Raw genomic sequence first — 41,634 nt, 5'->3', positions numbered from 1 at the left:
GCCGAAGGGTCGACGGCGACGGCCGACCAGGTCGCCGTTCGGGTGCTGAACTACGTCGGCCTGGCTCTCCTCCTCGGCGCGTTTCCCTTCCTGCTCTGGGTGCTGCCCCACGCCCTCCGATCCGGCGTCGCACGGATGGATATCGCCGAGGTCGTGACGAGACGCGTGGGGAACGTCGCGCTCGTCGGCGCCGGACTTGCCATCATTGGCGCTCTCGGGTCCCTCGTCGCGGAAACCGCGACGGCCTCGAGCGTCCCGTTCTTCGAGGCCATCGGGGATCAGGCGGTCGCCGTCGCGCTGGGGACGCGCTTCGGACTTCTCTGGTGGTTTCGCCTCGCCCTCCTCGCCACGATCACGCTCCTCGTCGTCCTGGAGAGGACCGGACCACCGTCGCGAACGGCGCTCCGCGTCGGAGCGCTCTTCGGACTGGCCCTCCTCCTCGACTACGCCCTGGGCACCCACGCCGCCGCCGTGCCAGATGCGACGCCCGCCTCGGTCGCCCTCGACTGGGCGCACGTTGTCGCCGTGTCCTGCTGGATCGGTGGGCTCGCGTACCTGACGCTGACGATCTGGACGCTCGTGCGGTCGACCGACGGGAACGAGGCTGCGCGCGTCATCGCGCACTTGGTGCCACGGTTTTCCACGATGGCGGCCGTCTGCGTGGGCATCGTGCTCTTTTCCGGGATCTATGCGACATGGCTGAACGTTGGAAGCACGTCGGCGCTCCTCGCGACCCCATACGGCCGTGCGCTCTTGGCGAAGCTGGCCTGCGTTGCTCCCCTTCTCGGGATCGCCGCCATCAACCGGCTTGTGCTGTCGCCGCGGCTTCGTTGGGCATCCGAGCGTGACCCCCTCCGCCACGACCTCGCCCGGAGGCTCCGACAGTCCGTGGCTGGCGAGGTCGTATTCGCCCTGGGCGCCCTGGTAGCGGTCGCGGTGATGACCAATCTCCAGCCTGCGCGCCAGGCCCTCGCCGCGCAGGGGGCCACGCTGGAGAAAGACGCGGAAGACCTCCGCGTGACGCTTCGGGTCCAGCCCGGACTCGCGACGCTCAATCGATTCGACGTCTTCCTGGCCGATCGCACCGGCAGGCCGGTCGAAGACGTTCAGCGGGTGGAGCTGCGGTTCGACATGCAGACGATGGACATGGGCGAGAGCGAGCTGGTGGCCATCCCGCACGGAGACGGTCACTACGTGACCCAGGGCGGAGCGCTCGCCATGGCTGGTCCGTGGGACATCACCGTGTTGGTGCGGCGGGCTGGACGAGACGACGTGCGCGCCACGATGCGAACGGACGTCGGGCCCGCGCCTGCTCCCAACAGCGCGCCGGCGGCGCCGAAGCCGGGCGAGGCGAACGTCGTCCTCGGCGCCCAGCTTCTGGCGACGGGGCTGATCGCATTGGCAGCCGGGGTGCTGGCTCGACGGCGGCGGAGCCTTCGCTGGGCGGCGCCGCTCGCCGCGTTTGGGCTCGTTACCGGGGCCGTGCTGGCCCTTCAGGGAGCGTCGACGCTGTCCGTGAGCGCGGTTCGCAATCCCATTCCGCCAACCCAGCAGTCCATCGCCCGGGGGGAGGAGATTTACCGCGCTGACTGCGCCATGTGCCATGGAATAAGCGGCAGGGGCGACGGGCCGGCCGGGCTCGCGCTCGTCCCGCGTCCGGCGGACTTCCGGGTTCACCTCGCGGCCGGGCACACCGATGGCCAGCTCTTCGACTGGATCTCCAACGGGTTCCCTGGCTCCGCCATGCCGGCCTGGAAGGATCGCCTGAACGAAGAGGACCGATGGAACGTGCTGAATTACCTGCAGCAGACGTTCGGACCGAACGTGACTTCGGGGAGGTAGCCAGATTTTCAGGCTCATACTTCGAGCGCGCGCCGTCCTTCGCGCGGGCACCGGCGGGCTTGCGCTAAACGGGGGGAACCCGACCGACGAGATCGTCGCGGTTGTGCTGGGCATCGTCTTCGCCGGGCTCGTCTGGCTCATCCTGCGAAGGGGCGGGGAGGATGACAGCGATGGGGATGCGTCGCCCGAGTAGCGCCGCGGTATACTCCGGCACTTCCGCTGCAGGTGGCACCCCGTGAAGCCAGTCCTGGTTGATCCCGCCGCCGCCGTCAGCGACATTCCCGACGGCGCGTCCATCATGGTCGGTGGGTTTGCCGGAGTTGGCGTGCCCGTTCTCCTCCTGCGCGCCCTCGCGCAGCGCGGGGTGCGCGACCTGACCATCATCGCGAACGGCACGCCGCATCGGCGCGATCCCGCGAATCAGGCGGCCATGGTGCCGGCCTCGATGATCGCCCGGGCAATCCTCTCGTTTCCGGTTGGGGCCTCACCCCAGCCCGAAAATCCCTACGAACAGGGCTACGAGCGCGGCGCCATTGGTCTGGAGATCGTGCCCCAGGGAACGCTGGCCGAGCGCATTCGCGCCGGGGGCGCGGGCATTCCGGCTTTCTACACGCCCACGGGTGTCGGCACGCCGTTCGCGGATGGCAAGGAGGTGCGGGAGATCAACGGTCGCCTCTGTGTTCTGGAGCACGCCCTGCGCGCGGACTTCGCGCTGATTCGCGCCCACACAGCCGACCGGCTCGGCAACCTCACGTATCGCAACGCGGGGCGCAACTTCAATCCCATCATGGCGATGGCTGCGGACGTCTCCATCGCGGAGGTCGACGCGGTCGTGGAGCCCGGAACGCTCGACCCGGAGCACGTCGTGACCCCGGGCATCTTCGTGGATCGGATCGTGGTCGCGGAGCGCGAGCGCGTTGCCTGATCGCCTGACTCGCGACGTCATCGCCATGCGGGTGGCGGCGGAGATTCCCGATGAGGCCTACGTCAACCTCGGCATCGGCATGCCGACCTTGGTGGCCGATTACGTGCTCTCCGAGAAGCGTATCGTCTTCCATGCCGAGAATGGCGTTCTGGGGACGGGCCCATTCCCCGAGCCGGGGAGCGAGATCCCGGACCTCATCAACGCGGGCGGCCAGTTCACCACCCTCATACCCGGGGCGGCCTTCATGGACTCGGCTGAGTCGTTCGCCATCGTCCGCGGCCGCCACCTGGACGTCGCCGTGCTGGGCGGCCTCCAGGTCTCGGAGCGAGGCGACCTGGCCAATTGGCGCCGGGTCGATCGACGCGTCGGCAGCATCGGAGGCGCGGCCGACATCGCGGCTGGGGCGAAGCGCCTCTTTGTCATGATGGAGCACACGACGCGCGACGGCCAGCCCAAGATCGTCCGGTCCTGCACCTACCCTCTGACGGGCTGCCGCGTCGTGAACAAGATCTTCACCGACGTCGCCGTCATCGCCGTGGCAGACGACGGCCTGGTGCTGGAAGAGGTCGCTCCCGGCTGGAGGGCGGCCGACGTACAGGCGGTCACTGAGGCGCGCCTACAGGTGAGTCCGACGTTGTGCGAGATCGCGCTTTGACATCCGCGCCATGGATCGAGCCGACCTCCGCGGGGCGATCTCCGCGATGAGCGAGCGGGCGCAGCGCGTCGCCATCGTCGGCGTGGCCGAATCGGACGAGATCGGGCTCGTGCCCGGAAAGTCCTCCCTGCAGCACCACGCCGAAGCTGCCTTCAACGCGCTTGCCGACGCCGGACTGAATGCTCGGGACGTCGATGGACTGTTCACGGCAGGCTTCAGCACGCTGACGACGGCGGAATATATGGGCATCCGGCCGAGGTACACCGACAGCACCTCGGTCGGGGGCTCGTCGTTCGTCATCGAGGTGGCCCACGCCCTGGCTGCCATTCAAGCCGGCTTCTGCGACGTGGCCCTCATCACGCACGGCCAAACCGGCCGCAGCGCACGTCCACCTGGCCTCCAGACGATCCGTCTCGACAACGTCGGGGCGCCGATCGGCGAGTTTCAAGCGCCGTACGGAATCATCGGGCCGCCCGTCTCTTATGGCATGGCCTGCAGCCGCTACATGCACCGGTATGGTGAGGACCGCACGCGCCAGGCGCTGGCGGAGATCGCGGTCGCGACCCGAAAGTGGGCACAGCTCAATCCACGGGCGCTCATGCGCGATCCCATGAGCTTCCAGGATTACCACGCATCGCGCTGGATCGCATGGCCCTTCCACTTGCTCGACTGCTGCCTCGTGACAGACGCCGGCGCCGCCGCCGTGATTACGCGCGCCGATCGAGCGCTAGACTGCGCCAAGCCGCCCGTCTGGGTGTTGGGGGCTGCGGAGTACCACGACCACTACGCCATCAGCCAGATGCCGGACCTCACCGTCACTCCTGCCCGGGATAGCGGGCCGCGTGCCCTCGCGATGGCCGGGGTGGCGCCGCAAGATGTGGACCTCACGATGGTCTACGATTCATTTACGTACACCGTGCTCGCGACGCTGGAGAGCCTCGGCTTTTGTGGCCCCGGTGAAGGACCCGATCTCGTCGCGGATCAGCGCACGGCGCCGGGCGGCGCCTTCCCGCTCAACACCAACGGGGGCGGCCTTTCGTACACGCACCCGGGGATGTACGGGATCTTTCTCATCGTCGAGGCGGTGCGCCAGCTCCGGGGTGAGTGCGGCCCGCGCCAGGTCTCCGACTGTCGGATCGCGCTCGTGAATGGCACGGGCGGCTACCTGTCGTCCACCGGAACCGTGGTGCTGGCGGCGGACTGAGGACGGTCGGTGAAAGGAGCAGGACCATGGGGTCACACGGGCGATGAGTGAAGGCTCGGAAGGTCCGTCCCGGCCGCTCCCGATTCCTCAACCCGAGACGGAGTATTACTGGCAGCGGGCGCGCGAGCACGAGCTGTGGATCATGCGTTGCGAGGCGTGCGGCAACGCCTACTTCTACCCGCGCACGATCTGTCCGCTTTGCTTCTCGCGCGACACACGCTGGCTCCAGGCGTCGGGCCGCGCCACGCTCCATGCCTTCAGCATCGTCCATCGCGCGCCAGCCCCAGGCTTCACGACCCCGTACGTCGCCGCCATCGTCGAGCTTGAGGAGGGACCGCGCATGCCGACGAACCTGGTGGGCGTCGAGCCTGACCCGGCGGCGATTCGCATCGGGATGCCGCTGGAGGTCGTGTTCGAGGACGTGACGGACGAGATCTCGCTTCCCCAATTCCGGCCCGTCGGCCTCCTCGAAGCGGTCGTCAGGGGGCTGGTCCGCGCGGTTCCGGTGGAGCCGAGCGGTCCAAATGAACCTTGACATCGATGTTGTGCCTGCTTAAGGTCTGGGCACCAGCACTGGAGGATGAACGATGGCGAAGGTTCAGGAGCAGGGTTCCGGAGCATCGGCCCGGCCCGTCCGCGCGCTCAAGCTCGGCCTGATTGGCGTCGGCGTCGGCGCGGCAGAGATGCTTCCGGCGATGGAAGCGATGGACGAGATCGACCTCTTCGCCGCCGCGGACGTCGTGCCCGAGACGCGCCAGCGATTCAAGGCCCGATACCCCAACGCGCGCGTGTATGAGAGCGCCGAGGCCCTGGTCGAGGATCCAGATGTCGAGGCGGTCTGGATCGCGACGCCGAATCGCCTCCACGGCCCGCACACGATCCTCGCGGCCGAGCACGGCAAGCACGTCGTCGTCGAAAAGCCGATGGCCCTCAACATCGAGGAGGCCGAGCGGATGGTCGAGGCGGCCGAGAAGAACAAGGTGAAGCTGCTCGCCGGCCACACCCGGAGCTACACGCTGCCGATTCAGGCGATGCGGCGGATCATCACGTCGGGTAAGCTGGGCAAAGTCCGTGCGATCCACCTCCTCGCCTACTCGGACTGGATGCTCCGACCACGCACCGCGGACGAGCTGGACATCAACCAGGGCGGCGGCATTCCGTACCGCCAGGGTCCGCACCAGATCGATACGGTGCGCGTGCTGGGCGGCGGCATGCTCCGCAGTGTCCGCGCGATGACCGGGCAGTGGATGCCCGAGCGCCCCATCCCCGGCTACTACTCGGCGTATCTCGAGTTCGAGGACGGCACGCCCTCCACCATCGTCCACAACGGCTACGGCTATTTCCTCGGAGCTGAGCTGGTGCCGTGGGGCGACTCCAGTCAGCGGTACACCGCCGAGCAGCGCGTCGAGGTGCGCCGCCAGATGCGGACCGGTACCCGGAACGAGGCGCAGGACAAGCAGGATCTGCGGATCGGCGGCGCGGCCGAAGAGGCCACCTTCCGGGAGCCGGAGCGGCGCCCGTGGGTGCCCGAGGACATGGGCCTCCTCATCGTGAGCTGCGACCGGGGGGACATCCGCCACTCGAAGTTCGGCCTGTACGTGTACGACGACGAGGGCATCCACGACATCGACCTGACGCCCAATCGCGTGATGGGCGTGGGCCAGCGCCGCGCCGAGCTGGAGGAGTTGTACGATGGGGTCGTGAACGACCGCCCGCTCTTCCACGACGGTCGGTGGGGCATGGCGACCCTCGAGGTCTGCCTCGCCATGATGCAGTCCGCGCGGGAGCGACGGGAGATCATGCTGACCCACCAGCGGCCGGTCACGCCCGAGTACGACGCGCACCTCCCGGCGGTGGCCTACTAAAGACGGCATTGCCGCTATTGCGTGGTTTTTCGCCCCCAACCCCCTCACGCTCGCCCTGTCCCCCGTCGTCGGGGGAGAGGGGACTGGCGGTGGACCGGCCCTCGGGAAATAGCTCCACGCCGCCCTCGGTCATGCGATCGATGGTGTCGCGCAGAGCCTCGGCTTCGTCCGCCGTGTAGACGTGCGGCTCGACCCCTCGTGTGTCCATACACCGCCGTACCGTCGTGAACGCGTCGTCGCGCGGCTCGCCGGTGTAGACGACGAGAAGATCGACGTCGCTGCGCACCGTCGCGCGACCTCTTGCCCATGAGCCGAAGAGGACCACTCGGCGAAGCGGGAGCGCGGCGGCAAGCCCCGGCACGCGCTGGCGCAGCCTGGCGATCAGCTCCTCTCGGCTATAGGGCGGCCAGAAGATCCGTACAGAACCGAAGGATTCGGTCGGCATACTCCACCATGCGGTCGGCTTCGGTTTCGACGTAACGGCTGCCGGGAGAGCCGGACGGGTGCGCGTCCGGATATCGCGTCGCGACGTACGCTTTGTCCAGCTCGGCCGCGGCGATGGCGATATCGCTCGGAACATGCTCGCGCTCGTCGAGCGCCAGCAGAAGATCGCTGATGGAATGGCCCCACGCCTCCGCCCCCAGCCGCTGGAACACGGCCTTGACCGCCTTGTCGGCTGCCTGTTGAGCCGAAAAGCAGGCCCACTCATAGAACGCGTCGTCGAGATCGTGGCGCGCGTGGTCGAGGTCTCGCTTCGCCTGGTCCAGCCAATCCTTGCTCCGCTCCGCCATGGGGCAATCGTACCGAAAGTCGACGCTGGCGAGACGACCTCGGGCATGGAGGGCGGGCGCCCCTTCGCGCTGATCGTTAGGCGGGCTGCTTGATTCCGAGCAGGCGGGCAGCGGTGTTGCCCAGAATGCAGGCGCGCTCGTCGTCGGCGAGGTCCAGCGCGGCGACGGCCTCGAGGCTGTTTCGGACAAAGCGCCGCCCATCCTCTGGTCCATACGGGTAGTTCGTGCCGAAGACGAGATGCTCCGCCCCGAAGAAGTCGCGGGCGATGCGAAGGGTGTTGGCTGGATGGTCGGCGGTGTCGACGTAGAAGCGGCGGAAGAGGTCGATCGGGTTCTCCCGGAGGCCGTAGCGCTGGCGGATCTCCTCGGTCCGGCCCGTGTAGATGTTCACGGCACGCTGCGCGAAGAAGGCGAGCACCCCGCCGACGTCCGCTACGATGAACGGGATCTCCGGAAATCGCTCGGTGACCCGCCCGTAGACGAGGCGGGTCATCGCGACCGTCGCGTCGAAGGCCCAGCCGAAGATGAGGGTCGGATGGATGTCGAGGTCCGTGGCCTCCGTGGCCAGGGGAGCGGTGGGATGGATGTAGACCGGCACCCCATAGCGCGCGATCCGTTCGTACAGGGGAAGGAGGGCCTCGTCGTCGAGGGGGCGGCCGTTCAGGTTCGAGTAGCAGCCGAAGCCGCGCATCTCGAGGGCCTCGACGCAGCGCTCCAGCTCGTCCAGCGCCAGCGGGACGGACGACGTCGGCAGCGTGCAGAGGCCGACGAAGCGCCCCGGGTAGTCGTGGCACCACCGGCCGATGGCGTCGTTCGCGGCCCGGGCCAATTCCATCGCCGCGTCCGGAGCGAAGCGGTCAGCCCCGGGCGGCGGCACACTGACCACCTGAACGTCGACCCCCAGCTCGTCCATGTGGGCGATCCGGATCTCGGGGTCCTGGCCCGCGAAGGTTACGGTGTTGATCCGCCGGCCCAGCGTTCGGTCGAAGAGGTAGGTCATCCCGCTCGCGGGATCGGGCTCCTCCAGCGAGACGCTGCTATCAAGGCGGCAGAGCGCGTCGAGATACGCCGGCGGGAAGACATGCGCCTGGAAGTCGACGATCACGACGGGCGTCCTCGGGTCTCGATCGCCTCCAGCACGCGCTCGGGCGTGAGTGGGAGATCGAAGATCGGTGCGCCGATGGCGTCCGCCACCGCGTTTGCGATGGCGCCCGCCGTGGGCACGCAGGGCATTTCTCCGATGCTCCCGGCGTGGAAAGGCCCAGGCCCCTCGGAGGGGACGTTGACCGTGACGAGCTGAGGCACGTCGCGCATCGTGGGGAGCTTGTAGTCGCCCAGGTGGGCGTTGGTGATGCGCCCGCTCTCCGCCGACATCTCTTCCATCGTGGCATACCCGAGGCCCTGAACCAGCCCGCCCTCGATCTGCCCCTGATGGCCGATGGGGTTGACGATGGTTCCCGTGTCCTGGACGGTCGTCATTCGGGCGATACGCACCTGGCCCGTCTCGGAGTCCACCTCCACCTCGGCGATCTGCGCGCAGCAATGTCGGTCGGTGGTCTTGGGCCGCTTGATCGTCACCTGTGCATGGCCGGCTCCCCCGTCGCCGGGGAGCATCTCCGCGGCCAGCTCCTCCAGCGAGACGAACCCGCCGTCGGGGCTCGTCCAGCCGCTGGACCGCTCAGCCGTCGCCGGCGCCCAGGCCGCCGACTCCGCGCCGAGCATCGCCGCGGCCAGCGGCGCAAGCTTCTCCTTCACGGCGGACGACGCGGCGATCGCGGCGTGGCCGGCGACGTTCGTCATGCGGTCGGCCGCGGAGCCGACGTCGATGGGCAGCGCGTCCGTCGTTCCGCGAACGAGGAGGACTCGGTCGGCCAGCACACCGAACTCCTCAGCGACGACCTGGGCCACCACCGTCAGAGCGCCGGTGCCGTTGTCCGGGAGGCCGGTCACGACGGTGATGGTCCCGTTGGGGTTCAGCGTCACGTCGGAGCTGCCCTCACCGAAGCCCACGCCGCGCTCGCACAGCGCGATGCCGCGGCCACGGAGGACGCCCGAATTCGCCGGGGATGAGGCTCCGAGCCCAACCCGTGGGCTCGAGGGCTGGAGGTCGAGAGCGCGCACGGCCGCGTCGAGGACCGTGGGCACGAGGGACGCGGCGCCCTCCCCCGTCGTCCGCGCCGCATTTCGAATTCGGAATTCGAGAGGATCCATCCCAAACGCGCGCGCCAGGAGGTCCGTGTGGGCCTCGACGGCGAACGCGACCTGCGGGTGGCCGGGCGCGCGCATGTATCCGGAGGGTGGCAGGTTGGTGTAGACGCAAAAGGCCTCGATCCGAAGGTTCGGAACCGCGTACGGGCCGGCGGCGTAGTCGGCGCCCGTCAGCATTCCATCCTCGCTGGGCTTGAGCGCGCCGTAGGCGCCGGTGTTGTAGACGATCCGCACGTCGCGCGCGACGATGGCGCCTTCGCGCGTCAACCCGGTCCGTACTCGGACGATGGAGGGATGCCGATGGGTGGCCGAAGCCAGGTCAGCAGTCGAGCGCGCGACGAACTTGACGGGCCGGCCCGTCATGCGGGACAGGTGGTAGGCCATGGGGACGTCGGCCGGGCTCCCCTTCCCCCCGAAGTCGGCGCCGACCGTAATGGGATGGATGACGAAGTCGTGCTCGGGGCGATCGGTCAGCTCGGCGAGCTGCTCGCGGAGCGTGTACGGCAGCTTGTGGGAGGGCCAGACGTCGACGCGCTCGGCGCCGTCCGCAGACGGGCCGACGCGGACCACGCAGGCGTGGGGCTCGAGGTACCCCTGATGCGTGAGCGGCGTCGTGAAGGTGTGCTCGAGGACGACATCCGCCGATGCGAACGCTGCGTCCGGATCACCGCGGCGGTGAGTGCGGTAACCACAGACGTTCGGAATATCGGGCGTCGCCGGGAAGCCCGCGTACGATCGCGCATCAGGGTGAACGAGGGGCGCGCCCGGGAGCATCGCCTGCAGGGGGTCGAAGACGGCTGGCAGCTCCTCGTACTGGACCTGGACTGCGAGCGCCGCCTCTTCTGCGGCGTCCGGTGTCTCGGCGGCGACGACCGCCACCTTGTCGCCGACGAAACGGGCCACGTCCTCGCACAGGAGTGGCAGGTCCTTCAGCACGCGGCCGGTGCGTCGATTCAGCACATCGCGTGCGGTGAGCACAACGCGGACGCCGGGAATGGCGCGTGCGGGCGCGACGTCAATGGACACGATGTGCGCGTGTGGGTACGGGCTGCGCACGTTGGCTGCCCACAGCATGTCCGCGAGGGTTATGTCAGCCGGATAGGTCGCCGCGCCGCTGACCTTCGCCGGCCCCTCGACGCGAGGGATGGGCTTGCCGATGACCTGAAACGCCGTTGTTGCCGCCATGCCACGCTCCGTTTGCTGCTGGGCCATTGTTGCGCCCGCGCGAGGCTACGGGCAAATAGCGGGCGAGTCTGATGCCATCAGCCATTGTTCGGGCCGTGCTGCGGTCGCGCTCCGCAAAACTGAGCGCAAGGGGGGAAACGGTGTCCGGATTTCGCAGGTTTCTGCTTCGGGACCGCGGCTTGAGCCAAAAGGGATGCGCTCGCTTCGACCGGCGCCGGGCTGCCTGATTGCGCGGCCGCGTTTCGTCGATAATCCATCATGCGTGGACGGCTCGTCGCGTACCCATCTATCCGCGACCGAGCCCGCGAAGGCGACCCTCCCGAAAGGTAGAACTGTGCGACCTGACGCTTCCCGCCCCCGTTTCCTCTTGGCAGCCATCTCGGTAATCGTCGCTGCCGCGTGCGCCGGACCAGCCGCCACTCAACCGCCCGCCGCCTCAGCGGTGCCCGGGACCAGCACGGCGTCAACGCGGACCCTCGTCGCGGCCGTCCGGGTCGAGCCGGAGAGCATCGCCGCCAAGGGCCCGCGCCAGGTCGGTGTTTCCCTGCACTTCGTCAAGCGGCTCTTCAATGCCGAGCTTTCCATTGAGAACCAGCAGGGGACGCCGATCCCCTACCTGGCGGATGCGGTGCCGCAGCTCAACACCGAAAGCTGGACAGTGGAGCCGGACGGCCACATGGAGACGACGTACCACCTTCGCCCAAATCTCCGCTGGCACGACGGAAGCCCGTTGACGTCCGACGACTTCCTGTTCGCGTGGCAGGTGTATCGCACGCCAGATCTCGGGTTCGCGAACTCAGCGCCTCTCAACCAGATGGAGGACGTACTCGCTCCAGACGCCTCGACGGTCGTGGTTCGCTGGCTCCGTCCGTATCCAGACGCCAACCTGCTCGTCGAGGACGCGTTCCCACCCCTTCCACGCCGCATCCTGGAGGCGCAGTTTCAGCAGCAGACGCTGGACGCGTTTGTGGCGTCCGCGTACTGGACGCGCGAGTTCGTGGGTCTCGGTCCATTTCGATTGGAGCGCTGGGAGCCCGGGGCCTTCATCGAGGCATCGGCGTTCGACGGCCACGCCCTCGGGGCGCCAAAGATCTCGCGGCTCAAGCTCCTGTTCATCGGCGACGCGAATACCACGCTCGCCAGCATCCTGGCCGGCGAGGTCCAACTTTCCGCGGATCTCTCCCTTGGGTTCACCCAGGCGGTGACCCTCAAGCACCAGTGGGAGCCGACCCAGGGCGGGACCGTGCTGCTTCATCCGAATCAGTGGCGTGCGACCAAGTTCCAGCTTCGCCCCGATCTGGCGAACCCGCGCGCCATCCTCGACGCGCGCGTACGACGCGCCCTGAGCTTTGCCCTGGACAAGCGCGCCATCAACGATGCGATCTACGACGGCGAGGGAATCGTCGCCGAGTCCATGATCCCGCCCATGGTCGACTACTATCCGCAGATCGAGCCCTCCGTGACGAAGTATCCCTTCGACCTCCGCCAGAGCGATCAGCTCATGGGCGAGGCAGGCTTCCGCAAGACGGCGGGAGAATCCTTCGCGGGCCCCGAAGGGCGGCTGACGCTCGAGATCAAGACGAACGCGTCCGCCGAGTTCGAGTCTGAGATGTCCGCCCTCGCGGCTCAGTGGCGGCAGGCGGGCTTCGACATGGCCGAGGCTGTGCTCCCGGCGGCCCAGGCGCAGGACCCGCAGATGCGCGCGACCTTTCCATCCATGTTCACCCACAGCACCGGTCTTGGCGAGCCCGCCCTCATCGACCAGGTCACCAGCCATATCCCCGGCCCGGCAAATCGCTGGAGCGGCGGTAACCGGGGCGGCTATTCCAATCCTGACTACGATCGCCTCGTGGAGCAATTCAACAGCACGCTTGATCGAGGGGAGCGGATTCGACAGATCGCGCAGATGCTGAAGATCTACACGGATGATGCGCCGTCGATCAGCCTCTTCTTCGCCACCCAGCCGATGGCGGCGGTATCTGCGCTCAAAGGGCCGCAGCTCGTTGTCCCGGGCGCCGTGATGGGGTGGGACATTCACACCTGGTCCTGGGCAGAATAGGCCCAACAGGCCGTTGACGATTCCGAGCGTCAGCCGCGCGCCATCGCGCGCGTGCGCCGGGAGGTTTCGTGTTCGACGTTGCGATCATCGGGGCGGGCATCATCGGGCTGGCCGCCGCTCGGGAGGTTCTGCTCCGGCATCCCGAGACGTCGCTCACGGTGCTGGAGAAGGAGCCGGAGCTCGGCCGCCACCAGACAGGCCATAATAGCGGCGTCATCCACTCCGGCATTTATTACGCGCCGGGCTCGGTCAAAGCGCGCGCCTGCGTTGCGGGGGCGGCTGCCCTCAAGCGGTATTGCCTCGACCGCGGGATCCCGTTCGAGGAGTGCGGCAAGGTCATCGTCGCTCGGAACGAGGATGAGATTCCCCGCCTTGAGGAGCTGCATCGACGGGGCATCGAGAATGGCGTGCCTGGGCTGGAGCGAATCGGCCCGGAGCGTATTCGCGAGCTGGAGCCCCACGTCGTGGGGATCCAGGGGCTGTGGTCGCCCAGGACGGGCATCATCGATTTCGGCCGGGTGGCCGCAGCCTATGCCGACGACGTGCGGGCGGCGGGCGGCACGATCGCGACGCGCCACGAGGTGCTGGGGTTTCAGCGTACCGCCAGGAGCGTGGTTGTCCGGACGACGAGCGGCGATGTTGAGGCGAGCCGGGTCGTGGCGTGCGCGGGCCTGTACGCCGATCGGATCGCGGCCCTCACCGGCGCGCCGAAGGACCCCCGCATCGTTCCCTTCCGCGGCGATTACTACGTGCTGCCGCCCGAGCGGCGGCAACTGGTGCGCAGCCTGATCTATCCGGTTCCGGACCCGGCCTTCCCGTTCCTCGGCGTGCACTTCACCCGTCGCATCGACGGCGACGTGTGGCTCGGCCCGAACGCCGTCCTCGCCTTCGCGCGCGAAGGGTATCGGCGCACCGATTTCGCGCCCGGCGACCTCGCCGAGGCGCTCGGGTTCCCGGGTTTTCGCAAGCTTGCCGTGCGCTACTGGCGCACCGGGCTCGCGGAGATGTGGCGCGATTACAACAAGGCGGCCTTTCTCGCGTCGCTGCGCGCGTACGTTCCGGAGCTCAAGGAAGTGGATCTCCAGCCAGGCCCCTCGGGCGTGCGCGCGCAGGCGCTCTCGAGCGACGGGAAGCTCGTGGACGATTTTGTCGTGAACACGGCGGCCGGCGTGCTCCACGTCCGCAATGCGCCCTCGCCGGCGGCGACGGCGTCGCTCGCCATCGGGGCCATGATCGCGGACGCCCTCGACGCCGTTACTCAATAATCGCGTGATCGGGTTCGAGACAGAGGAGTCGGAGATGCTGCTGGAAGACCGCGTCGTCATCGTTACCGGAGGTGGACACGGAATCGGCCGGGCCTACTGCCTCGGCGTCGCGCAAGAGGGCGGTAGGGTCGTCGTCGCGGACATCGACGGCGCCGCCGCCGACAGCGTGGCCGAGGAGATTGGCGACCATCGGGCGATCGCCGTGCAGGCGGACGTTTCCCGTTTGTCGAGCTGTCAGGAGATGGCGAAGGCGGCCGTCGATCGCTTCGGCAGGATCGACGGACTCATCAACAATGCCGCGATCTTCGCCACGGTCCCGATCTCGCGCGTCGGCTTCCAGGAGATCAGCGAGGACGAATGGGATCGGACGATGGAGGTGAACGTCAAGGGGATGTGGCTCTGCTGCCGCGCGGTGGCTCCGGCGATGCAGGAGCGTAAGCACGGAAGCATCGTCAACATCTCATCGAGCACGGTACTGAGCGGAAGCGCGACACGGATCCACTATGTGGCGTCGAAGGCGGCGGTCATCGGGTTCAGCCGGGTCCTGGCGCGGGAGCTGGGTCCGGATAACATCCGCGTGAACACGATCGCGCCCGGATCGACGCTCAGCGAGGCCAACCCGGACGAGGAGACGCTGAAGATGCGGCAGCGGAATGTGGGCATTCGCGCGCTGGCGCGCGTCGAGCTGCCGGGCGATCTGGTCGGGACGGCACTATATCTCCTGTCGGACCTCAGCGCCTTCGTGACGGGCCAGATGATCGTCGTTGCCGGGGGCGAGGCGATGTACTAAGGGGCCGAGCTAGCCGCCGGCCATGGCCGGGACGATCGAGAGCTCGTCGCCCGCCTTTAGCTTCGTCTCGGTCCCGTGCAGAAATCGGATGTCCTCTCCATTGACGAACAGGTTGACGAATCGACGCACCTCGCCGCCGTCGTCGAGAATCCGCTTGGCGATGCCGGGGAAGTGCGCATCGAGATCCGTGAGGCACGATGCCACGTCCGCGCCGTCCGCGGCCACGTCGGCCTGCCCGCCGGTGAGGGTCCGCAGCGGCGTGGGGATTCGTACGCGAATACTCATGCTCTGCCTCCAGGTCACCCTGCGATGATGTCGCCCTCGACCGGATCGACGCGGACGCCGGTCTCGATGGCCCAGGCGATGGCGCGATCGATCTCCGCATCATCCCCGGACACCTCGAGATAGAGCCAGCCGGAATCCGCGGAGATCTCGCCGCCGCGAATGTTCGTCACGACCTCGAATCGTTTGCCCATCGTGTAGACGACCGGCTCGGTGATGAGGTTCGCGGGGAAGAATAGCCTGATCCGCCGCTTCGCCATCGCTGGGACCGCCGCCTCAGCCAGCTTCGACCATCACGGGCTCGAACGACGGATCCCGTTTGGCCAGTGCGGTGTCGAACTCGGTCATGCTCGCGCCGATCGTGATGGGCTCCGGAAGCGCGCTCGCGACGGCCTCGGGCGTCTTCAGGCCATTTCCCGTAACGTAGACGACGATCGTCTCGTCCGGATCGAGCAGCCCTGCCTCGGCCATCTTTTTCAGCACGCCGACACTGACCCCGCCCGCTGTCTCGCCGAACACGCCCTCGGTTTGGGCGAGCAGACGCATCCCCGCGACGATCTCCTCGTCGGTCACGGACCCGGCCAGGCCGTTCGTCTCCTTGATGACCTTCAAGCAGTAGTAGCCGTCGGCCGGATTCCCGATGGCCAACGACTTCGCAATCGTCGAAGGCTTGACCGGCCGAATGGTCATCGTATTCGCCTCGTGGGCGGAGACGATGGGTGCGCAGCCCGCTGCCTGCGCGAGCCCCATCCGCGGGGTGGCCGGGGAGATCAACCCGACTTCGGCCAGCTCCTCGAACCCGCGGGCGATTTTGGTGAATAGGGCGCCGCTCGCCGTGGGAACGATCACGGTATCCGGCGCGCGCCATCCGAGCTGCTCGGCAACTTCGAAGGCGAGGCTCTTGCTCCCTTCGGCGTAGTACGGGCGCAGGTTGATGTTGACGAAGGCCCAGCCGTACCGGTCCGCGATCTCCGCGCAGAGTCGGTTCACGTCGTCGTAGTTCCCGCGGATGGCGACGAGGGTCGGGCCGTAGACGGCGATGTTCGTGATCTTGCTCGTCTCGAGGTCGGACGGGATGAAGACGACACACCGCATCTGTGCCCGGGCCCCGTGCGCGGCGACGGAAGCGGCGAGGTTGCCGGTCGAGGCGCAGGCGATCGTGTCGAATCCGAAGCCTCGGGCCATGGTGGCGGCCACGGTGACCGGTCGGTCTTTGAAGGAGAAGGTCGGATTGACGGTGTCGTTCTTGACGTACAGGTTGCGGAGGCCGAGGGCGCGGCCAAGATTGTCCGCGCGCAGTAGCGGCGTGCATCCCGTCTGGATGTCGACGAGGGGCTGCCCGTCAACGGGGAAGAGCTTGCGATATCGCCAGATGGTCTGCGGCCCGCGCTCGATCTCTTCGCGGGAGATGTCCGCGCGGATTGCAGCGTAGTCGTACGCGACTTCGAGCGGGCCGAAACACAGCTCGCAGACGTGCAGAGGGGCGAGGTCGTACAGCTCGCCGCACTCTCGACAGACTAACCCTTTGGTAAATGCCACGCGATCCTCTCCGCCGGGCCGGACCACACGAAAAGACCCCTTCCCCGAATAAACAGGGAAGGGGGCACATAGAACCTGTCCACCTTCCCTTATCTTCTCCGACATTGTCGGAGCGGAATTGGCACCGTTCCGGGCCGTCCTTGCTGCAGGACGGCCCGGAGGTTGCCGGGCTTCAGTGGGCCGGTTCCCTCCACCGCTCCTGATAAGGGCAGACGGTATATCCAGTTGTTGGGCTAGACTCTACCAGCGGTGGCGGCGGTGCGTCAAGCGGCGGATGTGCGGGTTGAAGGATCGCCGGCCGGCGATAGTCGCCGATTGAGGGTAGAAGCTGAGGAGCCGGCGCATCCTGGCGATCGCGTGCTTCGTCGTTTTCGTCGGATGCGGCGCCATCGCACCGCCGCCGGCGCCGGCCACGCCATCGAGCCGCGGAACGAGGGGCAGCGTCGACGTTCCCCCCTCGCCGCGGTACATCACGATCTTTCTGCCTCGCTTGCAGGAGGACGACACCCTGCGCCTCGCAGCCGTCGGACGGCACGTACCGGCTGGCGACCCGCCGGCCACGGCGGCGCTGCGCGCGCTCATCGACGGGCCTACGGGAGACGAGCGGGCCGCTGACTTCGAATATCCGCTCGACCGACGCACCCGGGTCCACTCCGTCGCCGTGGAAGACCGCGTCGCGGTCGTCGATTTCGGGGAAGGGATCGAGCGGGTCCACGGTCGCCCCTACTCCGAGCTGGTGTACTGGTCCATCGTTTACACGCTGACCGAGGCGCCAGGGGTAGATGCAGTTGCGCTTCGGCACGACGGGCAACCCATGGCGGCCCTCGGCGACCCGCCTTTTGCCCTTCCCCAGCTCGGAACGCGCGACGGAGCTCCCGATTGGGCGCTGCCTCGATGACCGGTCGACATGGCCTGGCCGCTCCGGTACGCTCTGGACAGCTCGCGAGCTGGGATTGAGCGTCGGATGGCGAACGATGCGCCGTTCTTCTTCATCGTCAATCCCCGCGCCGGGGCCGGCGGGCGGAAGTTCGCAGGCATCGCCGCGCGGATGCGGGCCCTTGGCGTGTCCTACGCGGCTGCCGCGACCACGAAACCCGGTGATGCCCGCACGCTCAGCAAGCTCGCCCTCGGGCACGGCTTTCGCGCCATTGTCTGTGTTGGCGGCGACGGAACCGTCAACGAAGTCGTCAACGGCTTCGTCACGCCCGAGGGATTGGTCGACCGCCGCGCCGTGCTGGGCGTCATCCCAAGTGGCACGATGCAGGACTTTGCGCGAGGGGCCAGTCTCCCCGTCGGACGCGACGCCGCGCTCGCGCGCCTTCTGGACGGCCGCGAATCAGCGATCGACGTGGGGCGAATTCGGTTCGCGGACGGGCGCGTCCACGTCTTCGTCAACGTGGTCGGCGCGGGCTTTGACGCCGAAGTGGCCGGTCGCGCCGCCGACGTCCGTGGCGGCGCCATCACCTCGATACCGGCGCACGTTCTCGGGTTCGCCTCGGCCCTCGCCGCGTATCAAAACAAGGAGATCTCCCTCACGTTCGAAGATCAGCCGGGTTCAGCCGCGCGCCTACGCTGCAACGCGGTCATCGCTGCGAACGGACCGTCCTACGCCGGGGTGATGAATTTCGCGCCGGGCGCCACGCTCGATGACGGTCGCCTCGACGTGGTGCTCGTCGGGGACGTCGCGAAGATCGAGCTACTCCTCAACCTGCCCCGGGTTTTGGCGGGCACGCACGTCGCGCACGAGAAGGTCACCACGTACCGCGTTCGCGGCCTCAGCCTCGAGTCAGGGGACGACGCGCTGGTACAGGCGGACGGCGAGGTCGTCGGCAGGCTTCCCGCCCGGGTGGACGTCCTCCCCGGCGCGTTGCGCCTCATTCGGTAATAAGCGGAGAATAGAGCAAGCTTGGGGGCTATCCCGGCGCACAGGGAGTACGGACTGGTGGCGACGGCAGCATTCGCGCGCGGCGTATCGCGATCAATGGGAGCCGGCGTGATCGCCGGCGCCGCGGCGGGGCTTCTGTGGTTCGCCGCTCGCCACTACGGCCGGGACCGAGCCGGGGAGATCATCGATTGGGACCAGGCTCGCAGCGTCGCCTTGAGAACGGCGCAGGCGACGCCATGGCTCGATTCCGGTGAGCGAGCGGCGGCCGAAGCGGACTACGTCGACATGCTGCGCGAAGTCGCGGGACCTCTCCAGCGCTACACGGGGAGCGAATTCGACATCGCCCGAAGTGGAGTGCGCGCGCTCGATCGTCCCGAATGGATCTCCGCGAATATGGCGAACTTTCGCGACCTCCTCCGCCCGTTCGAAGAGCTGTACCGAGAGAAGGTCGACCCCGCCCGCGTTCAGCTGCCCGGAATCACCGCCGCCGGACGGCTGGTGCTCTCGGCGGAAGTTGGCGTCCTGCTCGGCTATCTTGGACGCCGCGTTCTCGGGCAGTACGACATCAGCCTGCTCGGCACCCGCGCGCGCGAGCCCGGCGCGCTGTACTTCGTGGAGCCGAATATTCGCTCCATCCAGCTCCAGCTCGGCCTTCCACAGCGCGAGTTCCGCATGTGGCTCGCCCTCCACGAGGCGACGCACGTGCACGAGTTCGAGGGGCATCCCTGGGTGCGGGATTACCTCAATCAGACGATCCAGCGATACATCGAGAGTATGGTGGACCACCTGCGCGATGGGGGTGGCTCGATCAAAGGGCTGGTGGGACGGGCGATGGACCACCTGTCCATCGGCGGGAGCCTCCTCGAGGCGATGATGACCCCAACCCAACGGGGGATGGTGTCACGCCTGCAGGCCGTCATGTGCCTGCTCGAGGGCTACAGCAACCACGTGATGAACGCGCTCGGGCGCGATCTGTTGCCACACTATGTCCAGATTGAGGCGCGCGTCGAGGAGCGCTCCAAGCGCCGAAGTGGGGCAGAGCAGCTCTTCCTTCGCGTCACCGGGCTGCAGATGAAGTTCGATCAGTACCGCCTGGGCGCGGAGTTCGTGGACCGCGTGGTGCAAGACCGGGGAATCGCATTCCTGAATCAGGTCTGGCATTCGGCGGAGATGCTCCCATCGGAGCAGGAGATCCGCGAGCCCGCCCGCTGGATCGATCGCGTCACGGCGGCCGCTTGAACCGATGCTGAATGACGTCATGCGCTTCACCGTGATCGATGGTGAGGGCGCGGTGAGCTTCGTTGCACCGTGCCGCACCATGGAGGCGCTCGTCGCCGCGTGCGCGAGCGAGCCCGGCTCTCTGCTCCAGCTTCTGAATACCGCGTCGCAGTTTGCGCCCGAGGTTCGCGACCACGTCCTCAGCGGCCTTGCGGTCTTCGATGAGCACAACGTTCCCGGGCGCCTGGAATCGATTCACAGCGCGCTCGATCTTCTGCGTCCGGCGGACCTGCCCGTCTTTCGCGTGCTGGACGACCGGACGCGACAGGCGAGCCTGCAGCCAGCGCGCGCGGGCGTCATCGTTTTCAATTTGAAGAGCAAACGGATCGTGCAGATCCACAACACCTACGCGGAGATCAAGCGCTCAGGGCGCATTCGCGTCCCACCGCTTGAGGGCGCCAACGCGCGCCCGCCCCGAATCCACCGGTACGAGCTGCCGGCGGACTGGTCGCTCGTTCCCGGGGTCGATTAGCACGATCGATCGAACGCAGGCGCACGACGTGGCGGTTCGTCGTTCTCCCAGGCTGCGCGCCGCCAGCGAGGTTTGACAGCGATGAAGAGCGAAAAAGCTGAGGTCCTTCCGATCACGGCGAGTACGAACGACGAGCATCACCTCGTGATCGGCGGGTGCGACGTCGTGGATCTGGTCGCCCAGTTCGGAAGCCCCCTCTACGTGTACGACGAGGCGACGATCCGGGAGCAGGCGAGGGGATACGTCGGCGGACTCCATGCCGCTGTCTCGGACTCGCTCGTGATCTTTGCCAGCAAAGCCTTCGCGAATGCCGCGATCTTCCAGGTCCTTGCCGAGGAGGGGCTTGGCCTCGACGTCGTGTCCGGTGGGGAGATGGTGCTGGCGCACCGAAGCGGCTTCCCGATGGAGCGCGTCTACTTCCATGGGAACAATAAGTCCGCTGAGGAGATGGCGCTCGCGGCTGAGCTGGGGGTAGGGCGCTTCGTGGTCGACAATTTTCACGAGCTGGGGCGGCTGGATGCGCTCGGTCAACAACTCGGCGTGCGCATCCCCGCGCTCCTCCGGGTCGGCCCCGGCGTCGAAGCCCACACGCACGAGTATCGCAAGACGGGCACGCTGGACTCGAAATTCGGGATCCCCATCTCGACGGGTCAGGCCGAAACCGCCGTGTTCCAGGCCACGCGAGCCCGCGGTGTTCACCTGATCGGACTTCATGCCCACATCGGTTCGCAGATCTTCGAGATCGCGCCATACCTGGAGACGATCCACATCGTGCTGGAGTTCGCCGCCCTCATGCGCGACCGCTACGGGCTCGACCTTCGGGAGTTCAGCCCGGGTGGCGGTTGGGGCATCTCCTACACGGAGGACGACGACCCAATGCCCGCCGAGGAGGTGGCCCGTACGATCGGCGGCGCTGTGTGGAAATCGGCTGCGGAGCACGGCCTCGCCAACCCGAGGGTCATCATCGAACCTGGACGGTCGATCGTCGGGCAGGCGGGCGTGGCGATCTATACGGTCGGCGCTATCAAAGACATCCCCGGCGTGCGGCGGTACGTGGCTCTGGACGGCGGGATGGCCGACAACATCCGCCCCGCGCTGTATGGGTCGATCTACGACGCGCTGGTGGCGAACCGAATGGACGAGGCGGCCACCGCGACGGTCACGCTCGCGGGCCGCTACTGCGAATCGGGCGACATCCTGGTGAAAGACGCGCATCTCCCCCGCGTGGGTTCGGGCGATCTCATCGCGCTTCCCGCGTCCGGCGCCTACAACTTGGCGATGAGCAGCAACTACAACATGGCGCTGCGTCCGGCGGCCGTCATGGTGGCCGACGGCCACGCGCGCCTCATCCGCCGCCGAGAGACGTACGATGACCTTCTGCGCGTCGAGACCGCGCTGGACTGACCGCCGGTACATTAGCGCGGAGGCCGCGATGGCAGCGCGCAGTAAGGTTCGATTTCTGGCAACCGACATGTGGGACACGCCCGACGACGGCAAACGGTACGAGGTCATCGACGGGGAGCTGTACGTGTCACCACCGCCCGTACCCGCTCACCAGTCCGCAGCGGGCGAGCTGTTTTGGCGAATCTGCTCCTATCTTGAGCGTAATCACCTAGACTAGCGGCTACAGCCGCTCCTTCAACGCGGTCGCGGTCCGCCGCGTCATCCCCGGCACCGAAGCGATGTCGTCGACCACGGCTTTGCGGATGGCGTCCACCGAGCCGAAGCGTTGGAGCAGGGCCTTGCGCCGCTTCGGCCCAACGCCGGGGATCTCATCGAGGGACGATTTCAGCGCGCCTTTGCCGCGGCTCGCCCGGTGGTACGTGATGGCGAATCGGTGCGCTTCGTCGCGAACGCGCTGGAGGAGGAACCGACCGGCGCTGTCGGCGGGGAACGGGATGGGATCCGAGCGGTTTGGCACGAAGACCTCTTCGTACTGCTTGGCGAGCCCCACCATCGGGATCTCGAGCTCCAGCTCTCCCATGACGTCCTGGGCCGAGCTGAGCTGGCCCTTCCCGCCGTCGATCACCACGAGATCCGGGATCACCCCCCACTTCTGGCCTTCGGCGGTCGGCGCCTTGCTCTGCTCCACCAGGTGGCCGAATCGCCGGCGGATCACCTCCCGCATCGACGCGAAGTCGTCATTGTGGTCGACGGTGCGAATCCGGAAGCGCCGATACTCGGAGGGCTTGGGGCGCGCGCCTTCCAGGACGGCCATGCTGGCCACGGTGTACGCGCCCTGGACATGGGAGATGTCGAAGCACTCGATCCGCTCCGGGACGTTGGGCAGGCCCAGCGCCTCCTGCAGCTCCAACATCGCGCCGGAGGTGCGCTCGATCTCCTGAATCCGCTCGAGCGCCAGGCGTTCCAGCGTCTCCGTCGCGTTGCGCAGCGCGAGCCCGACGAGCCGCGCGGGCTCACCCCGTTTGGGGGCCTGGAGGTTCACGGCGTGGCGCGCCGTGCTGGCCAGCCACTCCTTCACGGTCGGCTGGTCGTCCACCGCGTGCGAAAGCAGAATGCGCCGGGGAACGTGGGTCGCCTCAGCATAGAAGAGGAGCAGGAAAGATTTCGTGAGCGCGGCCTCCGTCTCGTCCAGCGCATTCTGGAGGATGAAGTGCTCGCGCCCCACCATGCGCCCGTCGCGCATGAAGAACACCTGGGCGCATGCGTGCGTCTCGTTTCGGGCGATGCCGATGACGTCCAGCTCCTCCCGCACGGTTGTCGTGACGGCCTGCTGCTCGACGACGCGCTCCGCCTCGCGGAGGCGGTCGCGGAGGACGGCGGCCTGCTCGAAGTCGAGCCGATCGGCGGCCTCCTCCATGTCGCGGCGCAGCTCCTTCAGCACCCCCTCGGTCTTGCCCTCCATGAAGCGCACGACCTGGTCGATGAGGACGCGGTACTGCTCCTTCGTCACGGCGCCGATGCATGGGGCGAGGCATCGGTTGATGTAGGCGTACAGGCAGGGGCGGGGGTCGGTGCCGGTGATCTCCTTGCTGCAGAGGATGTAGGGGAACATCCGGTTCAGGGTGTTCATCGTTCGGCGGACCGAGCCCGTATCGCTGAATGGGCCGAAGTACTTGGCGCCGTCGGGCGCGATGCGCCGCGCGATCTCGACTCGCGGCCAATCCTCCTGCACCGTGACGCGGACGTACGGATAATGCTTGTCGTCTCGAAGCACGACGTTGTACTTGGGCCGCTCCGTCTTGATGAGGTCGGACTCCCACTGGAGGGCCTGGAGCGGGGATCCGGTGAGGATGTACTCGACGTCCGCGATCTGGGCCACGAGGGCGACGATTTTGCCGCCGCGCGCGTCGGGCGCCTGGAAGTAGGAGCTGACTCGCGACCGAAGCGACGTCGCCTTACCAACGTAGATGGTCTTCCCCTCGGCATCCTTGAACTTATAGATGCCGGGCTGTCGTGGAAGGTTCCGGACCTTCTCGGCCAGCGCTTCGTTCGCGAGCTTCACTCCTGCCTCCGGGCTCTTGAAACGCAAAATTATTGCACAGGGGTCCCGGCTGGATGGGTTATGCTGGAGCCCGAAACGAGGTGCGCGATGCGGGCTGTGACCGTCGGGATCGTGCTCGCGGCCGTCGTCGGAGCCGCGAGCTCTCTGCTGTTCGGAGCGCGGCTGGCTCACGCGCCGGAGGACTCGGGCGGGGCGCGCAATCCCCTCACGGCGGTTGGCCGGCAGCCCGAAGTCGTTCAGGCGCCGACCAGCGCGCTCTGGGTCGATCTGGCGCAACAGCGCGTGCCGCGCCAGGAGATGGCGGTCGCGGAGCTGGGTGGCCGGATCTACGCCATCGGCGGGTTCAACCCGGACGGGAGCAGCGCCAACACGGTGGAGGCGTACGACCCGGCGACCGATAGCTGGGCGACCGTCGCGCCGCTCCCCATCGCGCTCAACCACCCGGCCGCGGCGACGGTTGGCGACCACGTGTACGTTATCGGCGGTCATCCGGACCAGGGCGCCGAGGCGGTCGATACCGTCTATGCGTACGACGCTGGAGCGGATCGGTGGGTGCCGAGGGCGCGCATGCCGACCGCGCGCGGGGCGCTCGCCGTCGCGGTTGCCGACGGCAAGATCTACGCCATGGGCGGCTCGCCGGACCGGCGCGAGCGCGATTTCGCCGTGTACGATCCGGACGCGGACGCCTGGACGCCGCTACCCGCCATGCCGACGCCCCGAAACCACCTGGCGGCCGGTGCGCTGAACGGGAAGATCTACGCCGTGGGCGGGCGTAGCGGCGACATTGGCGGCATCACGGCCGCCCTCGAGGAGTACGACCCCGGGGCCCGCGCGTGGACGGCGAAGGCCCCGATGCCGACTGCGCGCGGCGGGATCGCCGCCGCCGTCGTGGGAGGATCGCTGTACGTCTTCGGCGGCGAGGGCAACCGGAACAACCCGACTGGGGTGTTCGATGAGGTCGAGGCGTACGACCCGGCCACCGATAGCTGGCTGAGGCTCGCACCGATGGGTGCGCCCCGCCACGGCATCGGGGCGGCGGCCCTCGAGAACCGAATCTACATCCCAGGAGGCGCCAGCGTCGAGGGCTTCGGGGTGACGCCCGTCAATCAGGCGCTGGACGTGCAATGACGGAGGGACGAGGGAAGACCGGCCAAAGCCGCCGGCGCTCGAGCGAGAGCCGGAGCCTTGGATAACATGCCAATCTCCAGCGGGCAGCCTGGTGGGAGGAGCCTCGTGGAGTCGGAGGCGCCCGGCGCGGAGATCATTGCTCGCAGAGCGCTACCCGGTGTGAATCGGGAGGGCGGCATGGGCGCATCAGGAAACGCTCCGCCGCTTGTAGCCCCGGCCAAATTCACTTGGCCTGGCCACTGGGAAGTTACCGCCACCTGGACGGCCAGCATGGCTCCTCGAGTCGCTATTGATGCACGGAGCTTGTGGGCCCATCTCGACATTGTCTGCTGCCTCCTACTCCGGAACGACGTGCGCCATGTGGCCTGCGATGACGAACACAACCAACGGGGCGGTTCGATAGTTGGTCACTTTTACCCTTCGTTCTCCGTGGGAAAGGCCACCGTGCGGGCGGCTCTGTGTCCGTGCCGTGCGGGTAAAACGAGAGGTAGCATCGTGTTGTCATAATTTGACAGCATAAGATCCCGCCCTCGCACCAGCGCAACACGTGCTACGCATGTGATACGTTGCGGTCACAGGCGCATTTTTGAGATCGGCGCGGCCTGAGCCTCCCGTGTCACCAGCTCGTCGCACGGTGGCCCCGGCGTAGCTGCGGCAACCGCGCCCCGGCACAGCTGCCCCGCACAGCCGCTCGTTGACGCTCGCGACCACGCCCGCCTACACTGCGGCAGGGACGCCAGGCGCCACCAGGAGAGACCCATGACCCAGACCACACCCGAACCCCAGGACCTGGCGGCGCGGCTGCGTCGGCACGTCGCGCGGTTCGCCGACCGTGTGCCCGACTGGGAGGCGTTCGAGGAGGCGAAGATCCCGGGCTTTCACCGCGCGCAGCACCGCTACGTGGGCGCCGGCGCCTCGGGGAAGTACGACGACCCGAACGCCATTCCACCGGGCAGCTTCACCGTGAGCGTGATGCTGGTCCCGCCGGGGCAGGGGAACCCGCCCCACACCCACGAGGTGGAGGAGGTCTTCTTCGTCCTGAAGGGTCAGCTCACCTGCTTCTGGTGCGCGGGTGACGCTCGCGTCGAGCAGGTCCTTGGGCCCTGGGACATGGTCTTCAATCCCGCGGACGTGGCCCATGGGTACCACAATGCGACCGATGAGGACGTCTACGTGCAGATCATGCTGGGCCGCCCGCGGCCCGACGTGCCCAGCTACGTCGAGGAACGCTACGAGCGGGAAAAGTACGACCATCTGAAACGTAGGTAGGGGAGGACGAGGCAATGGAGCCACTGCCGAGCGGAGCCAACTTCATCCGCTCGAAGACCCTCTGGGAAATCGGACTGCACATTGCCGGAAACCCGGCGACACCATACGGCGGCAACCGCGACATGTGCATCGTCGTGGGGACGGGATCCGGCGAGGAATTCCGGCCCTGGCTCCGCATGGCCACCGGGTCACCGCTCCTCGCTCACGCCGTCGCGAAGGGTGAGATCGAGATGGCGTTTGTGAACCCATCGGGGCTTCTCACCCAGGCCTACCGTGGGACCGGCGTGTTCTCCGAGCCCCTTCCGGTGCGCGTCGTGGCATCGTACCCGTCGTGGGACCGCTGCGTCTTTCTCGTCCACCCCCGGACGGGCATCACGGCCCTAGGGCAGATCGCCGAACGCAAGCCCGCGCTCCGAATCTCGATCCGCGAGGAGAAGGCCCACTCCACGCGCGTCCTCACCGACCAGCTCCTGGCGCTCTATGGGATCAGCCTCAAGGACCTGGAATCATGGGGCGCTACCTTCCAGGAGGTGGGGCCGCCGGGCGACATGCGTCGGGTCAACGCGTTGAAGGCGGAGGAGATCGACCTCGTCATCGATGAGGGCATCCGGAACAACAACTGGTTTGACGTAGGCCTGGAGCACGGCATGCGGGCCATCGAGCTGGAGCCCGAGATTCGCGACGGGATGGCCGCGATGGGATGGCGGATCGTGACCATACCGGCCGGCCGCTATCCCCACCTCACCCACGATTACACGTGCATCGACTACAGCGGCTGGCCGCTGTACACCCGAGCTTCCCTGCCGGACGACGTGGCATACGACGTGGTGGGCGCGCTTCACGCGCGGACCGACGAAATCCCGTGGGAGGAGAACTTCGGCGGGACCGGCCAGCTCGGCACCGACACGGAGGCGACGCCCATCGACGTGCCGCTCCATCCCGGCGCCGAGCGCTGGTACCGGGAGCACGGCTTCCTGAAGTAGCGCGCTACTCCGGGTTGTTCCGCAGCCAGGCGATGTAGTCGGCGACCCAGTATTCGAGGTCGTGTTGGGGCGCGTAGCCGACGTCCTCCTTCGCCTGGGTAATGTCCATGTAGGGGTTGGGCTTCCCACGCGGGTTCGTACCCGGTTGCAGCTCCACTTGGAGGTCGGGCGCGACCTTCTTCGCCGCCTCCACGAGGTCGCGATTGGTGCGTCCAATTCCCGCGCCGATGTTGTAGACGCTGTGCGGCAGCTTCTTATTCGCGGTCTGCAGGAGGAAGATGCCCAGCGCGCAGTCCTTCACGTAACAGAAGTCGCCGAGGTCATCGGCGTACGGGACTCCTGTCCGCGACCCGGCGAAGTTGGCGGGCACGCCACGCGCGGCCGCGTGGCAAACGCGGCTGGGGAGGTTCATCATCGTGTGGTACAGCGGCCCCCAGATCGTCGATGCCCGCACGCCGACGGTCTCGATGCCGGCCCGGCCCGCAAAGTGGGGCGCCAGCACATCCCACGCCTTCTTGAAGGTCTCGGTGGGGTTGCCGGACGCCAGCGGAAGGGGCGCGTCCTCCCGGTACGGGCCGGCGGGGAGGCTCGCGTACACGGTGACGGAGCTGGCGTACGTCACGCGGGGCACCTCGAACATCCGGGCCGCTTCGAGCACGTTGAGCAAGCCGAGCATGTTCACCCGGTAGTCTTCCCCGGGGGTCAGGGCGGCGAGGCCCGGCACAGCCAGGTGCACGATGCCGGTGACCTTGTGGCGATGGACGATGTCCAACACGGCGAGGCTGTTGGTCACGTCGAGCTGCTCGACCACGACCCGCTTCCCGATCTCGTCCTTGATGAAGTCCGGCTCTCGCCGCGCGTGGTATTGCGTGATGACGACGTTCTCCCCGGCGTCGAGAAACCGCCGCGCTGTGTGCAGGCCAATGAACCCCATGCCGCCGGTGATCAGGATCATCCGCGTCCCCCCGCTCGATTGCTCCGTGGGCCAGTATACGAGAACGCTGCGCGCGGACCGATCTGGATCCGCTGCGCCGGAATGGACGCGCAGCGTACACTTCCGTGATTCCCAACGGGAGCGCGAACCCATGCGACGAGTCCGCGTTGCGCTGCTGGCGACCCTCCTGTGCGTGGGCTGTGCCCGAGCGGGTCCGACGCCAGCGTCGCCGGCGGAGCCCAGCCAGTCCGCTTCGGCAGCCGCGCCGAAGCGGATCGTCGCGGCGACCAAGAACGTGCCCTCGTTCCTGTACTACAAGCTGCATCCCGGTCCGACCGCGGGCGCCGAGGAGATCGGCGACCTGCTGGACTCCGGCCTCGTCATCACCGACGACAGCGGGCTCCTTCGACCGCTCCTCGGCGAGGCCGTGCCGTCCCTCGACAACGGACTCTGGCAGGTGTTCCCCGACGGATCGATGCAGACGACGTTGAAGATTCGCCCGCGCGCAGTGTGGCACGATGGCGCGCCCCTCACCGCCGACGATCTCGTCTTCACCGCCGCGCTCGCGCAGGACCGCGAGCTGGCGGTCTTTCACCACGTCGGGTTCGACTCGATCGAGCGGCTGGAGATCGTGGACCCGCGCACGGTGCTCGTCCACTGGAAGCGTCCATACATCGAAGCGGACGCGCTCTTCAGTACGCGATTCACCCTGCCGCTCCCCGCGCACCTCCTCCAGGATCCGTACACCGAGAGTAAGGACACCTTCTTGGAGCTGCCATTCTGGGGCGACGAGTTCATCGGGACCGGGCCATTCAAGGTCCACGAGTACGTCCGTGGGAGCTTCCTGAACCTTCGAGCCAACACGGAATTCGCGCCGGGTCGCCCGCGGGTGGACGAGATCGAGGTGCGGTTCATCACCGACGACAACGCCTTCATCGCGAACCTTCTGTCCGGTGCGGTCGACTTCACCCTCGGTCGGGGTTCATCTCTCGAGCAGGCGCTCATGGTGCGGGACCAGTGGACGGGTGGGTCGGTCGAGTTCAAAGCGCTCGATAGCTGGGTGACCCTCTACCCGCAGTTCGTGAATCCGAGTCCGCAGGTCGTTGCCAATGCGCAGTTCCGTCGGGCCCTGGTCCAGGCCATCGATAGGCAGGAGATCGTGGACACGATCCAGCACGGGCAGACGCCCGTCGCGGACGGCAATATCAGTCCACACCATCCCTACTACAAACAGATCGAGCCCAGCGTGGTGCACTACGGCTATGATCCACGCCAGTCCGCGGCCATCCTGCAGGACTTGGGGTACGCGCGCGGGGCGGATGGCGCGTTCCGCGACGCCGGCGGCCAGCCGCTGGCCCTGGAGCTGCGCGGCTCCACGGTGCTCGACATTCTGCCGAAGTCGATCTACGCCGTCGCGGATTACTGGAAGCAGCTCGGCGTGCCCACGACGCCCGAGATTCGGCCAACCCAGCTCGCCGCCGACCCGGAATGGACGGCGACCTTCCCCGCCTTCGCGCTGCAACGCCAGACGGGGAGCCACCGGTTCCTCCCGAATCTGCGCAGCTCACAGGCGCGCATCCCCGAACGGAACTACACAGGGCTAAACGTCGCCCGCTACATGGACCCGGATATGGACGCCCTCATCGACCGCTACGTGACGACGATTCCCATCACGGACCGGGTCGCCGTGATCGCGCAGATCGAGCATCGAATCACCGACGAGGCGATCTGGATGACCTTGTTCTTCGACACGGAACCGGCCCTCATCTCCAACCGGCTGGTGAACGTCCACGCGCGGGGCGAGGACTCGAACCACGCCTGGAACGCCTACGAGTGGGACGTGCGGTAGGCGCCGATCCAGGATGGACGTGGACGAATCAGCGAGCTGTGGATCGATCGGGATCCGCGACCGGCGCTATGGGGCGTATTCGCCGCCGCGAGTGACGAACAGGTCGTCGGGCAGCGGCGTGCCGAGGTCCTGCTCGCGCGCGAGCTGAAGGATCAGCGATCCCAGCGCGGCGAATTGGATCCCCATTCCCGTGTTGTTGTCATGGAGGGTGACCTGGTCGTCGGCCGTCCGCCCGGGTGCGATGCCGGCGACGACTTCGCCAAGGTCGTGGATCTGGTCCCAGGCGATCACCCCCTCCTCGATGGCCCAGAGGAGCTTCGGCTGGCGGTCGACCTGGATCTGCTCCTTCAGGTTCGTGACGATCACATCGGCGCGTCGAACCGCGTCGCGGTCGATCTCAGAGCCGGCGGCCGACTGGTCCGTCCCCACGATCGTCTCGACGTGCGTGCCCGGCCGGAGCGCGCGACCGTCGAAGACCGGTGAGCGGGAGTTCGTCGCGGTGACCACGATGTCGGACCCGTCGACGACCGCGTCCGGCGTGTCGACGGCGCGGACCTCCACACCGGTCTCATCGGACATGCGCGCCGCGAACGACACTCGGTGCTCGGGGTTCGGACTGTAGACCTTGACGAGCCGGAGCGGGCGAACCGCCGCCATCGCGTGGACCTGCGCCGTCGCCTGCTGGCCGCTCCCGAAAAGCCCCATCACCTCCGAATCGGAGCGCGCGAGGCGCTTCGCCGCGATGGCGCCGGTCGCGGCCACGCGACGCGTCGATAGGAAGTGGTCGTGCAAGATGGCTTCGAGCGCGCCGGTGGCCATGTCGAAGAGCAGGACGAGGCCGACGAAATCGCCCGCCCGCACCTTCCGCGTCATTCCGTCCACGGTGGCGAGACGGAAGGAGGTCGAATCAATGCGGAGCGCCAGGGTGTTGATCGACGGCACCGCGCCCATGATGTTGTTGAACCAGTAGGTCGCGCCTTCCTGGCGGAGTGGCGCGGTCAGGCGCCTCCGCGGCGGATTGACGGCCTCACCCTTTCCGAGGCCGAAGTAGGCGCGCTCGACGACGTCGATGACCGCGGGCGCGTCCACCCCCGCGATCCGTTCCATATCCTCATTGGTGAGCAGGAGGACCAATGCTGCCTAGTGGCCGTTCATGACCGTGCCGGACGACTGGATGCGCGTGGCGGTGTCACCCGGCGGAGTGAATCCTCCGTACTGACTGTAGGCGTTGGCCGTTGCTGATGGGTTACCAGCCGCGCGCGCAGCCGCAGCCTGGCTCGGCGTGTAGGTGCTGATATTGGTGTACGGTCCAAGCTCCGGCTGGCCGTTCACGTACGCGGTATTCCCCGGCGTCGTGTAGGCCACGCCGGACACGCCGCTTCGCACAACCGCGTTGTTGGAGTTGGACACGATCGTGATGGAGCCTCCGAGACCATCGGGCACCGTTACGACGACGTCGGTGCCGGAATCGTCGAAGCAGATGGGCGTGATCGCCCAGGTGAAGGAATTGTCCGCCGGGACAATGGACGTCGTGGAGTCGCAGGAGTCCGCGCTTGCTTGCGGCGCCATCACGGCGCCGAAACTCAACAAACCGGCGCCCACGACCACTGCGGCGATCAGCCGGCGCGCTTTATCGAGCTTTAACATCTTTTGTCTTGCCTCGCTTTCGTTATAGCCGCCCTCTCCGGGTGCTCTCACTACGTTGTAACGAAAAACCGCCGCTGTTTCGATGCCGTTTGCTCACCGGGAAAGCGCTCGCGAACCTCTCTGCAAACCCGTCGTCGCCCGATCGCCTTAGCCAACCAGCGCGACGGGCGCGCGCAGATTGCGAATGGCCTTGATGACGCTGAGCGCAGTAATCCGCCCTGTTTTGGGATTCTCCGTCGGAACGTTCATGATGGTGAAGCGCAGCTCCCCGAACCATCCCTTCGCGTGGATCTCGTGCGTGTTTCGCGTGACGGCGGGATCGGCGAAGATCCGGATCTGCGTGCGGTCGAAGCCGATGCCGGCGAGGCTCACGGCGGCCGCGACGTTGACGTTCGCGGGAAACAGACGAACGGCGTCGCGCGTCGCTCCCTCGTAGAGGAGCACCGGCTGGGATTCAGCCTCCCCGAGCGCGGCGTCGCGATCGGTGCCGGTGGCGAGGGCATCCGGCGGCTTGCGCGTGGTAATGGTCACCTCGTCCAGCCCGCCGATCGCCGCGGACGAGATGGCGTCGAGGGAGCCGATCGCCCCTGAGGGGAGCAGCAAACGTCCGCCTCCCGCAATGGCCGCGTCGCGGAGCCGACCGAACAGCGCGTCGTCCGAAAGCACGCCGATGCTGATGATCATGAGGTCGCGCCCCGCGCGAAGCATCGCCTCGCCGTGTTGGCGCACGGCCTCCTGGCCAGCCAGCTCGATCACGAGATCCAAGGGCTCCGCGAGGAATCGGTCGCGGTCGGCGGTAACCAGCGCCCCACTGGGCCCTTCGGCGTCCGCTCGACGCACGAGCACGGCCGATATGCGCGCCTCGCCGGCCTTGCCGTCCGCTATCCCGCGCGCCACCTGTCGGCCCGACGTGCCGTATCCGATTAAGCCCAACTGCATTGTGTGCGCCATAGGTCGGCGCTCCATCGCGGTCAGAATTCGCCCGCAGTATACTGGTCACGATGACACGGGGCCTGAATTTGCGCCACGGCGCGTTACGCCGACGTGGTATGCGGACTATATCGCAGGCCCAGCCACCGAGGGGAGAGAGACGACGATGGCCAGGATCATAATGGGCATGGCGACCTCTCACGGGCCAATGCTGAGCACGCCGCCTGATCAGTGGTGGCAGCGCGCAGAGGCGGACCGGACCGGAAGAACCGACCTCTGGTTCAAGGGCAAGCAGTACAGCTATGCCGAGCTGGTCGAAGTGCGCGCCGACGAGCATCTCGAGAAACAGATCACTCCGGAGAAGATGCAGAAGCGCCATGCCGCGTGCCAGAAGGCCATCGCGAAGCTCGCCGAGACCTTCGAGCGCGTGTCCCCTGACGTCGCGGTCATCATCGGCGACGACCAGGAGGAGATCTTCCTCGACGACAACATGCCGGCCTTCGCGGTGTACTGGGGCGATACGATGGACAATGTCGGGCTCTCGCCGGAGGTTTCCGCGAAGCGGCCGCCCGGCCTGGCCGTGGCGGACTGGGGACATTTCCCGCCCGAGCCGGCCACCTACCCGGGGCAGCCAGAGCTCGCGCTCCACATCATCCATAACTTCATGAACGATGGCTTCGACGTCGCCCATTCGCGGCGCATCCCGGCGGGACGGCACGGAAACCACAGCATTCCCCACGCCTACGGCTTCATCTATCGGCGGATCATGAACGACGAGGTCATCCCCAATGTCCCCATTTTCATCAACACCTTTTATCCGCCCAATCAGCCGACGCTGCTGCGCTGCTACGAGTTCGGTGAGTCGCTCCGTCGCGCCATCGAGTCGTGGGAGAGCGACCTTACGGTGGCCGTGATCGCGTCTGGCGGGCTGACGCACTTCGTCGTGGAGGAGGATCTCGACGAGGACGTCATCGCCTCCATGAAGGCGAAGGACGTGAAGAAGCTGACGAACCTGCCGGCCGAGCGCTTCAACGCCGGCACGTCGGAGATTCGGAACTGGATCACGACCTCCGCGGTGATGAACGGCATCGGCCTCGAGATGGAGATGATCGACTACGTCCCCTGCTACCGATCGGAGGCAGGGTCCGGTAACGCCATGGGGTTCGCGCAGTGGCTCTAGCGTACGGCGGTGCGGCTCGTGGGGCGAACCGATGAGCGGGCGAATATAGCGCGCATGGACACGCTCCGCGTCAGTACGTTCGGCCGGTCGCGCGTGCACGAGCGCTGCGTGAACGACGGGATCTACACGGCCGAGAACATCGACGTGGAGCTGGATGTGACGCAGTCCTCGAAGGCGCAGATGGGCCGCCTCCGCGACGGCGTTTGGGACGTCGTCCACACGAACGCGGACAACGTCTACTGGTGGAACGAAGACAACGGCGCCGACTTCCTGATCGTGCTGGCAACTCCGGGGAGGCCAAACCAGAGCCTCGTCGTTCGGCCCGAGATCCACTCGTGCGCGGAGCTCCGGGGCAAGCCGATCGCCGTCGACGCATCGGAAAGCGGCTACGTCACGCCGCTGCGCATCCTGCTGAAAAAGGCGGGACTGGCCGAGGAGGGGCGGGACTTCACCTTCCTCGAGGTGGGGGCGACCCAGCAGCGCATCGATTCCATGCGTGCAGGCGACACCTTCGGAGCAATGGTGGGGTCCGACCAGGCGGCCGCCCTGGAGCGCGAGGGATTTCACGTGCTCGACTCCATCAACCACCTCTACACCAACTACGCGGGGGGTACCGCTGTTCGGCGCGAGTGGGCTGAGAAGCGCGAGGACCTGCTGCTGCGGTACCTGCGCGCCTATCTGCGCGGCCAGGCGGCCGAGGATGGGAAGCCGGGCCAGGCGACGCCGCGCTTCGGTTGGGATGGGCTGCAGGAGATGATGCAGATGCGGCGCGACGTTGGGCTTCTTCGCGGGCCGGTAGACGCGCACCGCTTCGCCGACGATCGCTACTTTCAGCGCGCCCTCGCGACTCTCTAGCCCTCCCACAAAGACGTGCGCCTCGTTGATCTCGCCGCGACGGTCCCGGGGGCGCGCGTCGTGGCGGGTCACGACGTCGAAGTGCGTCGAGCCGCCCACGATTCGCGCCGCGTCGAACACGGAGACCTCTTCGTCGCCCGGCCCGGAGCCACGACCTACGGCCTTCGGTTCGTCGGGGACGCCGTCGCCCGCGGCGCCACAGCCGTCGCGGCGCAGACGCCGGTCGAGGTTCCCCCCGGCGTGGGCCTCCTCCTCGTACCGGACGCGCGCGCGGCGCTGGGTGAGATCGCCAGCGTGCTCGCGGGCCGCCCGTCCGAGCATCTGCGGCTCGTGGGGGTGACGGGCACAGATGGGAAAACCACGACCTGCCACCTTATCGGCTCGGTGCTCGCGGCCGCCGGTCGCCGAGTGGGGTGGATGACCACAGCCGACGTGCGCGTGGGCGATGACGTCCGACCGAGCGTCTTTGGGCTGACAACGCCCGAGGCGACAGAGATCCAGCGGACCCTCGCGGACATGGCGGACGCCGGCGTGGAGGACGCGGTGGTCGAGGTCAGCTCCCACGCGCTGGCGCTCGATCGGGTGCGGGGCTGCTCGTTCGACGCGGCCGTGTTTACGAACCTTTCGCCGGAGCACCTGAACTTTCACGGGTCCATGGAGGCCTACGCGGCGGCCAAGGCGACGCTGTTCGCGATGCTGGACTCGCCGACGGCGAAGCGGTGGAGCCGAATGGGCGTCGTCAACGCGGACGATCCGGCGAGCCCGACGATGGTTGGAGCGAGTCCGGCCGGCATCGTCAGCTACGGCCTCGAGGTCCCCGCCGACGTGACGGCCGAGCACGTACGGCTCGGGATCGGCGGGAGCCGCTTCCGGATCCGCACGCCGGTCGGAGAGATTGACGTCGAGACGCAGCTCGTCGGGCGGCACAACGTGTCCAACTGGCTGGCTGCGGCAGCCATCGCCCTGGGGTGGGGCATCGACCTGACTGCCGTTGCGGACGCCGCGGCGACAACTGCGGCGCCTCCCGGCCGCTTCCAGCGCGTCCAGCGGGGCCAACCGTTCGAGGTCGTGGTGGACTTCGCCCATACGCCGCGCGCACTGGAGACGACCCTCGCCACGCTTCGAGAGATGGTCGATGGGAGAATCTTCCTCGTGTTCGGCATGGCCGGCGGTCGCGACGCGGGGAACCGCCCGACGATGGGCGCCATCGCCGCGCGCTACGCCGATTTCTTCATCATCTCCACGGATGATCCGATGCGCGAGGACCCCCGGGAGATCGCCGACGCGGTGGCGGCGGGCGCGCGCCAGACCGGCGCCGAGGACGGCGTAAGCTTCGCCATCGAGCTGGACCGGCGCGAGGCGATCCGCCAGCTCTTCCGCCGCGCACGACCCGGCGACGCCGTGTTGCTGGCGGGCAAGGGCCACGAGCGGCGCATGCTGGTCGGCGAGGGCGCGGAGCCCTGGAGCGACACGGACACGGCCGTCGATTCGCTGGCGGATCTCGGGTTCGGGTAGTCGCGCCGCCCGCTTCCCTCCCGGACAAGAGCCTCGACGAGGCGCAGCTGGATTGTGCCGCGTCGCGGACGCAACCTATAATCGCGGCGAAGTCCCAAGCCGTCCTTGTGCGCTCTGGCGACGATGCGGCTTGGGATTTTGAGTGTCAGAGGTCGACGGTCGCATGATGGAGAAGCCATTCCGGATCGGGCTGCTCGGGCTGGGAGTGGTCGGGACCGCCGTGGCGCACGCGCTGGTCCAGAAGCGCGGTGTGCTTGAGCGACGGATCGGCTGCCCCATCGAGCTTCGGCGAGCGCTCGTTCGCGATCCTGACCGCTCGCGCCCCATTGACCCGTCCCTGATCACCCTGAACGCGGACGACATCCTCGACGATCCAGCTATCGACGTGGTCGTCGAAGTGATGGGCGGGGAGGATCCGGCGCACGCCTACATCTTGCGGGCGCTTCGGGCGGGAAAGCACGTCGTGACGGCCAACAAGGAGGTCATGGCCAAGCACGGGCCCGAGATCCTGACGCTCGCTGCCGAGCACGGTGTGGATATCTCCTTCGAGGCGAGCGTCGGGGGCGGGATCCCCGTCATCGGGCCGTTCAAGCTGGATCTCATCGCCAACGAGATCCGCGAGATCCGCGCCATCATCAACGGCACGACGAACTTCATCTTGACGCGAATGGCGGCGGATGGGATCGAGTTCGCCGACGCGCTGGCGGAGGCGCAGCAACTCGGCTACGCCGAGGCCGATCCCCGGAACGACGTCGATGGGATCGACGCCGCGTACAAGCTGGCCATCCTGGGAAGCCTCGCGTTCCATACTGTCGTACGGCCATCGAACGTGTACTACGAGGGCATCGCGTCGCTGAGCGCGACGGACTTCCGCTACGCGCGCGAGCTGGGATACGCCATCAAGCTGCTGGCCATCGCGCGCGCGGAGCGTGGCGCCGTGGAGCTTCGCGTGCACCCGACGCTGCTGCCCGAGACGGAGATGCTCGCGAAGATCGACGGCGTGTTCAACGCGGTGGCTGTCGAGGGCGATCTCGTCGGTCGCATCCTGTTCTACGGCCGGGGCGCCGGCGCCGGGCCAACGTCGAGCGCGGTCGTGGCCGACATCATCGACGTGGCGCAGCGTTCGCTGGCCGGCCTGGGTGGCTCGTCGCGACGGACGGCCCCGACCTATGATGAGCAGGTGCGCTTTCGCCCGATGGACGAGGTCTGCACGCGGTACTATCTGCGTCTCCTCGCGCACGACCGACCGGGCGTGTTCGCGCAAATCACCCACGCCCTGGGCGAGGCGGGCATCAGCCTCGCCTCCGTGATCCAGAAGCAGAACGTGGAGCTGGGCGAGCCGCGCGTCCAGTATGCTGAGATCGTGCTGATGACGCACGAGGCAAAGGAAGCGGCAATGCAGCGGGCGCTTCGATCCGTTCGCGCGCTGGCCGTCGTGCGTGACATTGGCAGCATGATCCGAGTCGAAGGCTGACCATGCGCGAGCCGGACGCGACGGACCCGGGCGAGTCGCCGTCGCTCGCGGGCACACGGCCGGACCCGCACCCCGGCGTCCTCGCCCGCTATGCCGCGTACCTCCCCATCACCAACCGCACGCCCATGCTGAGCCTCGGAGAGGGCGACACACCCCTCGTTCGCTCGATGAAGCTGGAGCGGGAGATTGGCGCCGGCGCCCTCTACTTCAAAATGGAGGGGGCGAACCCGACCGGCTCCTTCAAGGATCGCGGCATGGTGCTCACGATGGCGAAAGCCGTGGAGGAGGGGAGCCGCGCCGTCATCTGTGCCTCGACGGGGAACACGTCGGCGGCTGCCGCGGCCTACGCCGCGCGGGCGGGGCTGCAGGCCATCGTCATCGTGCCGGATGGCTACGTGGCCCTGGGCAAGCTGGCGCAGGCGATGATCTACGGTGCGCGTGTGGTGATGGTGCGGGGGAACTTCGACCACGCGCTCGCCCTCGTTCGCAAGCTGAGCGAGGCCCATCCCGTGACGATCGTGAACTCCATCAACCGGTACCGGATCGAGGGCCAGAAGACGGCGGCGTTCGAGATCTGCGACCGCCTGGGCGACGCGCCCGACTTCCTCGCGATCCCGGTCGGCAATGCCGGCAACATCACCGCGTACTGGGCGGGCTTCTGCCAGTACGCGTCAGCGAAGCGAGCGACCAAGCGGCCGCGCATGCTGGGGTTCGAGGCGGCCGGCGCGGCGCCGATCGTGCGCAACCAGGTCATCCCCAATCCGGAGACCGTCGCGACCGCGATTCGCATCGGGAACCCGGCGAGCTGGGAGCTGGCCGTGGAAGCGCGCGACAGCTCCGGCGGGATGATCGCCTGTGTGACCGACGAGGAGATCCTCGACGCCTATGGCTCGCTCGCGCAGCGGGAGGGCCTCTTCGTCGAGCCGGCGTCCGCGGCCTCGGTGGCGGGGCTGCGCAGCCTGGTTCGGAGCGGCCAGATCGACGTGGCCGGGCGGACCGTGGTGTGCGTGCTGACCGGCAACGGGCTGAAGGATCCGGATCGAGCCGTCCAGCTCTCCGGCGACGCGGCGCGCGTCGATCCCGATCTCGCCTCGGTCGAGCGCGCGCTCGGCTGGGCCTAGGGCGGTGCAGCCCTTTACCGTCGAGGTTCCGGCGACGAGCGCGAACCTCGGACCCGGCTTCGACTCCCTTGGCTTGGCCGTGGATCTGGTTAATAGGGTACGCGTGGAGCCGGCGGATCGGTGGGAGATGGCGACGACCGGCGAGGGTGCGGCGCAGCTCCCGGTCGGCGAGCGCAACTTGCTCCATCGCTCGCTCATGACGGCGGCGCGGCGGTGGGACGTGGACCTCGCACCCATGCGGATCACGTGCACGAATGCGATCCCGCTCTCTCGGGGGCTCGGCAGCAGCAGCGCGGCCATCGTCGCCGCCCTGGTGATCGCGAATCGCTTCTGCAGCGACGCGCGGTCGGAGGACGAGCTGCTCCAGATCGCATCGGAGATCGAAGGGCACCCGGACAACGTGACGCCGGCGCTCCTTGGCGGCGTTCAGGCGTGCGCCATCGCCCAGGGCCGAGTGGTGCACGCGCGCGTTCCGATCCCGCGGGCGCCGAGCCTGGCCCTCTTCGTGCCGGATATGCCGATGCCCACGCGCGAGGCGCGGCGGGTGCTGCCGCGGCGCGTCGAGATCCACGACGCTGTTTACAATATCAGTCGAGCATGCTTGCTGGTGGCGGCCCTCGCCTCCGGAGACTTGGACGCGCTCCGGGTGGGCACCGAGGACATGCTGCACCAACCGTCGCGGATGCGCCTCTTTCCGGGGATGCCGGTGCTCTTCCACGCGGCGCGCGAGGGCGGCGCCGTGGGCGTGTACCTGAGCGGGGCCGGATCGACGGTCATCGCGTTGGTGGACGGGGATGCGACGCCGGTGGCCAATGCGATGGCCCGAGCAGCCATGCGTGATGGGATGGCGGGCCGGTCCATCGTCTCCACGATTCGAGACGCGGGCGCGCGGGTGATCGCCGACTGATCGGCGCTGCTCGTCGGTGCCGGAGAGGTCGAAAGGTGCCGCTGGTCGTTCAAAAATTCGGTGGCAGCTCCCTGGCGGACGCGGGGCGCATCCGCCACGTGGCCGCGCGTATCCGCGATACGCGGGCGGCCGGGCACGACGTGGTTGTCGTGGTGAGCGCCATGGGCGACACCACGGACGAGCTGATCAGGCTGGCGCACTCCGTGAGCGCCCGGCCCGACGAGCGCGAGATGGACATGCTGCTCTCGACGGGCGAGACGGTTTCCGCGACGCTCGTGGCGATGGCGCTGGAAGCGCTGAGCTGCCCGGTCGTGTCGTTGACGGGCGCGCAGCTCGGGATCAAGACCGATCGCGCCCATTCGCGCGCTCGGATCATCGACGTCGAGACGGACCGCGTACGCGCCGAGCTCGGGCGCGGGCGCTGCGTGATCGTGACGGGCTTTCAGGGCGTCACCGAGGAGGGGGACGTCACCACGCTGGGTCGGGGCGGATCGGACACGTCGGCGGTCGCCATGGCGTGCGCGCTCCGAGCGCCGCGATGCGAGATCTACACGGACGTGGACGGCGTCTTCACCGCCGATCCGCGGGTCGTGCCCGACGCGCGATTGCTGGCCGAGATCACGTACGAGGAGATGCTGGAGCTGGCGACGCGCGGCGCGCGCGTGATGCACCCGCGCGCGGTGGAGCTGGGGGAGCTGTATTCCCTTCCTATCGAGGTGCGATCCAGCTTTCACGACCGGTCGGGGACCCTGATTCACCGAGGAGCGAGCATGGAGATTCGGAAGCGGGTGCGCGCCATCGCGCACGACACGGACGTCGCGAAGATCACGATTGCCGGCGTGCCGGATCGGCCCGGCATCGCGCGCGCGATCTTCGCGCCGCTGGCCGACGCGGGCGTCAACGTCGACGTGATCATTCAGGCGACGAGCCAGGCGGGGTTCGCCGAGATCTCCTTTACGGTGGCGCGGGGCGACTTCAATCGGGCGCTGGAGATCACCCAGCGCGTTGGGCGCGAGCTGCAAGGCCAAGTGGAGGGTAAAAACGGTCTGGCCAAGGTCTCGATCGTGGGTACGGGGCTGCAGAGCTCGCCCGGCGAGGCGGCGACGATGTTCGGCACGCTGGCGGACCGGGGGATCAACATCGACACGATCACGACCTCCGACATCCGCATTACGTGCGTGATCGACGAGGCGGCGGTGCCCGGCGCGGTGCAGGCGCTGCACAGCGCATTCGAGCTGGAAAAAGAGTGAACGCGATGAGGTTGCGCCGCACGAGGCGCGTGGATGGCGCACAATGGGGACCTGCGCGTGCGGCTTCTTCGGCGAACCGGTGACACCGCAAGAGGGTTGGGAAATGCGAGCGCCAGGTGTGTTCTATCGGGCAACCCACGTGATGGTATTCGTGATCGTGATTCTGGTCCTGGGGTTCGGCGCGTACGCGGCGGTGCTCACCCTCTCCAGCCCGATGGGAAGCAGCAGCGTGATCCAGATGGTGGATGGGCTGCGCGCTCAGCCGTGACCCGCGCCCGTCGGGGATTCGATCACCATGCAGGTGACGGTGTTCTCTACGCCGCGCAGCTCGTGCACGAATCGGAGCACCACCGAGCCGATGGTGTTGTAGTCGGAAGCCTCCACGACGGCGATGATGTCGTAGGGACCGATGATGGGATCAGCGGACGTGATGTTCGCGTTGCGGGCGAGCTCCGCGCGCACGAGGTCGATCTCACCGACGCGCGTCTTGATGAGGACGTAGGCCTTGGCCACCGAGGTGCCTCCGACGGTGCTGGGTGTGCAGGGGGGCGGGTCCGACCGAGATGGTATACTTTTGGACCCCCGCCGGCGTAGCTCAGTGGTAGAGCAGCTGTTTCGTAAACAGCAGGTCGAGGGTTCGAATCCCCCCGCCGGCTCCATTGGCGGTCACTGCAATTCAGTGGCCGACTCTTTTTATGCATCTTACCGATGTCAAGCCAGGCACGAGCAGCTGTGTGAAGCTTGCGTCCCGTCAAGTGTGTAAATTCGCCTGACGTGGTTCTTGTCGATCGCGTGCCCTACCGCGGAGCCGCCAGCGCTGGCGGCTCCGCGCCGCCCTCCGAGAGGGCGGACAGCTTGGCCAGCGATTCGACGCTGAAGTA

General features: G+C 67.6%; 42 protein-coding genes, 1 tRNA gene and 1 riboswitch. Of the genes, 28 read left to right on the top strand and 15 right to left on the bottom strand.

Translation table 11 applies throughout. The annotated features are described in order from the left end of the window. On the top strand, window positions 1–1,842 hold a 1,842-nt coding region (locus VFC51_01970; protein HZT05772.1), incomplete at its 5' end, for a CopD family protein. A gap of 64 nt (window positions 1,843–1,906) precedes the next feature. On the opposite strand, the gene VFC51_01965 is transcribed toward VFC51_01970, so the two are convergent. Then, window positions 1,907–2,056, bottom strand: coding sequence for a hypothetical protein (locus tag VFC51_01965; GenBank protein HZT05771.1), 150 nt, complete (start codon window positions 2,054–2,056; stop codon window positions 1,907–1,909). Window positions 2,057–2,077: 21 nt separating this feature from the next. Here VFC51_01965 and VFC51_01960 point away from each other — a divergent pair, with 21 nt between their 5' ends. Genes VFC51_01960 through VFC51_01940 form a run of 5 tightly spaced genes read left to right on the top strand, consistent with a single transcriptional unit; the run spans window position 2,078 to window position 6,491 of the window. Further along, complete coding sequence (locus tag VFC51_01960; GenBank protein ID HZT05770.1) at window positions 2,078–2,767, top strand: 3-oxoacid CoA-transferase subunit A; 690 nt, start codon at window positions 2,078–2,080, stop codon at window positions 2,765–2,767. Continuing rightward, the gene (locus tag VFC51_01955; GenBank protein ID HZT05769.1) at window positions 2,760–3,422 is read left to right on the top strand and encodes a 3-oxoacid CoA-transferase subunit B; all 663 of its coding nucleotides are present in this window, start codon (window positions 2,760–2,762) and stop codon (window positions 3,420–3,422) included. Before VFC51_01960 ends, VFC51_01955 begins: the two co-directional genes overlap by 8 nt. A gap of 10 nt (window positions 3,423–3,432) precedes the next feature. Next, window positions 3,433–4,626: an acetyl-CoA acetyltransferase gene (locus VFC51_01950; GenBank protein ID HZT05768.1), complete on the top strand. Its 1,194-nt coding sequence runs from the start codon at window positions 3,433–3,435 to the stop codon at window positions 4,624–4,626. Window positions 4,627–4,669: 43 nt separating this feature from the next. Continuing rightward, window positions 4,670–5,161, top strand: coding sequence for a Zn-ribbon domain-containing OB-fold protein (locus VFC51_01945; protein HZT05767.1), 492 nt, complete (start codon window positions 4,670–4,672; stop codon window positions 5,159–5,161). A gap of 52 nt (window positions 5,162–5,213) precedes the next feature. Beyond that, complete coding sequence (locus VFC51_01940) at window positions 5,214–6,491, top strand: Gfo/Idh/MocA family oxidoreductase (protein HZT05766.1); 1,278 nt, start codon at window positions 5,214–5,216, stop codon at window positions 6,489–6,491. Here VFC51_01940 and VFC51_01935 read toward each other — a convergent pair. The 4 genes from VFC51_01935 to VFC51_01920 all read right to left on the bottom strand — a co-directional run bounded on the left by VFC51_01935 (window position 6,448) and on the right by VFC51_01920 (window position 10,675). After that, window positions 6,448–6,936, bottom strand: a complete 489-nt coding sequence (locus VFC51_01935; GenBank protein HZT05765.1) for a nucleotidyltransferase domain-containing protein — start codon at window positions 6,934–6,936, stop codon at window positions 6,448–6,450. The genes VFC51_01940 and VFC51_01935 overlap by 44 nt on opposite strands. Beyond that, complete coding sequence (locus VFC51_01930; GenBank protein HZT05764.1) at window positions 6,887–7,282, bottom strand: HEPN domain-containing protein; 396 nt, start codon at window positions 7,280–7,282, stop codon at window positions 6,887–6,889. The genes VFC51_01935 and VFC51_01930 overlap by 50 nt, the downstream gene beginning before the upstream one ends. Before the next feature lie 76 nt (window positions 7,283–7,358). Beyond that, window positions 7,359–8,387 (bottom strand): amidohydrolase family protein, encoded by a 1,029-nt coding sequence (locus tag VFC51_01925; GenBank protein ID HZT05763.1) that lies wholly within the window; start codon window positions 8,385–8,387, stop codon window positions 7,359–7,361. Then, window positions 8,384–10,675, bottom strand: coding sequence for a xanthine dehydrogenase family protein molybdopterin-binding subunit (locus tag VFC51_01920; GenBank protein HZT05762.1), 2,292 nt, complete (start codon window positions 10,673–10,675; stop codon window positions 8,384–8,386). The genes VFC51_01925 and VFC51_01920 overlap by 4 nt, the downstream gene beginning before the upstream one ends. Window positions 10,676–11,042: 367 nt before the next feature. Here VFC51_01920 and VFC51_01915 point away from each other — a divergent pair, with 367 nt between their 5' ends. The 3 genes from VFC51_01915 (at window position 11,043) to VFC51_01905 (ending at window position 14,789) form a co-directional block, all read left to right on the top strand. Then, window positions 11,043–12,734, top strand: a complete 1,692-nt coding sequence (locus VFC51_01915) for an ABC transporter substrate-binding protein (protein ID HZT05761.1) — start codon at window positions 11,043–11,045, stop codon at window positions 12,732–12,734. Between the two features lie 68 nt (window positions 12,735–12,802). Then, on the top strand, window positions 12,803–13,999 hold the full coding sequence (gene lhgO, locus VFC51_01910) for an L-2-hydroxyglutarate oxidase (protein ID HZT05760.1): 1,197 nt from the start codon (window positions 12,803–12,805) through the stop codon (window positions 13,997–13,999). Window positions 14,000–14,033: 34 nt separating this feature from the next. Next, on the top strand, window positions 14,034–14,789 hold the full coding sequence (locus VFC51_01905; GenBank protein HZT05759.1) for a glucose 1-dehydrogenase: 756 nt from the start codon (window positions 14,034–14,036) through the stop codon (window positions 14,787–14,789). Window positions 14,790–14,798: 9 nt separating this feature from the next. On the opposite strand, the gene VFC51_01900 is transcribed toward VFC51_01905, so the two are convergent. The 4 genes from VFC51_01900 to VFC51_01885 all read right to left on the bottom strand — a co-directional run bounded on the left by VFC51_01900 (window position 14,799) and on the right by VFC51_01885 (window position 17,084). Further along, window positions 14,799–15,074, bottom strand: a complete 276-nt coding sequence (locus tag VFC51_01900; GenBank protein ID HZT05758.1) for a ubiquitin-like small modifier protein 1 — start codon at window positions 15,072–15,074, stop codon at window positions 14,799–14,801. Window positions 15,075–15,088: 14 nt separating this feature from the next. Next, window positions 15,089–15,331, bottom strand: a complete 243-nt coding sequence (locus VFC51_01895; GenBank protein HZT05757.1) for an NIL domain-containing protein — start codon at window positions 15,329–15,331, stop codon at window positions 15,089–15,091. Window positions 15,332–15,347: 16 nt separating this feature from the next. Further along, window positions 15,348–16,610 (bottom strand): threonine synthase, encoded by a 1,263-nt coding sequence (locus tag VFC51_01890; protein ID HZT05756.1) that lies wholly within the window; start codon window positions 16,608–16,610, stop codon window positions 15,348–15,350. Window positions 16,611–16,696: 86 nt separating this feature from the next. Then, window positions 16,697–16,819: riboswitch (SAM riboswitch) on the bottom strand. A 31-nt stretch (window positions 16,820–16,850) separates the two neighbouring features. Continuing rightward, entirely contained in the window at window positions 16,851–17,084 is a 234-nt protein-coding gene (locus VFC51_01885; protein HZT05755.1) for a hypothetical protein, read from the bottom strand. A gap of 16 nt (window positions 17,085–17,100) precedes the next feature. On the opposite strand from VFC51_01885, the gene VFC51_01880 reads away from it, so the two are divergent. The 6 genes from VFC51_01880 to VFC51_01855 all read left to right on the top strand — a co-directional run bounded on the left by VFC51_01880 (window position 17,101) and on the right by VFC51_01855 (window position 21,866). Next, window positions 17,101–17,508, top strand: coding sequence for a GerMN domain-containing protein (locus tag VFC51_01880; protein HZT05754.1), 408 nt, complete (start codon window positions 17,101–17,103; stop codon window positions 17,506–17,508). Between the two features lie 66 nt (window positions 17,509–17,574). Then, window positions 17,575–18,495: a diacylglycerol kinase family protein gene (locus tag VFC51_01875; protein ID HZT05753.1), complete on the top strand. Its 921-nt coding sequence runs from the start codon at window positions 17,575–17,577 to the stop codon at window positions 18,493–18,495. 57 nt (window positions 18,496–18,552) lie between these two features. Beyond that, window positions 18,553–19,734, top strand: coding sequence for a zinc-dependent metalloprotease (locus VFC51_01870; protein ID HZT05752.1), 1,182 nt, complete (start codon window positions 18,553–18,555; stop codon window positions 19,732–19,734). A gap of 4 nt (window positions 19,735–19,738) precedes the next feature. Continuing rightward, window positions 19,739–20,245 (top strand): hypothetical protein, encoded by a 507-nt coding sequence (locus VFC51_01865; GenBank protein ID HZT05751.1) that lies wholly within the window; start codon window positions 19,739–19,741, stop codon window positions 20,243–20,245. 81 nt (window positions 20,246–20,326) lie between these two features. Beyond that, on the top strand, window positions 20,327–21,649 hold the full coding sequence (lysA, locus tag VFC51_01860) for a diaminopimelate decarboxylase (GenBank protein ID HZT05750.1): 1,323 nt from the start codon (window positions 20,327–20,329) through the stop codon (window positions 21,647–21,649). 28 nt (window positions 21,650–21,677) lie between these two features. Then, entirely contained in the window at window positions 21,678–21,866 is a 189-nt protein-coding gene (locus VFC51_01855) for a hypothetical protein (protein HZT05749.1), read from the top strand. A gap of 3 nt (window positions 21,867–21,869) precedes the next feature. Here the strand turns inward: VFC51_01855 and uvrC are convergent, their stop codons facing one another. After that, window positions 21,870–23,711, bottom strand: a complete 1,842-nt coding sequence (gene uvrC, locus VFC51_01850) for an excinuclease ABC subunit UvrC (protein HZT05748.1) — start codon at window positions 23,709–23,711, stop codon at window positions 21,870–21,872. An 87-nt stretch (window positions 23,712–23,798) separates the two neighbouring features. On the opposite strand from uvrC, the gene VFC51_01845 reads away from it, so the two are divergent. The 3 genes from VFC51_01845 (at window position 23,799) to VFC51_01835 (ending at window position 27,091) form a co-directional block, all read left to right on the top strand. Further along, window positions 23,799–24,839: a kelch repeat-containing protein gene (locus VFC51_01845; protein ID HZT05747.1), complete on the top strand. Its 1,041-nt coding sequence runs from the start codon at window positions 23,799–23,801 to the stop codon at window positions 24,837–24,839. A 759-nt stretch (window positions 24,840–25,598) separates the two neighbouring features. Then, the gene (locus VFC51_01840; protein ID HZT05746.1) at window positions 25,599–26,108 is read left to right on the top strand and encodes a cupin domain-containing protein; all 510 of its coding nucleotides are present in this window, start codon (window positions 25,599–25,601) and stop codon (window positions 26,106–26,108) included. Window positions 26,109–26,122: 14 nt separating this feature from the next. Next, window positions 26,123–27,091, top strand: a complete 969-nt coding sequence (locus VFC51_01835) for a TAXI family TRAP transporter solute-binding subunit (protein ID HZT05745.1) — start codon at window positions 26,123–26,125, stop codon at window positions 27,089–27,091. 4 nt (window positions 27,092–27,095) lie between these two features. Here the strand turns inward: VFC51_01835 and VFC51_01830 are convergent, their stop codons facing one another. Continuing rightward, on the bottom strand, window positions 27,096–28,046 hold the full coding sequence (locus tag VFC51_01830; protein HZT05744.1) for an NAD(P)-dependent oxidoreductase: 951 nt from the start codon (window positions 28,044–28,046) through the stop codon (window positions 27,096–27,098). A 130-nt stretch (window positions 28,047–28,176) separates the two neighbouring features. Between VFC51_01830 and VFC51_01825 the strand changes: the two genes are divergently transcribed. After that, complete coding sequence (locus VFC51_01825) at window positions 28,177–29,874, top strand: ABC transporter substrate-binding protein (GenBank protein ID HZT05743.1); 1,698 nt, start codon at window positions 28,177–28,179, stop codon at window positions 29,872–29,874. Window positions 29,875–29,940: 66 nt separating this feature from the next. Here the strand turns inward: VFC51_01825 and VFC51_01820 are convergent, their stop codons facing one another. The 3 genes from VFC51_01820 to VFC51_01810 form a co-directional block, all read right to left on the bottom strand. Further along, window positions 29,941–30,981, bottom strand: a complete 1,041-nt coding sequence (locus tag VFC51_01820; protein ID HZT05742.1) for an ornithine cyclodeaminase family protein — start codon at window positions 30,979–30,981, stop codon at window positions 29,941–29,943. Window positions 30,982–31,014: 33 nt separating this feature from the next. Then, on the bottom strand, window positions 31,015–31,521 hold the full coding sequence (locus tag VFC51_01815) for a hypothetical protein (GenBank protein HZT05741.1): 507 nt from the start codon (window positions 31,519–31,521) through the stop codon (window positions 31,015–31,017). 147 nt (window positions 31,522–31,668) lie between these two features. After that, window positions 31,669–32,460, bottom strand: coding sequence for an aspartate dehydrogenase (locus VFC51_01810; protein ID HZT05740.1), 792 nt, complete (start codon window positions 32,458–32,460; stop codon window positions 31,669–31,671). A 157-nt stretch (window positions 32,461–32,617) separates the two neighbouring features. Between VFC51_01810 and VFC51_01805 the strand changes: the two genes are divergently transcribed. The 8 genes from VFC51_01805 to VFC51_01770 all read left to right on the top strand — a co-directional run bounded on the left by VFC51_01805 (window position 32,618) and on the right by VFC51_01770 (window position 41,021). Continuing rightward, entirely contained in the window at window positions 32,618–33,631 is a 1,014-nt protein-coding gene (locus VFC51_01805; GenBank protein ID HZT05739.1) for a protocatechuate 3,4-dioxygenase, read from the top strand. A gap of 54 nt (window positions 33,632–33,685) precedes the next feature. After that, window positions 33,686–34,486: a PhnD/SsuA/transferrin family substrate-binding protein gene (locus VFC51_01800; GenBank protein ID HZT05738.1), complete on the top strand. Its 801-nt coding sequence runs from the start codon at window positions 33,686–33,688 to the stop codon at window positions 34,484–34,486. 15 nt (window positions 34,487–34,501) lie between these two features. Beyond that, window positions 34,502–36,001 (top strand): UDP-N-acetylmuramoyl-L-alanyl-D-glutamate--2,6-diaminopimelate ligase, encoded by a 1,500-nt coding sequence (locus tag VFC51_01795; protein ID HZT05737.1) that lies wholly within the window; start codon window positions 34,502–34,504, stop codon window positions 35,999–36,001. Between the two features lie 166 nt (window positions 36,002–36,167). Continuing rightward, window positions 36,168–37,475: a homoserine dehydrogenase gene (locus VFC51_01790; GenBank protein HZT05736.1), complete on the top strand. Its 1,308-nt coding sequence runs from the start codon at window positions 36,168–36,170 to the stop codon at window positions 37,473–37,475. Window positions 37,476–37,477: 2 nt separating this feature from the next. After that, window positions 37,478–38,596 (top strand): threonine synthase, encoded by a 1,119-nt coding sequence (gene thrC / locus VFC51_01785; protein ID HZT05735.1) that lies wholly within the window; start codon window positions 37,478–37,480, stop codon window positions 38,594–38,596. A 4-nt stretch (window positions 38,597–38,600) separates the two neighbouring features. Then, the gene (gene thrB / locus VFC51_01780; GenBank protein ID HZT05734.1) at window positions 38,601–39,503 is read left to right on the top strand and encodes a homoserine kinase; all 903 of its coding nucleotides are present in this window, start codon (window positions 38,601–38,603) and stop codon (window positions 39,501–39,503) included. Window positions 39,504–39,538: 35 nt separating this feature from the next. Further along, entirely contained in the window at window positions 39,539–40,753 is a 1,215-nt protein-coding gene (locus tag VFC51_01775) for an aspartate kinase (GenBank protein ID HZT05733.1), read from the top strand. Window positions 40,754–40,856: 103 nt separating this feature from the next. Then, on the top strand, window positions 40,857–41,021 hold the full coding sequence (locus tag VFC51_01770; GenBank protein HZT05732.1) for a hypothetical protein: 165 nt from the start codon (window positions 40,857–40,859) through the stop codon (window positions 41,019–41,021). On the opposite strand, the gene VFC51_01765 is transcribed toward VFC51_01770, so the two are convergent. Further along, window positions 41,012–41,266: an Lrp/AsnC ligand binding domain-containing protein gene (locus VFC51_01765; GenBank protein ID HZT05731.1), complete on the bottom strand. Its 255-nt coding sequence runs from the start codon at window positions 41,264–41,266 to the stop codon at window positions 41,012–41,014. The genes VFC51_01770 and VFC51_01765 overlap by 10 nt on opposite strands. A gap of 71 nt (window positions 41,267–41,337) precedes the next feature. Between VFC51_01765 and VFC51_01760 the strand changes: the two genes are divergently transcribed. Next, window positions 41,338–41,412: transfer RNA gene (locus tag VFC51_01760), tRNA-Thr, on the top strand. The last annotated feature ends 222 nt before the right edge of the window (window positions 41,413–41,634 follow it).

The organism is Chloroflexota bacterium, from assembly GCA_035652535.1.
GTDB lineage: Bacteria > Chloroflexota > UBA6077 > UBA6077 > SHYK01 > DASRDP01.
Note: the sequence above shows the minus strand (reverse complement) of the source record. Positions and strands in the feature narration are given on the sequence as shown.

What these genes read in the sequence shown, in the direction of transcription:
- VFC51_01950 (HZT05768.1), top strand. Translation starts at nt 3,433, where the DNA reads ATGGATCGAGCCGACCTCCGCGGGGCGATCTCCGCGATGAGCGAGCGG.
- VFC51_01945 (HZT05767.1), top strand. Translation starts at nt 4,670, where the DNA reads ATGAGTGAAGGCTCGGAAGGTCCGTCCCGGCCGCTCCCGATTCCTCAA.
- VFC51_01940 (HZT05766.1), top strand. Translation starts at nt 5,214, where the DNA reads ATGGCGAAGGTTCAGGAGCAGGGTTCCGGAGCATCGGCCCGGCCCGTC.
- VFC51_01935 (HZT05765.1), bottom strand. Translation starts at nt 6,936, where the DNA reads ATGCCGACCGAATCCTTCGGTTCTGTACGGATCTTCTGGCCGCCCTAT.
- VFC51_01930 (HZT05764.1), bottom strand. Translation starts at nt 7,282, where the DNA reads ATGGCGGAGCGGAGCAAGGATTGGCTGGACCAGGCGAAGCGAGACCTC.
- VFC51_01920 (HZT05762.1), bottom strand. Translation starts at nt 10,675, where the DNA reads ATGGCGGCAACAACGGCGTTTCAGGTCATCGGCAAGCCCATCCCTCGC.
- VFC51_01905 (HZT05759.1), top strand. Translation starts at nt 14,034, where the DNA reads ATGCTGCTGGAAGACCGCGTCGTCATCGTTACCGGAGGTGGACACGGA.
- VFC51_01900 (HZT05758.1), bottom strand. Translation starts at nt 15,074, where the DNA reads ATGAGTATTCGCGTACGAATCCCCACGCCGCTGCGGACCCTCACCGGC.
- VFC51_01895 (HZT05757.1), bottom strand. Translation starts at nt 15,331, where the DNA reads ATGGCGAAGCGGCGGATCAGGCTATTCTTCCCCGCGAACCTCATCACC.
- VFC51_01875 (HZT05753.1), top strand. Translation starts at nt 17,575, where the DNA reads ATGGCGAACGATGCGCCGTTCTTCTTCATCGTCAATCCCCGCGCCGGG.
- VFC51_01865 (HZT05751.1), top strand. Translation starts at nt 19,739, where the DNA reads ATGCTGAATGACGTCATGCGCTTCACCGTGATCGATGGTGAGGGCGCG.
- lysA (HZT05750.1), top strand. Translation starts at nt 20,327, where the DNA reads ATGAAGAGCGAAAAAGCTGAGGTCCTTCCGATCACGGCGAGTACGAAC.
- VFC51_01855 (HZT05749.1), top strand. Translation starts at nt 21,678, where the DNA reads ATGGCAGCGCGCAGTAAGGTTCGATTTCTGGCAACCGACATGTGGGAC.
- VFC51_01845 (HZT05747.1), top strand. Translation starts at nt 23,799, where the DNA reads ATGCGGGCTGTGACCGTCGGGATCGTGCTCGCGGCCGTCGTCGGAGCC.
- VFC51_01840 (HZT05746.1), top strand. Translation starts at nt 25,599, where the DNA reads ATGACCCAGACCACACCCGAACCCCAGGACCTGGCGGCGCGGCTGCGT.
- VFC51_01835 (HZT05745.1), top strand. Translation starts at nt 26,123, where the DNA reads ATGGAGCCACTGCCGAGCGGAGCCAACTTCATCCGCTCGAAGACCCTC.
- VFC51_01830 (HZT05744.1), bottom strand. Translation starts at nt 28,046, where the DNA reads ATGATCCTGATCACCGGCGGCATGGGGTTCATTGGCCTGCACACAGCG.
- VFC51_01825 (HZT05743.1), top strand. Translation starts at nt 28,177, where the DNA reads ATGCGACGAGTCCGCGTTGCGCTGCTGGCGACCCTCCTGTGCGTGGGC.
- VFC51_01820 (HZT05742.1), bottom strand. Translation starts at nt 30,981, where the DNA reads ATGGAACGGATCGCGGGGGTGGACGCGCCCGCGGTCATCGACGTCGTC.
- VFC51_01815 (HZT05741.1), bottom strand. Translation starts at nt 31,521, where the DNA reads ATGTTAAAGCTCGATAAAGCGCGCCGGCTGATCGCCGCAGTGGTCGTG.
- VFC51_01810 (HZT05740.1), bottom strand. Translation starts at nt 32,460, where the DNA reads ATGCAGTTGGGCTTAATCGGATACGGCACGTCGGGCCGACAGGTGGCG.
- VFC51_01805 (HZT05739.1), top strand. Translation starts at nt 32,618, where the DNA reads ATGGCCAGGATCATAATGGGCATGGCGACCTCTCACGGGCCAATGCTG.
- VFC51_01800 (HZT05738.1), top strand. Translation starts at nt 33,686, where the DNA reads ATGGACACGCTCCGCGTCAGTACGTTCGGCCGGTCGCGCGTGCACGAG.
- VFC51_01790 (HZT05736.1), top strand. Translation starts at nt 36,168, where the DNA reads ATGGAGAAGCCATTCCGGATCGGGCTGCTCGGGCTGGGAGTGGTCGGG.
- thrC (HZT05735.1), top strand. Translation starts at nt 37,478, where the DNA reads ATGCGCGAGCCGGACGCGACGGACCCGGGCGAGTCGCCGTCGCTCGCG.
- VFC51_01770 (HZT05732.1), top strand. Translation starts at nt 40,857, where the DNA reads ATGCGAGCGCCAGGTGTGTTCTATCGGGCAACCCACGTGATGGTATTC.